The sequence below is a fragment of the Rhizobium sp. PvP014 genome, assembly GCF_017876855.1.
In the GTDB taxonomy this organism is placed as follows: domain Bacteria; phylum Pseudomonadota; class Alphaproteobacteria; order Rhizobiales; family Rhizobiaceae; genus Neorhizobium; species Neorhizobium soli.
On sequence record NZ_JAGIOT010000003.1, the window covers coordinates 1 to 57671 of the forward strand.

A 57671-nucleotide genomic window follows, 5' to 3' on the forward strand; every position below is an offset into this window, starting at 1 on the left:
GTCTTTCCGGCCTTGGAGGAGCTTGCTCACGCTTCAAGAGCCTTTCCAGGTCGGGCGCTCGTCAAGACCGGCTTGTCGCTGGTGCGTGACGCACGTTTCGGGCCTGCACAACTGCCCGCTGACTGGATCGGGCTTTCGGCAAGCAGTCCGAAGCCGGCTCAGAAATTTACGCCGCAGTTCGGCTATGAATCCATCCGCATTCCGCTCTATCTCGCTTGGTATTCGACGGATCATCCGGATCTGCTGGAAACGTTTTCCAGACAGTGGAAGCGTTCAGCTGGCACGAAGGGGCTGGCCGTCATCGAACTGACAACAGCGACCGCAACCGCCGCCATGCCCGATCCCGGCTACCGGGCGGTCGCCAATCTTGTCGAATGCAGTCTTGGCCGGCCTGTGAATATCGAGGAGGTCTCGAACTTCAGTCCGACCGATTATTATCCTTCCACCCTCCACGTTCTCAGCCTCATGGCTATCGCTGAAAGGTACCCGACATGTTTGACCGGCTCTCTCTGAAGTCCGTTCTCCTCGCTGGCTGCTGCCTTGTCGTGCCCATCAGCTACGCGACTGGCGACAACGCCGTCACCAGCCCGCTCGGCACCATTCTTCCAGCCACCGCTCCTGCTCAAACCGTCGCTGTCATGCCGCCGAACATGGCAAGCGTGGGGACAGCAGCGGGGCTCCAGCAGGGCGCCGCGCCAGTCACGCCGGCATCGTTAGGCCAGGCTCAGATCCCGACAGCAGCCGTCGTTCCGGCTGTCGCGTCGCCGCAGGGGCCGGTCACGGCTGTGGTTCCTGCCAGCTTTGCCGTCGCGGCGGCGCCGGTCGCGCAACCTGTTGCCGCCAAAGCTGGCGAGAACCCTTTCGCGGCCTCGACAGCGCCACTGCAGGCACCCGCCGCCATAACGCATCCGACGTCCTTCGGCTCAACCTCGTCTGGCGCGTCACAATCGGCGCCAGCGGCTTCGGCTCTTGAGGACACGCTGACCATCGACGAGACGGCACTTCGTTATTACGCGACGCAACGCGACCTGAAGAGGCTCGGCGCCGAGATCCGGCGTTTGAAGGCGCTTTATCCGAACTGGGATGCGCCCGAAGACCTTTTCGACCCGCCGACAAACGTTTCCGAACAGCCACTATGGGAGATGTTCGGTCGCGGTGACTATGCCGGCGTCCACAACGAAGTGGCGCGGCTCCAGGGCGACAATCCGAACTGGAAGCCGTCTGCCGACCTGCAGATGAAACTGGGACTGGCCGAAATCCGCACGCTGATGCAGCGCGCATTTGCACAGCGCAACTGGTCTCAGGTGGTAGAGCTCGCGGAATCGACGCCAGCGCTGATGGTTTGCCAGGACATGAATTCGATCTGGCTGACCGCGGAATCGCTGGCGCGCACGCAGGATCTTACACGGGCTTTCGAACTCTACAAATACGTGCTGACGACCTGCACCAACCGCAACGAGAGGCTGGCGACGGTCCAGAAGGCAAGCCTTATCCTGCCGGAAGCAGGGTTCGCAAACCTTGTGGCCATGGGTCGTTCGCTTCCCGATGGAAGCCTCGAATTCGAAAACGTCTCGCTCGATCCCCTGCGTAGCCGCATGGGTAGCCTAGCGCAGGGCAATCCGGCCGCTGGTGTGGTCACAACGGATCAGCTGCAACGTCTTGCCATTCTCGCCCAGAAAACAAACTCGGCATCGGATGCCGCATTGTTCGGCTGGTATTACTACAGCCAGAAAAGCTGGGAAGCGGCTTACCAGTGGTTTTCTTTCGCGCATCAGGTCGCCGCTGACCCAAAGAGCCTGGAAGGCATGATTCTTTGCATGCGCAATCTCGACCATGAGGTCGAGGCGACGGTGCTGGCCAAGAAAAATGTCGAGCTAACCCCGGAGATCACCAAGATCTATATCGAGCTGGTCGCCGACCAGATGACGGACGAAAAGCCGGCGGTGATGAAGAGCGAGGACCTGAAGCAGTTCGAGCAGCTTGTTCTTGAACATGAGTCCGCGCTTGGCACTCAGGCGCTCGGATGGTACCTGCTGTCACAGAAGAATATCGCCGATGCGAGCCGCTTGTTTGACAAGTCAGTTTCCTTCGAGCCGACCGAAGGGGGCGTCGTAGGCCAGGCAGTAGTCGCCGCCCGCACAAAGCGTTGGGCCACGGTTTCGGCCATCAAGAAAAAGTATGGTGATCGTTACAGTGGACTGGCGGACGTCAATGTCTATCAGGCAAAGTACGTGCCGAAGAAGGTACGACCGGTCAAAAAACAGCCTCAGACTGATATGCTTACCAAGCTCTTCGGGAACTACCAAAAGGGCGAAAAGGGCAGCAAGCAGTATCTTGAGAACTGATGCATGTTCAGTAGGCTCGCAAGGTGAGATGAAGCGACGGCAGCTAGTGTGATGAGATTGAGCGCTGGAAGGGGGCCACCTAGAAACTGCACCCGGCGCGCGCCAAGCGATAGTTCGCCAGGTTCGATTCCGAAAAGCCGATCTCAGCTGGAGAAGTCAAACGTAACCCGGCTTTGCCTCCACGTTGCCCGCTGGCTTGAAAGTTCTGCGCGGGCGTAACTGCCTGCAAGTCAGCGCTTCGCCCTTTGGACATGATGTCAATCCTGACATGGACATCAGGTCGATCACTCGCCGCCGATCGAGGACGTCATGCGTTACCTGCTTGGACAGTTCGGCGACGACCGTGTCACAAAAGGGGTCGATACCGACGGGCAGGCCTACAGGTCACGAGGCATTCGCTCGCCTGTTGCGGATCCATGTTGTAGCGTCGCCCGCCAGATCGGCTAGATCCACGAATTGGCTGCCTATGCGCTGGTCGGCCTTGCCAGCCTGCATGCACTGGCGGCCCGGTGGCACCATTTCGTCCGCAGGGATGACGTGCTGAGGCGTACTCTGCCGCTGCAGTGACGCGGCGTGGTGGCGCGGACTTTCCCGAGCCGGTGGCGGCGGGACCCGGTCAGATGCTGGTCGAGGAGGCTGTGGCGGGAGTGGATCTTCTGGACATTCGGACGGCGGATGCAACGAAAGCGGACACCACCAACGAGGCGCTGCTGGGGCGCTCTTGGTATTTGGCTCAAATCTGCCGGGAAACTTTTGCCGCATTGTGGCGGACGAGGGCGAGAAACTCCCTGACGCCGGCCGAGAGATTTCGACGGTTCGGATAGTAGACGCAAAGTCCGGGGAATGGCGGCGTCCAGTCGTCGAGGACGCGGATCAGCCGGCCTGCCTCGATGTCCTCGATGACGTTCTGCTCCATGAAATAGCCGATGCCGACATTCGCCATGACCGCAGTACGGGCGAGGTGCGCTTCGTCGAGAATGACGCGACCCTCGACGTCGAGCTGCAGCGTGTCGCCGTCCTTTTCGAACCGCCAGCGGAAAAGCGCGCCATCGGAAAGGCGGACCCGGATGCATTGATGGTTGAGGAGATCAGGAGGAACCATCGGCCTTCCATGCCTCTCGAAATACTCCGGCGACGCGACGATCGCAAAGCGTTGCGGGCGGCCAAGCGATACGGCGATCATGTCGCTCGGGACGAGGCCGGCCACACGGACCCCGAGATCGAAGCCATCGGCGACGATGTCCACCAGCCGTCCTTCGGTCACCAGATCCACCGTCATGTCGGGGAAGTGACAGAGGAACTCGATCACGAGCGGAGACATGATGGCCTGTGCGGCGAACGGGGCAGCATTGATGCGCAGGGTTCCAGACGGCGTATCGCGCTCGGATCGCACCGCTTCGAGCGCGCCACGAACCTCCTGCAGTGCCGGGCCGACCTGATCAACGAAAATCCTGCCGGCGCCCGTCAGGGACAGGCTTCGGGTCGTGCGGTTGAACAGACGTACGCCGAGGCTTGCCTCCAGCCGGGCAATCGCGTGGCTGAGAGCCGTCGTCGACATGTCGAGCTCGACAGCCGCAGCGCGGAAGGTTCCTTTCCGCGCGATCGCGAGAACGGCGGCCAGGTCATCGAGTGCAGCGTGTTCCATTGTCCCGATCCATTCAATACTCCGTCCTGATCTGTCCCGATTATAAAGATAATGGTCAAGTGTTATCTTCTGCTCGTTCCCTGAAGGAGAAGGATCATTTCCATGATTTTACCAGATGCCCTGAAACGCTTTTTCGAAGCGGAACGATCCGGCGACGCCGATGCGCTGACCAGCGCGTTCTCCGACAACGCAATTGTCAAAGACGAAGGCGCGACCCATCGCGGCCTTGAGCAAGTGCGCCGGTGGTGGCTCGATGCCAAGCAGAAATACAGCCACACGGCACAGCCGATCAGCGTGGAAGACGCTGGCGACGCAACCTGCGTGCTGGCTACCGTCAGCGGAAACTTCCCCAACAGTCCCGCACAGCTGCATTTCCGCTTTGTGCTCGAGGCAGGCAAAATTAGCGAACTGGAGATCGGCGGATGACTGGCTTTCTTGAACTCGAAGGAAAACGTGCCCTCATCACAGCCGGCACCAAGGGCGCTGGGGGGGCAACGGCAGCGCTCTTTCGCAGCCTCGGAGCGCGCGTCCTCACAACCGCGCGGTCCCGGCCGGAGAGCTTGGCCGAGGATCTGTTCGTTGCGGCCGATCTAACAACGGAAGAAGGATGCGAGACCGTATCCGAAGCCGTGCGCGAGCGGCTGGGCGGTGTGGACATCATCGTTCATATGCTCGGTGGCTCATCTGCTCCCGGCGGGGGATTTGCGGCACTCGGCGAGCAAGACTGGGCAAACGAGCTCAACACGAACCTCTATCCCGCTGTCCGGCTTGACAGAAGGCTGGTGCCGGAAATGGTGGCTCAGGGGCGTGGTGTCGTGGTCCATGTCACTTCCATCCAGCGTGTTCTGCCTTTGCCGGAATCGACGACGGCCTATGCTGCCGCCAAGGCGGCACTCTCCACCTACAGCAAGGCCCTGTCGAAGGAAGTCGCTCCCAAGGGTGTCCGGGTCGTCCGGGTATCGCCCGGCTGGATCGAAACGGAAGCATCGGTGCGCCTGGCTCAGCGACTGGCCGCAGAGGCGGGGACAGACTATGAGGGCGGCAAGAAGATCATCATGGACGGTCTCGGTGGGATACCGCTCGGTCGGCCTGCAAAGCCGGAAGAAGTTGCCAATCTCATAGCCTTCCTTGCCTCCGATCGGGCCGCTTCCATCACCGGCACGGAATTTGTCATCGACGGCGGGACGGTTCCCACGGTCTAGGCTTGCCCCTGTTCTTGAAGTGCTGCAAGCGCCCGATCAATGGCCTCGATGAGGATCTGGCCGTGCCGATCCAGCATGACGTGAATGCGCCGATAACCGAAACGACGGCGCTCGGACGCCACCAGCTTCATAGTCGCACCTATATCAGCGTCATCAGGCCGGACGCCGCGGTATCGCACGCTCGACCGGTCGATGGCCAAAACTTCGCACGCGCGACGCTGGCTCAACCCCATTCTGCATGGAGACATGGGCAACAGCGTCCCGCTTCGCATCGGGCGTCACCCTTTTTTCAAACAACATCCTTCAAAAATGGCATTATCCAGCATGGTCTCGGCCAGCAGCTTCTTCAGCTTGGCGTTCTCGTCTTCCAAAGCCTCCAGCTTGGAGGCATCGGAAATCTACATACCCCCGAACTTCGCCTTGTACTTAGAAGGTCGCTTTGGATATCCCTGCTTGCGGCAGACATCGGCCGTCCTCAGGCCGTTCTCCTGATCTTTCAATATTCCGATCATCGGCTCATCCGTGAACCGTAAATGCTTCATCCTGTCCGTCTCCGCAGAGTAACGGAATCTACCAGAATCTGGAGGAGGGTCAGGGGCTCAGGTCACTCGCTTCACTCGCGACTGATTGCTCGCAGCCCTTTTTCCGCCGACGAGATCCAGGCTCTGATCAGACTGTTGCCGGACCCGAGACTGGCGTCCTATCTGCTCGATGGAAGTGCCTTCGTGGCGGCAGAGCGTATGAATCCGCCGGTTGACCATCGCCTCGCTAACAGAGCGGTGCAAAGAGGTGCGACCAAGGTCGTTGTCGAGGCGGCCGATATCCTTGAGCTTGTGGACGCTGTGTTGGCAGGCGGCGGTCTCGACCACCGTCACAAGAGGCTTCTGATGAAGGATATTGCCGAGGCCGAACGAGCGCTTGCCACGCTTCGTTTGCAAATCGCAGATGCTTGAGCGGTTTCTCTTGACGGACAGGCCAAAGTCAATGGTTTAGTGTTCTCCAAGCGATGCGAGCCCCCCCCCATCACTCGAAGCCTGAGATATCGGGTTGGTAGTTCGAACCTCTTCAAGGCGTCAGAGAAGAGCATAGCCTCTAACCTAAGACCGGTTCTGCTCGGCGATCTCAGGAGAGGATCTGTCCAGACTACGAAAGTCGGCCGGGCGGCTCGACAACGACTATCCCCGAGTTGAACTGGTTGCATTATCGTCGGGCCGGCTGCCTAAACGCATCCGATGCTACGAAAGGGAATGCCGCGGCACTGTTGAGCGCGAGAGGCTCTTTAGGCTCGAATTTATTCTACCAAGCGCAGCACTGCGCGCTTGCGTTAACCTTCGTGTTGAAAAAGGGTACGCGAGCACGGTCTAGGTCTCTCGACCGTAATGCGTCAGACGCGGCATGCATTTCTTCGGTGAAAGCGTGCCTGGACCACCCGTCAGCCTTAGCGAGCGCAAGGATGAACGGATCTGTCAAAACTTCGGCCAGAGTCATCTCTTCTCGTTTTGCCATGGTCGCCTCCTAGTAGCTACGCCGATAACTTGACCAAGGCATTGGACAGTGTTACCAGTCTGTAACTTCACTTGTTACCGACCGGTCACACCTATGTCAAGCCGTAACTCGCCCACCGCGTCCGTTGAAAATAAGCAGGAGGGGTCAGTAGCCCCGCGTGAGCGAATTGTGTCATGCGCAGCTGAGTTGTTTCGAAAGTTCGGGATCCGCGGCATCGGCGTTGATGCTATCGCGGAGGCCGCCCACACCAACAAAATGACCCTGTACAGGAAATTTCGGTCCAAAGACGATCTGCTGTGCGAGACCCTTCGACAGGTAACGCAACGTGCAATGATATTCTGGACTGAACTTGATCAAGACGACCAAAAAGATGCCGCCGCGAAACTCAATTCTTGGGTAGATTTTCACGTCCAGCGGTTGGAGCAAGAGCCGGGTGGATGCGATTTAGCAAATGCTGTCGTTGAGCTCCGCGACATCGCTCACCCTGCCTATGGTGTTGTTCAAGAATTCAAGACGGAACAGCGAGACCGACTGGCGGCTTTGTGCACGGCAGCTGGGGCTACCGATCCTAATCTACTGGCTGACACGCTTTCTCTCTTGCTGGAAGGCGCGCGTGTAAACCGCCAAGCCACGGGGGCCGATGGTTCCTCCCGTAGGCTGCGGGAGTCTTGCAATGCGACTATCAAAGCGTTTGCCCCGTCATGAACACGCTTACCAGCTGCGCGCGACGTCCCAGCTATAACTCAAAAGACTAATGTCCGGTGGGTTCCGAAGCAGATGCGATCACTTTCACAAGTGCAAGGATCGATCTTCGAGTTGCCCCGTCTGTAATCTTGGCGAAGGCACGATTGAGCGCAAGCCCTTCGGGGGACCCCGTCATTTGTTCAAGTGCCTCAACATCTTTTGTGCCGGACTCCTGACCTTCAAGGACCTGACCAAACAGCGCTGCAGGCTCTACCCGCAACACGCTGGCGATCTGATGAAGGCGGCTGGATCCGACACGGTTGGTGCCTTTTTCATATTTTTGTACCTGCTGGAATGTAACGCCGATCTTGTCTGCGAGATTGGCTTGCGAAAGACCAAGGAATTTACGTCTTTCCTTAATCCTTGTGCCGACCTCGACATCCACGGGTTCAATATCTTTCGGGCGTGCCACCTTACCCTCGCTTTCGTCGATATTCGGTCTCGTTGATTAAGCGGCCTTCCGTTCATCGAAAAGGTTCAATCAAAATTAGTGAGGTTAAGCATGATGGTGCTGCTACGAGATCGAGAATATTCTGATGTTGCAGCCTTTAGGATTCTAGGTCGGAGCGCATCAAAGGACGTCAAGTAGTCACTCTCGCTGGTATTGCGCTCAGCTCTTTCAGACGCCAGCACTTCCACCGCGAGATAGAACTTGATCTCGAACATTCCATCATAGCCGGTAAAGCGGACACACCGGTTCTTGCCGTCAAAGCTGCGCGCTTGATTAGGGAAAGAAACGCCCATCAGCGGTTATCATCGCTTGGTTGCCGGTCAACGACTTGTACGTTTGAGGCTCGGGCAGACGATGATTGCTTATTCCATTGATCAAGAACTACAGCGAGAGCGCCCTTCGTTCGAACACCGCTGCGAAACTCGGTCGTCAGAAAAGCTGAGGCGTCTCGCTTCGTATCGGAACTTGCAGGGGAATCTACGCCGCGAAGACCAGCGCTTCTCAATACCTCCCTGATCAGGGAGATATGGGCTTTACTAAGTGCTGCAGAGGCTCGGTTGGAAGACATAGCGTCCTCCTTGTTGGGGCAGGGTTACACACCCTTATGACAGCGCCCTGAAGACAAGCTGTCCCTGGCTCTACACATCGTGCGAGAACCATCGATTGCAAGGCCGAATGCAGCGACGATCTGCACGCCCGCAATCGACTACTCGAGCCGGAGAATAGTAGCGGCGGCTCGAATTGAAAATGGACATGCTGATTTTGTCAGAGACCACGGGAGCCGCTTGAAGCGTTGGACGCTGGCCCGCAGCACGCAGTCCTCGATACATCGAGGCGAAGAGCCTATAGCGATGCTGTCGCATGCAGCGCAGGGTATTACGGTATTAGGAAGCGTTCGTTGAAGCTGCTGGCTTGGGATCAGGGAGCAGGGTTCCCTCACTCGCAGTGGCATTCGGTGGACTAACAGCCGAAAAATCTCTAATTTCGGATCTGCAGCGGCCTATTGCGCTGCAAATAGCCCAACAAGAATCCGAAAGCGTCTTGAGTGAAAAAACCGCAACGCAATTTTGCCATCGAGTACAAATCCGGACGCCGGAAGCTCGACGCCAAGCCCACCTCCATCTGGGGAAATATGGACCTCAAGTCCGTTGCCCGTGACGTAGAGGAGGAGGCGATGCCGTTGCTGCCGGAAGGTCTGAAGATGGTTGAATCCGGCCTAAACGTACAATTGCCTTCGGTAGTATCCCCTCAGCCATTCTTGACACCACCGGATGCGACGGCGACAACTGCTGAAGAACCGAAGGAGATGCTCATGGCCGACGATACCGACACAATTCACGATGCTGAAGCGCCCGCGCCGGAAGAAGAGCCTATTGCCGCAAAGAAGCAGCGTAAGCCTCGGGCGAAGAAGACCTCCGTTGGCGCAACGACAGCAGAAAGCGCTACAGCCGGTACCGATGGCCCAAAGAAGCGGGGCCGCAAGCCACGTGTGAGCGTAGACCCAACGCCGGTCGAGCCCGCCGCGCCGAAGCTTGCTCCGACGCCTGACCGGATCGCTGATGACGCTGCGACTTCATCTCGGGACGAAATGGCTGATCTTCTGCAGCTAGAGGCGGAGAACCAAAAGTTGCGCAAGATGCTGGCTGAAAAGTTGCGTGCTGAAAATGCTGATTTGCGCAAAAAGCTCAATCTCGATTGATTTGACCGCTACGGTGGGGAACTTCTCATATCTCTAATCTAGATAGTCAGCTTAGCGGCGATCAGACCGTCGCCGGACTGAACCCGCATAGATCGATAACAGATGCGAGGCCTATCTCATGGCATCTCCCTGGAAGTTTCTGAGCCGACTTATGCCACGCCGCCGTGAGCCGAAGCAGGACGCTGAGGTTGCCGATGTCACGCCGAATGTCCTGGCTCTTTCCGGCCCAGCGGAGACCGTTGCAGAGGAGAGCTTGGCTACCTCAAGCGCACTCGGAGATGCTGAGCTATCACCGTCGGCTGTATCCGATCCTGATTTGGTAGAGCCTACGCCGGTGGAAAGCGCTGTAAGCAGGGCGGATGATGGGGCAGGGACTGTCGTTGCTGACGTAGTCGTTGGTGATACTGCGCCAACCGATCTCCCGGATACCGTCGTCATCCCATCTCCGGACGCAGCGAATTTGCAGCTGCGGGTAGAGAGCAAACCGCGCAAGCAGTTGGGTCGAGCCAGGAAACCGGAGCTGGTTGACACGACTCAAGTCCTACCTGACGTCAGCATCCCGTCACACGATACGCTGAGCCTCGACGACGAGATCAGGTTGCTCAGGGGCCAATTGGTCGGAAAGCTTCGATTGCAGAACGCGCAACTGCGAAAGATGCTCGAGCGGTTCGAGCGTTAACGCAAGACGGCGCCAATCGAAAAACGGGGATTGCGCGCCGTTTCGGTGTCGTACAGGTCTTTCGAGCTACATATCGGTGCCAGTGCATGATAATTCTGTAAGGATGACGCAGCAGCATCCGACGGGCAAGCCAGCCCAATTCGATATGTTCATCGACCCGGCGAACGGCCAAGAGGATCTGGTCTACTCCCCCTCGCGGGTCAGACGCGTCAAGAGCCAACCCATGCAAGAGGCTGAGATGCTGGCGCATCTCGCCGCGACGGGCCGCTTCCGGATCCTGCACAAGCTTGAACCTCGTCAGGTCACAGGTAGCGTTCGACCCCAATACCCTCTGCATGGCATCATCATCGACACGGAAACCACCGGTCTCGATCATCGCAAAGCCGAGATTATCGAGATTGGCGTCATTGCCTTTACCTTCGACGAACGCGGCGCTATCGGCGATATCACCGGAGTGTATGGCGGCCTGCAGCAGCCAGGAACTACCATTCCAGCCGAAATCACCAAGATTACCGGTATCACGGACGAGATGGTTGAAGGCCAGTTCATTGATATACCGGAGCTACGGTCGCTCATCGAACCTGCCGATCTAGTTATCGCCCACAACGCCAGATTCGACCGCCCCTTCTGCGAGGCATTTTCGCCGATGTTTTCCGGCAAGGCATGGGCGTGCTCGAACGCCGAAATCGACTGGTCGTCGCGGGGCTTCGAAGGCACCAAGCTTGGTTACCTGATCGGACATGCTGGGTTTTTCCACAATGGCCATCGAGCGGTTGACGACTGCTTTGCGTTGCTGGAGGTCCTCGACCGGAAGGGTGAAGCCGACGTCATCTCACCATTCGCAGAGCTTTACAACGCGAGCCAGCGGTCCCGTGTCCGTATCTTCGCCGAGAACAGCCCTTACGATTTCAAAGACCATCTGAAGGCTCGCGGCTATCGTTGGTCGGACGGAGCAGAAGGTGGACCGAGAAGCTGGTGGATAGAGGTCGAAGAGCCCGACCTCGAGGACGAGCTTCGCTACCTGCGAACCGAGATCTACCAATATCCCGAAGCAGATCCGCCAACCAAGATCCTAACGGCGTTTGATCGTTTTAAGGCCTAACGGCAGGAGGATTTGGCATTTGCCGAGGGGGCGATGCATAAAGTGTATAGCTGCGGTGCGCCTGACCTCCTTACTGATATCGCTGGCTAGAGTAGATTGGCGTCAACGAAGCGATGCACCTCCTCCCGCAGAGCTTCGTGTTCCAGGCGCCCACGCTCCTCCCATGGGGCACCTGGCAGAACAACGGCGCTCCTCCTCCCAGCCGCTGTTCGAAAATTCGAAAGCCTGCCGCTCCTTCTGCGGCAGGCTTTTTCGTTTTTCCTGACCGGTGCAATGCCGGATTGATCAGCCGCCCCAGTGGATCCAGAAAGATCTGGATTAGATGCGTTCTGCGCAACGCTCCCACAAAAGCATGACACGGTTTGGCCATCACGCCATCCGGGAAGGGTTTACCTCGTGCCCAAGGCACGCCGCCGGGCACGCAACCAAGGGGTGACCACCGCAGCAGCGGTCGCAATAGCGGCGAGCGCGCAGAGCACGGCCTTCGAGATCGGCTCCATCGTCCCTTCGATCAGCATCGCATGGACTGCACCACCGAACACGACGACGCTGGCGAGGCTCGTGTGTGCGATACGCCATGTCCGTGGTGACAACCGGCGGCGGACGGCAGCAAGAAGCGCTGCGGCAAATAGCGCCCACATGGCAGTGACGCCCCAAATGGAAAAAGGGGTTGGGGAAAGGAATAGGAGAGCGTCTTCGATATCCGGCGGGCTGGTGATCCAAAGCCCGGCAACATGAGCGGCGACTGAAACAACAAGTGCGGTTCCGACCACCCGGTGGGCGCGACGACTGCGCAACACATGCAGGCCAGGTAGCCAACCAGCGGCAAGAAGTGGCTGCACAAGCAGCAGACAGAGGGCGATGACGCCCGCAAAGCCCGCGGAGATGTAGATCGGATCGCGCCAAGCCAGGTATTCGCTCGATGCGGCAAACCCCAAAGGAACGCCAAGCGTCAGAAGCAACCCGGTCCAGATAAAGAATGCACGAGTCCTGCGCGCTGTTGAGCCCAAGTCAGGCCCGCTGCAGGACAAAATGCGCTTCTAGACTGGTATCTCTTGCGCTGGACAGCAAGGGACGGAGGAAGACGGTCTCGAATTCCATGCTATCGTAGGCAAGGTGCGCGTGGGCTTGACCAAGCGCCGGAATGATCTGCGGCATTTCCAGTCGGAAAACGCCATTGGCGTCGGTCAGCGTTGTGCCGTGGCTGCGCGGATCGCTTTCGCTACCTTCTTTTGTATGCGCCCACATCTGGATCCGCTGCCCTGCCAGCGGTGCGCCATCGCCAGCGCGGCGCACAGTGCCCGAAATGACAAAGCCACCGCCGCCGATACGCTCGACAACTTGAGCGCCAGGGATATAATTATTGGCGCCGCCACGCATGGTCGGGGTTGCGGCGAGCCCAGAGGCGTGGGCAGGCAAGGCGAGACCAGCAACGCCGGCTGTCGCGAGCGCGCCGCCTCCGAGAAGCAGAGCGCGGCGCTCGAAAGCGATTTCAGACATAGCAATAACCCTCGAACTCGCATTCAGTTGGTTGGAAGGTTAGCACCTTCGCTGCCCGCAACCAATAGGGACCTTGAACACTAAGAGCTACGGTTACGTGATGGAGATAACTTGGGTCAAAACGTCGCCATCTGCGTCATATCAGTGGCGCCTTCACAGTTGAACTCTGAGGCCTAGATCGTGTCCAGTTGACAGCGAGAAGGGCGGCCAACAGGCGAAGCGACAACCCTACCGAACCCTATGAGTTTCCTATTTCTCTGTCATCCAGTCCCAATCGAAAACATATGGGCATGTAGCTAGGTTTGTCTTGCCGCTGATGCGTGCACCGACACAAGGACATCACGCATGTATGGACGCCGGGGATACTTCTACCACCTTCATCTCGCTGAAGCTCGGGGACAACGACAAAGGCTCGCCATAACTACAACTGCGGCGAACAAGGACAATGAACCGCACCGGGTTTGCCGGAGGCTCCAACTTCTGAGAAAGTGGAGTCATCATGAGCAAGACAACGAACAAGTTTTCACCTGAAGTCCGTCAACGTGCCATTCGTATGGTGCTGGATCACGAAGCCGAGCATCCATCCCGCTGGGCTGCCGTTTCATCTATTGCGGCCAAGATCGGCTGCTCGCCAGCCACGCTGCATGAATGGGTGAAGAAGTCCGAGGTCGACAGCGGTAAACGAGCAGGCCTGCCGAGCGATGTGGCCGAGAAGATGAAGGCTCTTGAGCGGGAGAACCGGGAGCTTCGTCAGGCCAACGAGATTTTGCGCAAAGCTTCTGCATATTTCGCCATGGCGGAGCTCGACCGCCCCTTCAAGCGATGATCTCGTTCATCGACGAACACCGTAGCGTGTTCGGGGTCGAGCCGATCTGCAAGCTGCTGCCGATTGCCCCATCAACCTACCATGAGAATGTCGCCAAACGACTGGACGTGGATCGCCTGTCGGTCCGCGCCCGCAGCGATATCAGCCTGAAGATCGAGATCCGTCGCGTCTTCGAGCAGAACTTTCGGGTCTATGGCGTTCGTAAAGTCTGGCGGCAGTTGAAGCGTGAAGGCTTCGACGCCGCCCGCTGCACCGTTGCTCGGCTTATGAGGTCGATGAGCCTGCAAGGTGTTATTCGGGGAAAGCCGATCCGCACGACGTTCTCGGACAAGACGGCTCCAAGCCCGCTTGACCGGGTGAACCGCCAGTTTAAAGCCCCTGCGCCAAACAGGCTGTGGGTTTCGGATTTCACCTATGTCGCTACTTGGCAGGGTTTCGTCTACGTGGCCTTTGTCATCGACGTCTTTGCTCGTCGCATCGTCGGCTGGCGGGCGAGCCGGACAGCACATGCAAGCTTCGTCCTCGATGCGCTGGAGCAGGCACTTCATGATCGGCGTCCTGCGCATGGCGGCGGCCTTGTGCATCATTCGGATCGCGGTGTTCAATACGTTTCGATCAGGTATTCCGAACGCCTGGCAGAGGCAGGCATCGAGCCGTCCGTCGGGAGTGTCGGTGACAGCTACGATAACGCCCTCGCAGAAACGATCAACGGTCTCTACAAGGCCGAGGTCATCCATCGGCGTGGACCATGGAGGAGCTTCGAGACGGTAGAATTCGCCACCTTGGAATGGGTCGACTGGTTCAACCATCGACGGCTTTTGGAGCCCATCGGGAACATACCGCCAGCCGAAGCTGAAGAGCGGTATTACGCCATGCTGGACGAACCAGCTATGGCTGCATAACTTAAACGAAATGGCCTCCGGCAAACCCGGTGCGGTTCACAACATCGAAGTGATCAGCAGAAAGCGTCTTAATGCGTCGCTAGTAGTTTTCTGCCTGACGGTCGCGACGCTTGGCATGCTCTTGGCGGCAAGTGTGGTCGTTCGCATAGCTGCGATCTAACATCAGATCGCAACCTGTTCGCTAAGCTCGACGACCCGGTTCGGGGGTAGCTTGAAGTAAGCCGACGGGTCAATTCCAAAGTCGGCGAGCGCGATATACAGGCTTTCCTGCCAACGAGGCAAACCAGTGTTCGGAGTGGAAGCCAGGTTTCGGCGACCAAGGTAGAATGAGGTTTGCATGATCTCGAACTCGAAGCCTGCCTTCTCGCTGTACAGCGCGGGGTGGGGTCAGGAAATCTCGCAATGCTGAGTTGCGAGGTATGTGGTGTCGAAGCCTTTCGCCAGTATCATGTACGCGATGCTCTTCGCCAGATCATGACCGGATTATAACGCCACAGTTGCCCCTGACTTATGATGCAAGCGAATGGCTCAAGGGCGTCGCGGGCAATTCGTGTGGGCAGGCGGTCTCAACGCGATTCCGTCCAAGGGCTTTTGCTCGGTACAGAGCGCCATCGGCGCTCGCGAGCATAGCGGCGAGGTCGTGGCAGTCCGGTGCCGCAAGACCAATACTGACGGTTGCCTGGGTCTTCAGGCCCTCTGCTCGCGCGGCTGTGATGGCGAACCGGCGTGCGATCACCGAGCCACGACTGAGAGCTTGATGATGGTCGCACCGTGGCAGGAGTGCGGCGAATTCCTCACCACCCAGCCGGACAAGAAGCGCGTCGGGTCCCGCTTCTTCGCGGGCGGTCTCTGCGAACAGCTTGAGAATCTGATCTCCGACTGGATGGCCGTGACGGTCGTTGATCGCCTTGAAGTGGTCGAGGTCGAAGGCAAGCAGGGAGACGGGGTGGCCTTGCCGCTCCCTGATGATCCGAGCTGCCTGCTCAAAAAAGGCGTGGCGGTTCGCAAGCCCGGTCAACTGATCGGTTTGCGACAGGCGGAGCAGGTGCTGCTTCTCCTCCTCTCGAACGATCATCAGAAAGGACATCGGTATCGCTACAGAGTACAAGACGGCCTCGTACATCGTCGCCTTCCCGATGGTGGAGAGAATATCTGGCCCGTACTGCTGGAGGAGGATAGGGGCAATGAACGCGCGGCCGAGGTAGAACACGGCATGGACGGCCGAGATCGCTACTGCGATCGGACGCGAGCGCAGTCCCTGAACCGTGCGGCTGCGCAGAAGTATCCACGCTGTCAGGCCGCAGGTCAGCGCAATGGGGACAGACGAGACATGGTTCCAGAAGGCGGCCGGGAAGTGCGTGCCAGCGATCGCCCAGGCGAGAGCCAGGAGGCTTAGCGCTCCAGCAGACGACCAGACATATCGGTGACCGTCGAGGCCGGCGATGGCGTTGAGGACCAAAAGGTAGCCCAACATCATCAGGATGTTCGTCGCCCCCATGCCGAGCGCGACCGAGATGTGGCTGCGGTTCATTGCAAGTGCGCAGCCGAGAACGAACGCGAAGAGAGCCGCGGCCATAACACCGAGCACGCGTGCGCGACCTGGATAAGCCTGCCTTTCCCAAAGGAGAAGCGAAGCTGACACCATCAGCGTTCCGATTGTTAAGTACCAGAGAGTTTGTAAATCGATCTGCATTGCTTTGCCTGCCTCGAGTCAAAGCCTACAGGGAGGTGTTTGAATGATTCTTTACGTAGCCTCCTATGCCGCCGACATGGTTGGCGTAACGTTAAGCGTGGAGTTCAATGCCGGCATTCATGGATAGGGTTTATTTCCGATGTCATAAGACTTGCCAGCGGATCGAATGTAACGGTCGCATCTTCAGCCGCCGCGAGACCCGCACCTAGTGCCAGGTGATATCGTTTTCAGTACAGAAGACATCATCGGTTTGCATCCAACCGAGAGCGCCAGTGAAGCTGCCCGGCATATAACCAGAATGTCGCCTCGTCATTCTCAACCGCCTGCACCAAGGGAGCCGAGCGAAGCATGATCTCGCTGGGCAGCGCGTTCGCTGCCGCTCGGCGCCCGTGTGGCAAGACGCAACTCTGTTGCGCACCGCAGTAAAGTCTGTGTCGTGTTTCTATGAACAGTGGCAGCCTAGTCAGTCTGGCGAGAACGAGCCAACGACAAAGTGGTAGCGCTATCATACTTCCACGAACACTTGCCAATCAACCAACCTCACACTAGCTTACGTTATGCGCGGTAGAATTCCATCTGATGTTCTTCTCCGGCCTGAAGACCTGGCTCTGCTCGAAAGAGTATTTGCGCAGGCAGTGCCGATACACGAGACGCATCCCGACGAGCTCGCGATGCTGCTTTTCCGCTTGTTCCAAGAAGGAAGGCGAGACGAGAAGAAACTGCTGGCAACTGCCGAAGCGTGGTTCCTGTAAGCCAACCTTGCGCCCTTTGACCCGATCGAGAGCGAGGAGGTCGCAGATGCGGCTCTTACCTTCGCAAGCGGAAAGATCGAACAGTACAATCCGGTCGTCATTGCGGAGGGCATAGGCTCATCGACCCGCGAACTTGTATTCCCTCGGCAGGCTGACACAGCGTTTCTCCACCAATAAGCCGATGAATTGTCTTAGGAATCTTAGTGATTTGATCTCTAATCACGGGTCGTAGGTTCTGGTCCCATCAAGGCGTTCACGATGGAACTAGCTAAACATCGCTTGCTACTCACCTTACTTCAGGTCTTTCACGCTCGGCCACGTCCGGCGGCAGTCGAGCGCATGTTGTCAAGCAGCACCGCGATCAGCAAGATCAGACCGCGTACGACATACTGGTAGAAGGCCTGGATATTGAGCAGGTTCATGACGTTCTCCGCGATACCCATGATGAGAACGCCGACGATGACGCCAGTCATCGCGGCGCGGCCGCCGGCAAGCGAGACGCCGCCGAGCACGCAGGCGGAAATGACCGAGAGCTCCAGCCCTGTTGCCGCGTTCGGCTGGCCGGAGGTGATGCGCGAGGCGAGCAGGATGCCCGCAATGGCACAGACCAGACCCTGAAGCGCGAAAATCCAGATACGCATCCGTACGACGTTGACGCCGGCAAGCCTCGATGCTTCCGGGTTGCCACCGATCGCCAGCGTATTTTTCCCGAACACCGTGCGGTTCAGCACAAAGCCGAAGATGATGAACAGAGCGATCATGATCCAGATCGGCGTCGGGATGGTGAAGAAACGGGAGAGGGCCAGCTGGTAGAACGACGGGTCGTTAATGCCAACGGCCCGGCCATCCGACGCGATCAGCGCCAATCCACGGACGATTTGCATGGTGGCGAGCGTCGTGATCAGGGCGTTGATGCGAAACTTGGCGATGACCACCCCGTTGACGAAGCCGACGGCGCTGCCAGCCAGAAGAGCCGCCAGAAGCCCGAGCACGATTGAGCCGGAGGCATTCGACACCATCACGGCGATCATGCCGGAGAAGGCGACCGTGGACCCGACCGAAAGGTCGAAATCCCGCGAGGCCAGGCAGAACATCATCGTGCAGGCGACGATGCCGATCGTGACTACCGACTGTAGCAGACCGAGCATGTTGCGCTCGGACAGGAAGTTCGGGACGAAGATCGACACGATCACGAAAGCGACGGCGAAGATCACCACAAGCCCCTGTTCGCCGAGAAGTATCTTTTTCAACGCGTTCATCGATATCGTTCCTGGATTAAATGGTGCCGGCGGCATTCTTGTCGGGGAGGGCCGCGGTGAGGATGGCGCGTTCATTGAAATTGTCGCGGGTGACATCCGCGGCAATGCGACCCTGGCACATGACCATGATGCGGTCGGATATGCCCATGACTTCCGGCAGTTCGCTGGAGATAACGATGATGGCCATGCCATTGGCGGCAAGATCGTAGAGGATCTCGTAGATTTCGGATTTTGCGCCGACGTCGATGCCGCGCGTCGGCTCATCGATGACGAGCACCTTCACCCCCTGTTCCGACAGCCAGCGGCCCAGAATGACCTTCTGCTGGTTGCCGCCCGACAGGTTGATGATGTCCTGTTTGCGCGAGGGCGTGCGCACGCGAAGCTTGGCGATGAACTGGTCGGCCAGCGCCGCTTCTTTCTTCGGCCTCAGAACGCCCAAGGGCGAGAAATGTCGGCGCGAGGAAATCACGATATTCTCCTCGATCGAACGACCCTGCACGATGCCGTCGAACTTCCTGTCTTCGGGGCAAAGGACCATGCCGGCATTGATGCTGGCCTTCGGGTTGTTCGCAGCCACGGCGACGCCATCGATGCCGACGCTGCCCTGCTGGCGTTCGTCGGCCCCATAGAGCAGCCGCGCCATCTCGCTGCGGCCAGCCCCGATCAGCCCGAAAAAGCCGAGGATTTCGCCCTGGCGCACCGAAAAGCTTATCGAGTTGCGCAGCCGCGGACCCGAGAGGTTCTCCACCTTGAGCCTGACATCGCCGAGCGGACGCTCGCGCCATCCCCAGATGTTGCTGATTTCGCGTCCGACCATTTCTGCAATGATCTGCTCGCGGGTGGTATCGGCGACGTCCGGATGATGGGCGGCGAGTTTGCCGTCGCGCAACACCGTCAGGCTGTCGCAGAGGCGAAAGATTTCGTCCAGGCGGTGGGAGACATAGAGGATGACGGTGCCCCTGGCCTTCAGCTTCTCGATCAGCGAAAACAGGATCTCGCTTTCGCGCGAAGACAGGGACGAGGTCGGCTCATCGAGGGCGATGACGCGTGCGTCGAGCATGACGGCCTTGGCGATTTCCACCATCTGGCGGGCGCCGATCGAAAGCGTCGAGACCTTCGCATTGGGATCGACGTCGATGCCGATCTCGTCGAGCCTCGACCGGACAGTTTCGATTAAGGTGCGGCTGTCGATCACTCCGGCTTTGCCCGGGAACCGACCGAGCCAGAGGTTTTCTGCGACCGTGAGCTCGGGGACGAGCTGGAGTTCCTGGTGGATAACGATCACGCCGGCATGGAAAGCGTCGCGGGCAGACCGGTATTGCTGCTCTTCACCATCTATCGAAATGCTGCCGGCGTCTGCCGACTGGTCGCCCGAGAGAACGCGGATAAGCGTGGACTTGCCGGCACCGTTTTCACCCATCAGCCCGTGCACTGCCCCTTTTTGGACAGCAAACGAAATGTCGGACAAAGCCTGGACGCCGGGATAACCCTTGGAAATATTCCGGAATTCGAGGAAAGCCATCATTGCCCCATGGATGAAAGAACTGTCCCGGCAACGTGGACGCCGCCGGGGCAAGGATTTCTTGCGAGACCTTATTCGACGCCGAGATCCTTGCGGACCTTCTCGTAATCGCCGCGCAACGCAAGCGAACCGGCTGTCAATGTCAGCATCGGCGGCGCCTTGTCGTTGGCGATCCACTCGTACATGTTCATAGCGGTCTCGTATCCGTGACGTTTCGGCGAGATGATGACGGTACCGAAGAAGCCAGTGGCCGAGGGTTTCTTGAACTCGTTGATCGCCGATTCCGCGCCGCCGATGCCCACGCCGATGATATTGCCGGTCGAGATGCCGACCGATTCCGATGCGCGAACCGCACCGAGGACGGCCTCGTCGTTCAGCCCGAACGCTACCCAGTATTTAACGTTGGCATGCTTGTTGAGCACGGTCGTCGCGGCATTGAGTGCGGCTTCCGTATCCGTCTTGGCCTGCGGTGCATCGTAGATGTTCTCAGCTGGGAAGCCGGCCGCCTTCAACACCGAGATCGCGCCCTCGACACGGTCGACTGCCGTTGGAAGCTGGTCGTAGGAGACCCGGATCGCGCCGACCTCCTTCATGTCCCAGCCGCGCTTTTTGATCTCGTCGACTAGCGCCTGGCCGACGGTCTCGCCGATCTTGGTGGCGGAGATACCCATATGGGCGACGTCTTCCAGCGGCTTGCCATCGGCGCCGACCAGCCGGTCGTCGACGGTCATCAGCTTCAGATCGTTGGCGGTCGCTTTCGCGACGATACCCGGGCCGAGCTTCACGTCGGGAACGCAGATGATGAAGCCCCGGGCGCCCTGGGCACCCAAGTTGTCGATAGCGGACTGGACTTTTTCACCGTCTTCGGCGCCGATCTTGACCAGAGTGAAGCCCTTTTCCGTGGCGGCCTGTTCGGCGAACTTCCATTCGTCCTGGAACCAGGGTTCTTCGGCCTGCTTGACGACGAAGCCGATCTTCACATCCGCCGCCCAAGACGCGCTTGCCACGAGTGCGACGGCGCTGGCCAGCAACAATGTCTTCAATGAACGCATTGAATTTTCCTCCTTCTTGCCCGCGTGCCTCCGCGCGGTAGAAGCTCAACTATCCATCAAATATCATACGCGTCAACATATATGTATGATTTTTCTTTTCGTTATTTTCCCTCGGTGACTTCGGCAGCCTTGCGGGCTCGGCGCAGGGCATCGGTCATTTCGCTTCGCGCAACGCCAATGAGCTGTTCCATTGCATGGCGGGCTGCGTCTGGCCTGCGCATCCGGATCGCTTCCAGCACGTCCTGGTGGGTGAGGATCGCCTGTTCGTGGCTCTGGCTGGCGCGGTTGGTCAGCCGGAAGCTCGCTAGCAGCGCCGCGCGGATGGCGCTGGCGAACTGGCGGTAGACCCAATTGCCGCTGGCATTGATGATCGCGGTGTGGAACTCGAGGTCGGCGCGGCTCCAGTCTTCCGTATCTCTGGAGTTGGCCTCGACCATGTCCTCGAAAGCCTTGGAGATCTGATAGAGCTGCCGGGCATTGGCATTGGCTGCGGCCTGTGCCGCAGCGGCGGGCTCGAGCAGCTGCCGGGCATCGATAAGCGAGGAATAGAAGGCGTCGTCACCGCCAACGGTCAGCATGACGTCGAGCACGATCGGATCGAGATAGTTCCAGTTTTCGCGCGGAAGCACGATGGTGCCGGCCCTTGTGCGCGAGCGCACCATGCCGAGCGCCGAGAGATATTGCATCGCCTCGCGCAGGCTGGTGCGGCTGACGCTGAACTTCTCCGTCAGCTCCGCCTCATTCGGCAGCGTGGCATTCTCCGGAAAGGCGCCCGAGACGACCATCTCGACAAGACAGTGCAGCAGCGCCTCCCTCACGCTTCGCTTGCCGCGCTGGGCAATCGGTGCCCCGTGTTCTGTCAAAATCCGTGTCATGGACGCGCTCTTCACTTGGTCCGCTCTCCGTTAATCCGTGTATCCGGCGCCCGATCCGGCTCCGCTTCTAATCCGGGACTGGCCTCGAGCGCTCGGCCACTATCAGTAGTATGGATGATCTCAGTTTTCCGATCAAATCCAAAAATAAATCATATTTATATTGACATATATCTGACCGATCTTATTTTGCCATTCGCCGGCGTTGAGAGCATTGCCGACATCGACATCAATTCGAGGGAGGAGCAGATGAAGATCATCAGGCAGGCAGCGCTTCTGGCCGCTGCAGTGCTCGCAGGCGCGACGACGGCGATGGCGCAGGAAGATCTCAAGGTCGGTGCCATATACATGGACGCCCAAGGCTTTTACGCCGGCGTTCGCAAGGGCATCCAGACCGGCGCCGCGGACGCAGGCCGCAAGCTCGACATCGTCGAGACCAACGCCCAGGGCGATGTCAGCAAGGAATCGTCCTTCATCGATTCGCTTATTTCGGCTGGCGTGCAGGCGATCATCGTCTCTCCGGTCTCAGCAGATGGTTCCTACCGGGCCATCCGCCGCGCCCATGACGCCGGCATTCCGGTCGTCTGCTACAACACCTGCCTCAACGATGCGGACATGAAGGAATATATCTCGGCCTACGCGGTCGGGGATCCCTTCGAGTTCGGCCACAAGCTCGGCGATGCGGCGGCAGAGTATTTCATCGCGGCAAAAAACGAGGCGCCCAAGATCGCCGTGCTCAACTGCGAATTCGTCGAGGTCTGCGTCACACGGCGCAAAGGCTTCGAGGAGGCGCTGAAAGCAAAGGTGCCGGGCGCACAGATCGTTGCCAATCAGGAAGGTGCGGTTCTAGACAAGGCGATTTCCGTGGCCAGCACAATGCTGTCTTCTAATCCAGATATCGACGCCTTCTTTGGCGAGGCCGGCGGCGCCACTCTAGGTGCTGCTCGAGCCGTCAAGAGCCAGGGCAAGACCGGCAAGGTCGTCGTCTTCGGTGGCGACATGACGACCGAGATCGCCCAGGAGCTCTCCGATTTCTCGGTGATCAAGGCGGTCGTCGATATTTCCGGCCAGGGCCTTGGCAAGCTTGCGCTGGCGCAGGCGGTGAAGTCGATCGACGGCCAGCCTCCGGAAGGGATCAAGGTCCCCTATGACATCGACGTCTACAAGTCCGCCGATGACGGCAAGGCCTGGCTGAAGGCGCATGCCGACGGTATTCCGTGATCCCGGGCGATAACCCCATGACCTCCGGGTTTCCTCTGGACGCAAGCAGTCAGATGTCGCCGGCAATTCGGCGCCGTCTCTTTCAACGGAAAGATCGATGATCTCTGTTTCCCAGACAAGGCCGGCAGACATCTCCGCAGTCGCGTCCGTCAATGGATGTACGCGGCGTTACCCTGGTGTGCTGGCGCTCGACAATGCCACGTTCAACGTGGTGCCCGGCGAAGTGAGAGCGCTGCTCGGCAAGAACGGCGCCGGCAAGTCGACGCTGATCCGCATGCTGACGGGTGCCGAAGTCCCAGACAGCGGTACAGTGCTGGTCGATGGTGCCGAGCTCACCCAGACCGGCTCCGGCCGCGCGCAGGAATCCTTTGAGAGGGGGGTGTGCGTCGTCTACCAGGAGCTCAGCCTCGTTCCCGGCATGACGCTGGCCGAAAATCTCTTTCTTGGACGATGGCCGCGCAAGGGCGGCGTCATCCAATATGCTGCGATGGAAGCGGAAGCGGCAAACGCGATGAGCCGTCTCGGGCTGGATCTGCCGCCGGACCGCCTGGTCGCGGCCCTCAGTCCCGCCGAACGGCAGCTTCTTGAAATCGCCCGGGCCATGCTGGGAAAACCGAAGCTCGTCATTCTGGACGAGCCGACGAGTTCGCTGGCGGCGGCCGAGGCCGAGAAGGTGATGGCGGCCGTGACCAGAGTCGCGGCGCAGGGCGTCGCCGTGATCTACGTCAGCCACCGGATGAACGAAATCCGCCAGATCGCTCATTCGGCAACAATCATGCGCGACGGCCGGATCATCGATACGGTCGACGTCAAGGGAGCCGACACGCGCGAGATCGTTCGCCTTATGCTCGGTTCGGAAAGCGCTCAGGCCGCCGCCCTGGAAGACAGAAGCCAAGCCGAGATCGTGCTCGAGGTCCGGGATCTGGCACTCTCGCCGAAGCTCTCTTCTATTTCCTTCTCGCTCAGGAAAGGCGAGGTTCTGGGCATTGCCGGACTTCTTGGCGCGGGACGGACAGAGCTGCTGCAGGCGATCATGGGCGTACGCCGCTTCGATTCCGGCGATGTTCTGGCCGGGGGAAAGTCCGTGCGCTCGGCCGGCTATAGGCAAATGGTCAGGCGAGGATTCGGTTATACGCCGGAGAGCCGCAAGGAAGAGGGCATTGTGCCGCTTCTCGGCGTCGATGAGAACACGCTGTCCACCAACTTCGCCGGCGTCAGCAGCAACGGTATCCTGTCGTCGCGCCGGATGGCGGAAGCGACCCGCAAGATCATCGACCGCCTCCATATCAAGACGGCACGCACGGATACGCCGATCGGCACGCTGTCCGGCGGCAACCAGCAGAAAGTCGTGATCGGTCGCTGGGTCTATGCCGGCAGCCGCGTCCTCCTGCTCGACGAGCCGACCCGCGGCGTCGATATTGAGGCCAAGGCACAGATCTATTCGATCATCCGCCAGCTCGCCGCCGAAGGCCGAAGCATCATTTTCGTCTCCAGCGAAATTGAGGAGCTGCCGCTTGTCTGCGACCGCGTCGTCGTTTTGAGAGACGGCGCGCTGCAGGAAGAATTCAAATCACCCAACATCGATCAGGACAGCTTGATGGCGGCCTGCATTACCGGACATTGAGGGAGACATTGGATGTCACTCGACCATGCTGCCAAGCCGGCGGCTCCTGAAAAGGCGAAGGCGCCGCGGTTCACGTTCACGCAGCATATGAACGAGATCAGCCTGTTTTTCGCGATCGTCGTTCTCTACGTGATCTTCGCGTCGACGGCGCCGGGCTTCATCTCGTTCAACAACCAGGTCAATATCCTGCGGGATGCGGCCACGATCGGAATCGCGGCCTGGGCGGTGACGTTGATCATCATCGCCGGCGAGATCGACGTGAGTGTCGGTCCGATGGTGGCCTTCATCTCGGTCGAGCTCGCCTTCCTGCTCCAGATGGGCGTGCCGACTCCCTTGGCCTTCATGCTGGCGATTGCCTTCGGCGCATTGCTCGGCGCGATACCTGGCATATTGCGCGCCTATTTCGACGTGCCCTCCTTCGTCGCCACGCTCGGCATGTGGAGCGCGTTGCGCGGAACGGCCCTGTTCGTGACGGACGCGCTGCCGGTGTCGATCGGCCGCAACGATATGCTGGATGCGCTCGACCGTTCGGTCTTCGGCATTCCTCCGGCGGCGATCATCATGCTCATCCTTTTCGCGGTCTTTGCCTTCGTCAGCCGCAAGACGGCATTCGGACGCTCCGTCTTTGCGGTCGGCGGCAATGCTCATGCGGCATTTCTGAGCGGTATCAACGTGTCGCGGATCCGGGTGGCGCTTTTTGCCATTGGAGGTGCGATGGCTGCAATCTCCGGCATCCTCCTCGTCTCGCGGCTCGGCTCCGGCAACGCTACGGCTGCAAGCGGGCTGGAATTCGACGTGATCGCGGCGGTCGTCGTCGGCGGCACGGCCCTGTCGGGCGGCCGCGGTTCCATGCTCGGAACGCTTCTCGGGGTTCTGGTCATTACCTTGATCGGCAATGGTCTCGTTCTTCTGGGCATCAATCCGTTCTTCCAGCAGGTGGTGCGGGGATTGATCATCGTCATTGCGGTGCTCGCCAATATTCAGGCGATCAAGCGCAGCCTTTCGCGCAACAAGGGGTAAAGCCGGCATGGCAGTCTTGAATCTAAAGGTTGGCTCTCTTTCGCTGCGTGTATCGACCGCTGGCGGACTGATCGTCGGCTTCTGGAAAGATGACGAGAATGGCCGCGTACCGCTGCTGCGGGATGCTCCCGCCGAAGCGGATGCGCTCTCATCTTCTTGCTATCCCCTTGTCCCATTCGGAAACCGGGTGAAGGGCAATCGTTTCGCGTTCGACGGGTTGGAGTATCATTTCAGCCCAAACACGGAATGGGATCCCCATTACCTGCATGGCGAAGGCTGGCAGTCAGAATGGTCGCTCGACGAACAGGCGGACGACCGGGTCGTGATGAGCTTTGCCCATCAGCCGGGTGGGCATACGCCCTATGCCTACCGCGCCAGGCAGACCTTTATGCTAACAGACGACGGGCTGGAGCTCACCCTATCCGTCGAGAACGCGGGCGAGAACGCCTTGCCGTTCGGGCTCGGCTGGCACCCCTATTTTCCGTTGACGCCCGAGACGATGCTGCTAGCACCGGCGCGGAAATTTTGGACCGAGGTCGAAGGCTGGCTTCCGGGCGAGGCGACGGAAATCCCGGCCGATCTCGATTTCAGCGAGCCCCTGGCCCTGCCGCAGCGATGGGTCAACAACGGTTTCGAGCAATGGTCCGGCGAAGCGACGATATTCTGGCCCGAACATGGCACGAAACTTCACCTGACGGCCGATCCGATCTTCCGGCATGCCTTCATCTTCGTCTCTGACACCGACTTCGACCCCCAGTTCAAACGCGACTATTTCTGCTTCGAGCCGATGTCGCACCTCGCAAACAGCCATAACATGCCGGATCTCGGCGATCTCCAGGTCCTGAAGCCCGGCCAGCGATTGTCGGGCAGCATCCGGCTTCGGCCGCAGGATATTTGACCGTGCGCATATACCCGAGGAGAAGAAATGTCTGAGGAACGCCCGTTCGACTTTATCATCGTCGGTGGAGGCAGTTCCGCCTGCGTGGTGGCTGCGCGTCTTGTCGCCGATGGCGGGGCACGGGTGCTGCTGCTGGAACGCGGTCCGCCCAAACCCAACCCCATCATGAACTTTCCCGCCGGCTACATGAAGTTCCTGGCGAAGGACACCTATCTCTCGATGCATAAGACGGCGCCACAGCCTCAGCTCGACGGGCGAGGCCCAATCGTGCCGCAGGGCAGGGTGTTGGGGGGCGGCAGCACGGTCAACGCTATGGTCTATATGCGCGGGCAGGCGGCCGACTTCGATATGTGGAATGAACTTGTGACAGCGCCCGGATCCGACAACGACGATTCCTGGTCCTATCGGGACCTGCTTCCCTACTTCAAGTCGCAGGAGGACAACGACCATCTTGCCGGTGACTATCACGGCGTCGGCGGTCCGCTGAAGATCTCGCATCTCGGCCATACCAGCCCGATGACCCGCACCTATATAAAGACGCTGCAGGGCATGGGTATCCCCTACAACCCGGATTTCAACGGTGCCGCGCAATTCGGCGTCGGTTTCATGCAGCATACGATCGACTGGCAGACCCGCAAGCGGTCGAGCGCCGTCGATGCCTTTCTGGCGCCTGTCATGAACGATCCGAAGCTAACAATCGAAACGGGCGCGACCGTGACCGGCGTTCGCATGGACGGCGATCGTGCCGTCGGCGTCGATTACGTGCAGAACGGCACCCCCAAATCTGCCCGGGCGGGAACGGAGGTCATCCTTGCGACCGGCGCCTACCAGACGCCGAAGCTGCTGATGATTTCCGGCATCGGCCCGCAGGGCGAACTTGCAAAGCACGGTATTGCGACAAAGGTGGCACTGCCCGGCGTCGGCCGGAACCTTCAGGATCACTACGAATGCCCGGTGGTCGCGACGACGAAGGGAGCCTTTGGTTACTACAAGCAGGACCGCGGCTGGCCGATGATCAAGGCCGGCCTGCAGTACCTGCTGTTCAAGTCCGGTCCGGTCTCGACGACAGGCGTCGAGACATGCGCTTTCTACGACCCGGAAGGCAACAACGATCGGCCGACCATCCAGATGTTTTGTGTTCCGACTGTCTATCTTGACCGCGACGTGATGGGAACCGAACCCGGCGACGGCGTGACGATAAACTCTCTGCTGCTGCGACCCAAGGCGCGGGGCTCGGTAACGCTTGCCTCGAGCGATCCGTTTGACGATCCAATCGTTGATACCCAGATCTTTGCTCACCCCGACGACCTGAAGCTGACGATCGAAGGCTTCCGCTTCGCCCGCAGGGTGCTCTCGGCATCGCCGATGCAGGAACTCATCGACAAGGAGATTTTCCCAGGTGCAGACGTGGTGAGCGATGAGGCAATCGCCGCCCACTGCAAACGAACGGTGAAGACCGGCTACCATCCCGTTGGAACCTGCAAAATGGGCCGCGACGACGATCCGGACGCGGTCCTCGACATGGATCTCAAGGTCCGGGGAACGCGCGGTCTGCGCGTCATAGACGCCTCGGTTATGCCCACTATCGTCAGCGGCAACACCAATGCCGCCGTTCTTGCCGCCGCCGGCAAGGCGGCCGACCTCATTCTCGCCTGATCGGAACAATCTCATGAAGATCACCAAGCTCACCACCTACATTGTTCCTCCGCGTTGGTTGTTCCTGAAGATCGAGACCGACGAAGGTATCGTCGGCTGGGGCGAACCGGTCGTCGAAGGGCGCGCTCTAACGGTTCAGGCCGCCGTTGAGGAGATGGCGGATTACCTGATCGGCAGGGATCCCTTCCTGATCGAGGATCACTGGACAGTGCTCTATCGTGGCGGTTTCTACCGGGGCGGCGCCATCCATATGTCCGCACTTGCCGGCATCGACCAAGCGTTGTGGGACATCAAAGGCAAGGCTCTCGGCCAGCCGATCCACTCGCTTCTCGGCGGCCAGCTGCGCGACCGCATCAAGGTGTATTCTTGGATCGGCGGCGATCGTCCTTCTGACGTTGCGAAGAATGCCAAGGACGTGGTGGCGCAGGGCTTCCAGGCAATCAAGCTCAACGGCTGCGAGGAAATGCAGATCGTCGATACGAATGAGAAAGTTGAGAAGGCGGTCGAGACGATCGCCATGATCCGCGAAGCAGTCGGGCCGCATATCGGTATTGGTGTCGATTTTCACGGGCGGGTTCACAGGCCGATGGCAAAGGTGCTTGCAAAGGAACTTGAGCCTTACAAGCTGATGTTTATCGAGGAACCGGTTCTCTCGGAGAATAGGGAAGCGCTTAAGGAAATCGCCAACCATTGCTCGACGCCGATCGCACTCGGGGAGCGGCTCTATTCGCGATGGGATTTCAAGCAGGTGCTATCGGACGGCTTCGTTGATATCATCCAGCCGGATCTGTCCCATGCGGGGGGCATAACTGAATGCCGAAAGATAGCGGCCATGGCCGAGGCCTATGACGTGGCGCTTGCACCGCACTGCCCGCTTGGGCCGATTGCGCTTGCGGCCTGCCTGCAGATCGACGCCATCAGCTACAACGCATTTATCCAGGAGCAGAGCCTCGGCATCCATTACAACCAATCGAACGATATCCTCGATTATCTGGTCAACAAGGATGTCTTCGCTTATGCCGACGGTTTCGTCGCCATTCCTCAAGGCCCGGGCCTCGGTATTGAGGTTGACGAAGCTTATGTGATTGAACGAGCCAAGGAAGGTCACCGTTGGCGCAATCCGATCTGGCGCCATCCCGACGGCAGCTTTGCAGAGTGGTAAGGAGCAGACGATGACGGGACGGCTTGCGGACAAGCGAATATTCGTGACCGGCGCAGCGCAGGGCATCGGCCTTGCGACCGCAAAGGCTTTTCTGCGCGAGGGAGCGGCGCTCTACCTCATTGATCGCGATGGCGACCTTTTGGAATGCGAGGCGTCGGCGATGAAGCAGGAGGGCGGCAAAGTCGCCTGGCTGTCGGCGGATATCACCGATGCTGAGGCTATTACCAACGCGGTTCATCAGGCAGCAGATGAACTTGGGCTGATCAACGCGCTCGTCAACAATGCCGGTGTCAACGTCTTTGCTAAACCCCTCGAAACGTCCGATGAGGAATGGAACCGCTGCTTCGACATCAATCTCAAGGGCGCATGGAACTGCTGCAAGGCGGTGCTGCCCGGGATGATCAAGACGGGCGGTGGCGTGATCCTCAATATCGCATCAACCCACGCCTTCACCATCATACCGCATACATTTCCCTATCCGCTGGCGAAGCACGCGCTGCTTGGCATGACCAAGTCGCTGGGTCTGGAGTATGCATCGAACAATGTTCGGGTCAATGCGCTAGCGCCAGGTTACGTCGCAACCCAAAAGGTCATCGACTACTGGAACGGCTTCGCCGATCCGGAAGCCGCCAAGGCCGAGACGATGAAACTCCATCCGGGCGGGCGGATCGCCTCGCCGGAGGAGATTGCCATGGCAGCCGTGTTCATGATTTCCGACGAATGCCCGTTCATGAATGCGACATGCCTGACCGTCGATGGTGGGCTGAGCGTCCAGCAGCATGCCGTTTAATCGGCGCTAAAGGCGCAACCGTAGGGCAGAGGTTCAGATCCGTTCAAGACAACGACGAGTAATGCGCGTGCAGCACCTGCGAGACGGCCTGTTGGCCGCCCCGCGAACCGTTGAACACTACTTTGCGAAGCCGGCCCGGATATTTGCACCAACAGAGACGGTCGCAGTTTCAGGGACGTCAATGTAGCCAACTCCGTCCTTGATGATAATCTCAGTTCCGAAAGGCTTTGAGTATTCCTGAACGAGTCGCAGGATACGCTCGGCATTCTCCGGCGATGGCTTCATCGGAATGTTCATACGCGACCAAGGCCGCTTCCTACCAAGCCCAAGGTCGGTCGGATGAATTCTAATTTGAGTCAGGCGACCTTCCTTGTAGTCGACCTCAGCGAGATAGGCCATCAGGTTGATATCCTGCTGCAGCCACTGTTCGCCGACTTCTCCGTCCTCGATATAGGTCTTCCCGTCTCCACCATCCGGGGTGCCATCGGCGCCAAAGCGATGGACAGATAGATTACCAAGATTATAGAAAATCGGCCGGCCCTTGTAGATCTCGATCCCTTGCATGGTGTGGTTGCCTTGGCCATGAAAGACATCAAGGCCGTTGTCGATCAGCTCATGAGCAAGGCGGACGGCATAGTCGGTTGGATAGTGATCCTGCGAATAGGCCTGAAAAGCATAACGGTTTTCGTGCATGTGCATCGAAAAGACCGCGAAGTCAGCATATTCTTTGGCACCGCGAACCGCCAGCACCTGAGCCTGCTCATCCTTCGGGTCCATGGCGTATAGATAGTTGCCGGGCTTGTCGCCGAGAACATAGTTCTTGCCTTGCAGCTCGACCGAGTCCGGCTTGTCCTTAGGGATATCGATCGGTCGGGTGACGTCCGGCTCCGTCCGGCGAGCCACGACAGAATCGCGGATCGCCTTCAACTGCGCCAGTTGCTCGGCTGTCACCGTCATGCTCTGGGTGAGCTTCAGGGTGTTCAATCCCCACTGCTCAGCGCCTTCGTTGCCCTTCTTGTCGCGCGCCGTCTCGGACGATGACGCAACAGGTCCCACGGGAAGCGCGTAGACCATCGCGACGCGACCCTGTTCCAGCTCCTGGAACACCGGCTGACGCGCAACGGTCAGGTTGGGACCATAGCCGCCGACCTTGATGCCGGCCTCTTCCATGATCTTAAGGGTCGATATCATTCCCGCTTCGCCACCGGCAGCCTCGCCGGCGCCCATCAGGTCAAAACCGAGATCGGCCCAGTCCGCTGCCAGTTCTTTCGGTGCCCAGTTGTTGCCATAGCCGTTCGGGCCCGCCCAGAAACGACGATCGACGATGAACACCTCGGCGTTGCCGATCGTCGTGTCGGCATTGCGCAAGATGGATTTCAGCTCTGGGCTGATCCGCTTGCCCATTGGCTCCTGCATCAGCACGTCACCGGCGAGCGCCAGCGTATAGTTCCCCGTCATCTTGTTGCGCAATTCCTTGGTCAGGTCGCGGGCTACAAAGCTATCGGGATCGGTGCGGGTGCGTGAAGACTGTGCGTGGGCGGTGGTCGCCACGCTGCAGACGGCTGCCGATGTTGCGAGCAGATAGATGGCAAAATTTTTCATTCAATGTTTCCTCGATGGTAACGCTGGTCACCAGTCTTCGTAAGTCTGTTGCATCCGGTTCAGACCGGCAGCTGGCTTTTCGCGATAGACGTGTCGAGCGCCTCGTATGCGTCGAGGCTGATCGTCTCGTAGAGCTCGGCTCGGGTCTGCATTCTCGAGAGCATGTTTTCTGTCGTGCCGGCGAGCGCCAGATCCTCGTAAAGCTTCTGCTGGGCATGGTTTGCCACCCGCAGCGAAGAAACCGGCCAGATGACCATCCGATAACCAAGCGTTTCCAGCCGCTCGGCCGTCATGGATGGCGAGCGGCCGAACTCGGTCATGTTGGCTAACAGCGGAACTCCTTTCATTGCCTCAGAAAATTCCGCAAACATCGCCTCCGTCGTGAGTGCCTCGGGAAAAATCGCATCGGCCCCTGCCGTGACGTAGAGCCTTGCCCGATCGATGGCCCGGTCGATGCCTTCCTCCGCAACCGCGTCGGTTCGGGCAAGAATCAGCAATGACCGCCGAGCACAGGCTGCCGCGGCAACCTTCGCGGCCATGTCTTGAGCAGGCGCTAGCTTCTTGTCGTTCAGGTGGCCGCATTTTTTTGGCAGCAACTGATCTTCGATCTGGATGGCGGCAGCTCCGGCGTCCTCAAGGCTTCGAACCGTGTGCATGACGTTCAGCGCTTCACCAAACCCGGTGTCTGCATCGACCAGCAGCGGCAAGTCGCTGGCACGTACGATCTGGCGGGTGAAGAACAGGACGTCCTCAAGCGTTAGAATGCCGAGATCCGGCATGCCCATCGAAGCGCTCATGGCCGCGCCTGAAAGGTATAGTGCCTGAAATCCTGCTTGCTTTGCCTGCAGGGCAGCGAAACCATTATGAGCGCCTGGCATCCTGACGATGGCAGGTTTATTCAACAACTGTCTTAGGCGCACTCCGGTAGGACTGGTTTCAACGTCACTTCCAACAAGATATGGCATTGGACGACCTCAATCCGGCTCAGTGATTGCTTCCTCGCGCCAACGTCTAAACCGAGGCATGAGAAGCGGAACCAGCAACACTAATGCAGCCATCACCCACAGGACGATCGCGATAGGGCTGGACCAGAGGATTGCGATGTCCCCGGCCGAAAGCGAAAGCGCGCGCCGAAGGCTCTGCTCGAGGATTTTGCCAAGCACCAGACCCAGGATTAGCGGCGCCATTGGCACTCCGAAGCGTCTTAAAAAATATGCGCCGACGCCAAGGGCCACCATCAGCACGAGGTCGAACGTCGTAGACTTTCCTGAATATACCCCGATCGTGCTGACCACGACGATAAATGGTACGAGAACCCAGGCTGGGACGGAGAGCATTCTGGCAAACAGCCCAACCAGCGGGATGTTGATGGCCAGCAGGATAACGTTGCCGATGAACAGCGAAGCGATCAAGCCCCAGACGAGATCTGGCTGAGAGCGGAATAGTGCAGGCCCCGGAGTGATATTGTAAAGCGTCAAAACGCCCAGCATGATTGCTGTAGTTCCAGAACTTGGGATACCGAGCGTTAGCATCGGGATGAAATTGCTGTTTGAAGCGCTGTTGTTTGCAGCTTCCACGGAGGCGAGCCCCCGCATGTCGCCTTGGCCGAAACGGCTGCCCTCCGGGTCGGTACGCTCAACGACGCGTTTTTCCGTCGTATAGGCTAGCGCGGAGGCAACGGTGCCGCCTGCACCTGGAAGAATGCCGACAAAGAAACCGATCAGCGAACCGCGCATCGTCGCGGCGTTGGTGAACTTCATTTCGGCGCGATTGAACAGTGGCCGGCCGAGCTGCTCAATGCGTGGCGCTGCTCCACCCTTCATGCTTTCTAGCATGATCAACAATTCGCTGATGGCGAAAAGCCCAATCACGACCGTCGCGAATTGAACGCCGTCGACCAGGTTCGGTGAATCGAAAGTGTAGCGATAAACGCCTGAGTTGGCGTCGATGCCTATGGTCGATATCCCAAGACCAAGCATGATTGCGAGCATTGCCTTGACGGGTTGATCCGTCAGCAGCCCAGTCAAGCATGCGAAGGCGAACACCATCAGTGCGACATATTCGATAGGCCCGAAGGCCAACGCCCATCTCGCCAGAAGCGGCGCGGCAATCACGATGCCGAGTGTGGCAATCGCCGAGCCGACGAATGAGGTCCAGGCAGACAGCGAAAGCGCTATGCCAGCTTTTCCCTGCCGGGCGAGGGGATACCCCTCAATGGCGGTCATGACAGCAGACGCTTCGCCGGGGACATTTAGCAGGATAGCGCTGATGCGCCCACCGTACTCGGATCCGATGTAGATTGCTGCCATTAGGATCAGCGAAGATTCGGGCGTCAGGCCGAGTGCGAAGACGACCGGCACCAGCATCGCAACGGCATTGATTGGCCCGAGCCCCGGCAAAACGCCGACCATGGTGCCGACGATCGCGCCGATGGCGGCTAGAAGCAAATTCGTCGGGGCAAGCGCGATTCCGAAACCGTGCGCCAGATAGGAGAGCGTTTCCATCAGATAAATCCTCCGAACGGACCAACGGGCAGAATGACGTCGAGCAGTTTGTCGAAAAGCAGATAGGAGGATATTGCCAGCGCCGCACCGGTGATAAGCCCTTGCCACCACGACGCTCCAAACACCATGGCGATCGGAACCATCAACACTGTCGTTGATAGTACGAAGCCGAGTGGTTGAAACAGCAAAGCATAGGCCAGCAGGCAGCCGGAGAGGATGAGGATCGGGCGACTGATGCCCGATCCTTCCTCGGTGTTCGCTTCACCCGGTTTCAAAACCAGGATGATGCCGCAGACAGCGATGGCGGCAGCTGCCATCAACGGGAATGCGCGGGGTCCAACGGGCTCGTAGGCAAACGGCGCCTGCAGGCCATAGCCGAAAATGACCATCACGGCCGCCAACGCGATCGCGGCTAGTCCGAGGAAGCGGTCCTGGGTCATCAATGCAGCCTTACTTGGTTGCGAGGCCGAAATCGGTGGCAAGCTTCTTGTACTCAGCGACTTGGCTGTGAACGAAAGCTGTCGTTTCCTCGGCAGTCATCGGCAGCGTGAACAGGTTGCGCTCCTGTAGAAGCTTGGCGTAATCAGGCGACTTCATCGTCGTGGCAAAGGCATCCGCCCACCACTTGTAGTCGGCATCGCTGACGTCGGGTCCGACATAGAAGCCGCGTGCAATCGGCCACTTTATGTCAAATCCCTGCTCGGCTGCGGTTGGTACCCCAGCCAGCTTGCCTGGAAGGCGCTGTTCGGAGAAAATCGCAAGCAGCTTCAAAGGTGCCCCGCCGTCGATTGCCGCCTGGCTGTCGCCGACATCGTTCATGCAGACATGGACGTGCCCACCTTGCAGTGCCGTCGCGCAATCACCACCGCCCTCGAATGCCACGAAACGCATCGTCTTGTAGTCGATACCGGCTGCGCGGGCCGTAAGCGCGGCTTTCATCCAGTCCTGGCTGCCGATCGTTCCGCCTGCACCGATGATTACCGATGCCGGGTCGGCCTTGATCGCCGCCATCAATTCGGTGAGTGACTTATGGACGCTGTCCTGCTGAACCACCACGGCACCGTAGTCGGTACCGATGTTGGCGACCCAGCGGACATCCTTCTCGGTGTAGGCGCCGAACTTGCCCTGGGAGATATTGAGAAGCGATCCGGCAGAAAACGCGATGATCGTTCCTGCTTCCGCACGACGCTGCCCTACGATGGAATTATAAGCGACGGCGCCGATGCCACCCGGCATGTATGAGATGCGTAGTGGTGCCTTCAGGGCGCCAGAGTTCTGCAGTGAGGCCTGGGCCAGTTTGCAGGTGATATCAAAACCGCCGCCTGGCTGTGCAGGAGCGATGCATTCGGGTTTTGCGGGCTCGGTTTTGCCGACCGTCGGAAACGCCAGAACGGCTACGGACGCAAAAGCAGCTGCAATGGTGGCTTGAATACGCTTGGTCATCAACAATCTCCTCCAAGATTCGCAGACCTCCATCTGCGTAGGAGCGCTATATCGGATCGAAGCTTTCAAACAGCTTTCAACCGGGGATGGGGGAGACGACAGGTAGGCTGATGCTGACCACAAGGCCGCTTCTGTCCAGACGATTGCGGACCTCCATGTTGCCGCCGGAAGCACGTGCGACGGTGAGGGCAATTGCTAGCCCGAGGCCGCTGCCATCGACCGATCGCTTGGTCGAACCACGCCGGAAGCGCGAACCCGCATGGGCGATTTCGTCATCATTCATGCCCGGGCCTTCATCCATAATTTCGGTAAGAGCCCGATCATTCTCGACTTGCAAGCGGATCGATATAAGCGAGCCGGGTGGCGAATAGGCAATGGCGTTGTCGATTACGTTGACGAGGGCTTCTTGCAGCAGCCCCTCGTTTGCCCGCACGACCACCGTGGCATCCGGCGGCTCGAACACGCAGTCCATCCGCTGGCTGCGAATACGTGACCACAACATCCGCACCGTCTCGGCGATCGTCTCCTCAAGCGCGATCTGCTCTTGTGGATAGGCGTCGTAACCTTGAGAGGTCCGCGCGCGCGCTAATGCAAGCAACTGGTTGGTGGTGCGGACAGATCGATCCAGGACGTTCAGGGCTGACAGCAAAGTCTTCCTGATATCGTCGAGGTTCTGTTGATGCAATGCGACATCCAACTGTGTCCTCATGATCGCCATCGGCGTTCTCAGCTGGTGCGAAGCATCGTCCAGGAAACGTCGTTGCTGATCGGCTTGCTCAACGTTCCGTTGCATCAACCGATTGACCGACTCAACCAGCGGACGCACTTCGAGCGGCAGCGATGCGACCTCTACAGGTGTCAGGTCGTCAGGTTCACGTTTATCGATCGCCTCACGCAGCCGATTGAGCGGCTTAACCGCCGCATAAGCACCTGCGGCAAGGAGCAATACCAGCGCCAGGATAACCAGAAAATCTCGCAACACCGCACGACTGATCAGCTCGTTTTGGAACGCCGCTCTCGAGCCCTTCGTCTCGGCAACCTGAATAATGATGTGCGTACCTTCGGGAGCGGTCGGCGAGAGAGGGCGCTTCAGGGCACCGACGCGGATCGCCTGGCCGAGATAGGTATCGTCCGAAAAGCGGATGTCACCGCTGGTCAGGTCAGGAGGAGGCGGCAACAGAACGTCACCTATTTGCACGAACCCGTCGTCGGTCGTGACGTTGAAGTATACGGCGCCTTGTGCCGTCAACTCGAAGAATTTGAAGAGCTGGTAAGGCTGTTCAACACCGACACCACCGCTTTGTGTGGAAATATTGGAGTCGATCGCGCGGATGGCGCCGGCGAGTGAGCGATCATAGGCGCTGTCTGCCAGTTCGTTAATGGTTGTGGCGCTGAACCACAGCGTTGAAATCATCCCAACGATCAACGCCGGCAGGGTCCAGAGACCCAATGTGACCGCCAGCCGGCGGCCGGGCAGCGCCCCAGCCTTCCGATTGATCACGTTGCATCCACTTCCAGCACATAGCCCAGTCCACGTAGTGTTCGTATGTGTACGGCTTCCCCAAGCTTCTTGCGCAATCGGTGTGCGATCACCTCGATTGCATCAAGCCGGATGTCCGCATCATATGAGAACATCCGGTCGATGATCTTCTGCTTCGACATTGGCTCGCCGGCATGTTGCAGAAGTATGCGAAGCATCGAATGCTCTCTCGGTGTAAGCTCAAGAGGCTCTCCATCAAGAGAGAAGCGTTGCTCGGCCGAATGATAACTCAAGGGACCGGATGCAAAAGTGCCGGCGTTCTTGCCGTGAGCACGCCGAACCAGTGCAACAAGTCGTGCTTCAAGCTCTTCAATAGCGAAAGGCTTGGCCAGAAAATCATCAGCCCCCTGATGCAGGCTTTCGATGCGCTCGGCCAGAGAATCCCGTGCAGTCAGGATCAGGGCAGGCGTAGTGTCACCCCGCGATCGCATTGCTGATAGCAACGACCGCCCGTTCATCTGTGGTAATCCGAGGTCGAGAATGATGGCATCGAATTCCTCCGTCTGGAGGCGCTTATCGGCGACAAGGCCGTCTTCTGACCATTCGGTCATGAAGTCGTATCGCTGGCTCAAGGCTTTCATGAGCCATTCCGCCAGCTCGATATCGTCCTCGATCAGTAGTATTTTCATACGTGTTCTCCAAGTTTGGAGATAAGGCCGGATGTCTGCGCAGATGACAAGATTAGAATACCCGAAGTTCATTGTACCAGAGGCTTGCCTCAGGGCTTTAGGTTAATATCTGCATCCGGAGACGGAACGTGTCGTCGTTCGGTCGCTTGAACCCGTTACGGGTGGGAGATCACGACGTCACCAACCCAAGCCAGCTGAAATTTGTCTAGCGGCATCTTTCAACAGCACAGCAAATCGCTCCATGTCGCTCTCCTGTGTACGGAAAGCTGGGGCTGCAATGTTGACTGCGGCGATCACCGAACCGTCGAACGCTAAGACTGGCACCGACACGGAAACCAATTGATCGCTGACTTCCCCGCGACTAATGCAGTGGCCAAGTCCCCTGATCGTCTTGAGTTCGGCCTCAAGTTTGCCCCGATCGGTGATCGTGCGGGACGTGAATTTCTCCAGCACCTCAGGCAACATCTGCGACTGGATCTGAGGTGGCAGGAAGGCCAGCAGCACCTTGTAGGATCCGGCGTGAAGTGGGCGCCGCCTACCGATCATCGAGTGCACGCGCAGATCACGTGTTGGCTCGAATTTTGCCACGCAAAGGGATTCGCCGTTGTCGATGATACGGAGCTGCGTCGTTTCATTCACCTTTTGACCTAACCGCTCGAGGATCGGATTGGCGACTCTCACCAAATCCACCTGGGTCGAGGCTGCAGTTCCAAGAACAATCACCGCGGTGCCAAGGCGGTAGGCGCCGTCTTGAGCCTTGCGAACCATTCCTCGATGTTCCAGTGTGCGTAACATCCGTAGAACTCGGGGCTTTGTTTCACCGATATTCCGAGAAATTTCTGACAGCCGAATGTCTGGTGTCTTCGCGACCGCCATCAATACTGAAATAGCTGTGTCGACAGATTGGACAATTCCGCTCTTTTCTTCCATGAATTCCGCTCTTTCTTACCCAGAATTATTGTAGTTGCCCAAATAAAAGGCATAAACCTCTTATTACGTACACCGTAACACGAGAGAATTGAGTTTGACAGCTTGATGACAGGGTCCTACCAATATTGATGGAAACGGAGAAAACTCGTTCAGAAAGCCGGCAATAAGACCGAGCATCAATCAAGCCATAAGGAGTGGGATCATGGCCCTTACATATTGGAAACGTGCAGCGATTGCTCTGCTCGGTTCAATCGCAATCCCAGCACTCGCTGCTGCGCAGGAATCTCCCTTGACGATCGGCATGTCGACAACGCCGACGACACTCGATCCGCATGAAGACAGCTCCGCTCCCAACAGTGCGACTTCGCGGCACATTTGGGATAGTCTCGTCAACTTGACAGGGACTTCCGGTAGTGCGCCGGAACTGGCGACAGAATGGAAGCTGATTGATCCGACGCATTGGGAATTCAAGCTGCGGGATGGCGTGACCTTCCACGACGGAAGCAAATTCGATGCAGCTGACGTTGTAGCCTCGCTGCTGCGCGCCCGCGACAAGCCCAGCCAGGGCTTTGCTTCGTATACGCGCAACATCGCCAATGTCACCTCGACCGACAGCCTGACGATCGTGGTCGAAACCAAGGTGCCTGACCCGCTTATCCTGAACTCGCTTAGCCGCATCCGCATCATCAGCGCGGACTGTGCACAAGCACCGGTCCAGGATTTCGACGGCGGTAAATGCGCGGTCGGCACCGGTGCCTTCTCTTTCGTTTCCTATGCGCCAGGCAGCAGTCTGAAGTTGAAGCGCAACGATGCATATTACGCCGGAGCGTCTGATTGGTCTGAAGTCAATCTTCGTTTTCTGCCTGACGATGGTGCTCGTCTCGCCTCGCTTCTGTCGAACGAGATCGACGTGATTGAAGCCCTTCCGGCCGACGGGATGGCACGTGTTGAAGCAAGTGATAAGCTGCAGGTCATTAACGGCCGCTCCTCGCGCTTCGTTTATATGGGAATGGATGTCAGCCGCGATGTCTCACCGTTCGTGACGGCATCCGATGGCTCGCCCCTGCAAAAGAACCCTCTGAAGGACGAACGCGTCCGCCGCGCCATGTTGATGTCGATCAACCGCCCGGCGATCGTTGACCGTGTCATGCAGAAGAACGGTACCGTCGCCGATCAATATGTCGCCGACGGCTATGCCGGCCATTCAAAGGATGTAGCGCCAGTCACCTATGACCCGGCGGCTGCAAAAGCGCTGCTTGCAGAAGCCGGTTATCCGGATGGCTTCGGTCTAACTTTGCATGGCCCGGCCGGCCGTTACGTCAAAGATACCGAAGTGCTGCAGGCCGTTGGCCAGATGTTCACTCGCATCGGCATCACGTCCAAGGTCGAGGTACTGCCCTGGTCGATGTATTCCGATAGCTATTCGAAGGGCAGCTACAGTACGTTCCTTGGTTCATGGGGAGTCAACACCGGTGAAACTACCAATCCGACTGTTGCACTAACAGCAACTCGTGACGAGAAGAAAGGTACCGGTCGTTACAACGGCGGTGGCATCTCGGATCCGGCGATCGACGAAGTCCTTGCCAAAGCAACTTCGACACTTGAGGAAGCGGACCGCCTGCCGCTGCTTGAGGAGCTTTCGACGCTCGCCTTCTCCAAGCTCTGGCTGCTGCCGATGCATTATGAGAATGTCGTTCTAGGTGCGAAGAAGTCGGTGACCTATGAAACGCGCGGCGACAAATACACGCTCGCCTACTATGTGAAGCCCGCGAAGTAACGCGGCAACGGCGGGTAGGCCCTCGGGCCACCCGCCAAGCAAATTTCAGGAGATAACGATGCAGGAACTTGGAACGAGCGGCGCTGCCGCCCGTGCGCGGGAGATCTACGACTACGGTCAGACGGCAATCTTCGCGTCGACAGCGGATCCCCGCCTTCATATGCTGCTTTATGTCCCGCCGACAGCGGCGGATGGGCGAAGGATCGACCTGCTGGTCGCCGTGCATGGCACAGGCCGCACCTCGGCAATCGACTTCCGCGACGGCTTTGCTGAGTTCGGGCTTTACAACGACTGTGCCATCCTCTGTCCGATCTTCCCGATGAACGTTCTGGGCGACGGTGCCCGATCCGGCTACAAGTTTATGGAAGAGGGCGACATCCGCTACGACCGGATCGTGCTTTCAATGGTCGAGGAAATGGCTGCGAAATACGATCAGGACTGGTCGAAGTTCGCAATTTTTGGATTTTCAGGAGGCGGCCACTTCGCGCATCGTTTCGCGATCCTTCATCCCGAGCGGCTGTGGGCTGCATCTGTCGGCGCGCCAGGTTCGGTGACGCTGCTCGATCCCGAGCGCGACTGGTGGGTAGGCGTGCGGGACCTGGAAATTCGTTTCGGAAAGACTTTTGACGCTGAAGCGCTAGCTAAGGTGCCGGTACATATGGTGGTCGGAGATGCCGATCTCGAAACCTGGGAAATCACCCACAAGCCTGGCAGCAAATATTACATGGAAGGCGCCAATGACGCCGGTGAAAACCGTCCTGCGCGCCTCGAGGCACTTGCCGATTCGTTCCGCGCAGCTGGCGTCGATGTAACCTTCGAAAAGGTCGCCGGTGTGTCACACGACCGCATCAAGGTTCTCGGCCACGTAAAAGCCTTCCTTGCCAAGATTTTGAATGAAAGACGCATGAAATGAAGAATGCAACGATCGTCGCGCCGCAACCGGAGGCCGTGGAGGCTGGTGCTGCGGTTCTCGAGCGCGGCGGCAATGCCATAGATGCAGCGCTGGCCTGCGCATTCGTGCAGGGCGTCGTTGATCCGCAGATGTCGGGTATCGGTGGTTTCGGCTCGATGCATGTCTATATGCCCGACAAAGGCGTACACGATATTCTCGAGTTCTACGCGCGTGCACCGCTCGCCGCGACACCTGACATGTGGGTGGACAGGGTCAAGGGCGAGAGCCGCGATGGGTTCGGCTATATCCTCGACGGCAACATCTCTGACATCGGCTACCTCGCCGTCTGCACGCCGGGTTCGCTGAAGGGCTATGAAACCGCGCTGCGCGATTACGGCACCTTCGATTGGGCCGACCTGATGGCGCCGGCTATCGACTACGCCCGCAATGGCTTCATGATCCGCAGTCACATGCATTGGTATTGGTCGAAGGATCAGTCCAACGATGGCTTTGCTAACACCCAGGACAAGCTCCGATACTCGGCAACGGGGCGTAATGTCTATTTCCGGGAAGACGGCTCGCTACGCGATGTCGGCGAGACATTGGTCAACCGGGACATGGCAGACACGTTGGAGCGTATTGCCAGAAGTGGTGGTTCGGACATTTTCTATCATGGTGAGATTGCGCAGCAGATCGCTGCCGACTTTGCCGCCAACGGCGGTCTCATTGGGCTGAATGACCTGGCAAAATACGAACTTTCGAAGGCGGCCCCGATCTGGGGCGAGTATCGGGGACATCGCATCGCAACTTCGCCACCACCTGGCTCCGGGTTCCCGATGCTCGAACTCCTTTTCATCCTTGAGAATTTCGATATTGGCGCCATGCAGCATTCGGGGACGGAGCATGTCCGCACGCTATTCGAAGCGATGAAGCGCATGACGATCGACAAGGATGCGCATATGGGCGACCCGACCTATGTCGACGTGCCGTTCGAAAAGCTGCTTTCCAAAGAATATGCTGGCGCCCATGCGGCTTCGATCAAAGCCGGCGAGCGTGTCGACGTTTCTCGCCTGGACCGCTCGCAGCGCGACACCACGCATATCTCAGTGATCGACAAGCATGGCAATGCAGTGGCGATGACCCACACGCTTGGCAGCCCGTCCGGCGCTATCACCGACGGTCTCGGCTTCATGTACAACGGCACCATGAGCCGGTTCAATCCGTTCCCAGGCAAGCCGGGTTCGATTGCTCCCGGCAAGCGCCGGCCAAGTTCCGCGGCACCGACAATTGTCTTCAAGGACGAGCAGCCGTACATCGTCGTCGGTGCGCCGGGTGGCAGCTACATAGCGCCGGCGATTGCCCAGTCACTGATGAACATGATCGATTTCAACATGCCGGTGCTTGAAGCGGTCGCCGCTCCGCGCGTTGTCGGAGTGTCTAACAAGATCGATATTTCCAACCGCATTCGTCGTTCGGTGGAGAAAGAACTGCGCAGCGAGGGATACGATGTGGCGCGAACGCCGCAGACTTATGCTTTTGCCGCTGTCCATGCCATCAAGATCGAAGACGGTGTGTCGAGGGGCGCGGCCGATCCACAGCGCGATGGACTGTCGCTGTCCGTCGACTGATAAAGGAACTGCTTCATGGTTACGTCCATCATCAGAAGACTGATCCAAGCGCTCTTCGTCGTCCTTGCGATGACGGTGATCGTATTTGTCGGTGTGAACGTCATTGGGAACCCGGTCGATATCCTGATCAACCCTGATGCCAATCAGGTTGAACGGGCGAGGGTCATTGCCCACTACGGGCTCGATCAGCCTCTATGGAAGCAGTATTTTCTGTTCCTGCAAGGCCTCACTCAGGGTAACTTTGGCGACAGCTTCGTCTATGGGCGACCGGCTCTCGGCCTGATCCTCGAACGCCTTCCGGCAACTTTGGAACTGGCGGTAACAGCGCTCGGGCTGGCACTCGTCGTTGGCTTGCCGCTCGGCCTCTATGCCGGTCTCTACCCCAACCGGATCTCGTCGCGTGTTATTATGACCGGCTCAATCCTCGGCTTCTCGTTGCCGACATTCTGGGTCGGGCTGATGCTGATCATGGTGTTTTCGGTCGAACTCGGGTGGCTGCCGACCAATGGTCGAGGCCCGACACGCGAGTTGCTGGGCGTACAATGGTCGTTCCTGACCCAGAACGGCCTCTGGCATCTGATGCTGCCGGCGCTCAACCTTGCACTCTTCAAGACTTCGCTGATCCTGCGGTTGACCCGTGCCGGCGTGCAGGAAGTGCTGCCGCAGGACTACGTCAAATTTGCCCGTGCAAAGGGACTGCGCGAGCGCCGTGTGATCTTCGTGCATGTGCTCAAAAACCTGATGATCCCGGTTGTCACCATCATCGGCCTGGAATTCGGCTCACTGATCGCTTTCTCTGTCGTGACCGAGAGCATTTTTGCTTGGCCGGGCATGGGCAAGCTGATCATCGACTCGATCAACCTCCTCGATCGTCCCGTTATCGTCGCCTACCTGATGATGATGGTCCTGCTATTCGTCGTTTTGAACTTCCTGATCGACGTCTGCTACACGCTGCTGGACCCACGGGTCCGGCTCGACTCCAAGGCTTAAAGTCATGATCGAAGCCCCCATTCCAGAAACTTCCAGCATCCCACCAGAACCAAGCCGCCTGCGTCGGCAGCTGCGCGATTTCATGCGCTCCCCCGGTGCGGTCGCCGGCCTCACGGTACTCTTGGTCATCATCTGTCTTGCCTTGCTCGCGCCGCTGATCTCGCCGCAGAATCCATATGACCTGATGCAGCTTGATATCATGGATGGCCGCTTGCCACCGGGGTCGGAATCGATGACGGGGCTGACCTATCATCTCGGAACAGACAGCCAAGGTCGCGACATTCTTTCGGGCATTCTGTACGGCCTGCGGACCTCGCTCGCGGTCGGCGTCCTGTCGGCTATTGCTGCAGCGGTGATCGGCACATCCGCCGGTCTGTTCGCTGCCTATGTCGGAGGCCGCACAGAGACGTTCATGATGCGACTGGTCGATCTCCAGCTGTCCTTTCCGACCATTTTGATGGCATTGATGATGCTGGCGGTGCTCGGCAAGGGTGTCACCAACGTCATCATCGCGCTGATCATCGCCGAGTGGGCCACCTATGCCCGCACCGTGCGCGCTGCGGCACTGGTCGAGCGGGAGAAGGAGTATATTGAGGCGGCAAGGACTTTGCGGCTGCCGGGCTGGCGCATCCTCTTCAAACACTTGCTGCCCAACTGTCTCGCGCCGGTGATCGTCATCGGTACCATGCAGGTGGCACGCGCCATCGGACTTGAGGCGACACTGTCCTTCCTTGGCCTTGGAGCTTCGGTCACCGAACCGTCTTTGGGCATGCTGATCTCCACCGGCTACCAATATCTCCTGACCGGTCTTTACTGGATCAGCTTCTTCCCCGGCATCGCACTGCTCGTCACCATCGTCTCCATCAATCTCGTCGGCGACAGGCTGCGTGATGTGCTCAACCCGAGGAATGTCTGATGACAGCTCTTCTTGAAGTCAGCAATCTGGTCACCGAATTCGGTGGATCCCCAAAAAGCCCTGGCCTGCGGGCGGTCAACGACGTCTCTTTAAGCCTGCAGCGCGGACGGGTGCTGGGACTGGTCGGAGAATCTGGCTCCGGCAAATCCGTTACCGGGTTTTCGATCATGAGGCTCCTGGACAAGCCGGGCAGGGTGGCATCAGGCCAGATCATGTTCGATGGCCAAGACCTGGCGAAGGTCTCGGAAGAAGGCATGCGGCGCCTGCGCGGCAAGCGCATCGCCATGGTTTTCCAGGATCCGATGATGACTCTGAACCCGGTGCTGACCATTGGCACCCAGATGGTCGAGGCGGTTCGCGCGCATGATGACGTCTCCAAGGATGTCGCTCGCCAGCGTGCCCGAGACGCACTTGGGCTCGTCGGTATCCCGAGCCCGGAAGAGCGGCTCTCCGCCTACCCGCATCAGTTTTCAGGCGGTATGCGCCAGCGTGTGGCGATTGCCATCGCCGTCCTGCACCAGCCGGACCTGATCATCGCCGACGAACCTACGACAGCTCTGGACGTCACCATCCAGAGCCAGATCATCTCGGAATTCCAGAAGCTTGCTGAACAGTCGAATACGGCGGTCATTTGGATCACCCACGACCTCGCAATCGTCTCGCGGCTCGCGGACGACATAGCTGTGATGTATGCCGGCCGGCTCGTCGAGACCGGCACGGTGATGGAAGTGCTGGGGGACCCGCGACATCCCTATACCCGCGGCCTGATCGCATCGGTTCCTTCGGAAAACCGTCGTGGCGAGCCTTTGCGGCAAATCCCCGGAATGACGCCGTCGATCACCCGGCTGCCGAAGGGCTGTAGTTTCCAGACCCGGTGTGAACGCGTATCCGAGGGCTGTCTGATCATGCCGCCGCTCATCCCCGAAGACAACCGCGCCTTCCGCTGCATCCATCCCTACAGGAAGGCTGAAGCCTGATGACCGATATACAAGCCCCCCTGATCGAAACTCCCTTGATCGAAGCCCGCCACGTGTCCCGCCGTTTCGGCTCCAAGCCTGACCTGGCCGAAAAGATCGCTTTGAAGCTGCGCATCGCCAAGCCATCGCCGATCGTCCATGCCCTCGACGATGTCAGTTTGACGATCCGCCGTGGCGAGGTCGTCGGCCTGGTTGGCGAAAGCGGCTGCGGCAAGTCGACGCTCGGCCGCGTTATCGCCGGTATTATCCCGCCAAGCGACGGTGAAGTGGCATGGAATGGCGTCGATCGCGCGAAGATGACATCGAGCCAACAGCATATCGCGGGCCTTGCCACCCAGATGATTTTTCAAAACCCGATGGCGGCGCTCAACCCCCGCATGACGGTGGAAGAGCTTGTCTCCGAGGCGCCAAGGACGCATGGGCTTATCCCGAAGGGACAGCGCGCCGACTATATCGACCGCTATCTGACTTTGGCCGGTTTTGATCCGACGATGAAAAGCCGTTATCCGCACCAGTTCTCCGGCGGTCAGCGACAGCGCGTCAACATCGCCCGGGCGCTGGCCGTGCAGCCGGAGTTCATCGTCTGCGACGAGAGCGTCGCTGCGCTGGACGTTTCGATCCAGGCGCAGGTGATTAACCTATTCATGGACCTGCGCGACCGGCTCGACCTGACCTATCTGTTCGTCAGCCACGATCTCGGGGTCGTCGAGCACATCTCGGATCGCGTGGCGATCATGTATCTTGGGCGTATCGTCGAGGAGGCGCCAGTTGAGGAGGTATTTCGCCGACCCAACCATCCCTACACTCAGGCGCTGCTTGCGGAGGTCCCGCGTATCGAACCCGGCAAGCGACGGTTCAAGGCGGTCGAGGGCGAGCTGCCAAGCCCACTCAATCCGCCAAACGGTTGTCATTTCCATCCGCGCTGTCCGTTCGCAATGGACCGCTGTCGGGTTGAGATCCCGCTCAAAAAGGAAGTCGGTCCCGGTCATTTTTCGGCCTGTCACCTCAACGACTGACCCTTACCACATCTATCAGGAAATCAGACTATGACTGAACAATCCTCTACGTCGGGCATCAACGACATAGGCGCTCTCATCGCTGACTTGGTGAAACAAGATGAGCAGCGGTTTATTCAGATTCGCCGGCAGCTCCACGAATATCCCGAGATAGCTTTCGAGGAAGTCCGCACGGCAGCACTTGTGGCCCGTACGCTGACAGAACTGGGTATCGAACATACGACAGGCATCGGGCGCACCGGCGTTGTTGGGCATATCCGGGGTAAACGGCCAGGTCCAACACTGTTGATCCGGGGAGACATGGACGCTCTGCCTATGCAGGAAGAGACCGGCCTTGCCTATGCCAGCAAAATCCCGAACCGGATGCATGCCTGCGGTCATGACCTTCATACCGCTACCGTCTTGGCCGTGGGCGGGGTTTTGAAGCAGCTGGAAGATCGCCTTTGCGGCGATGTCCGGCTGGTGTTCCAACCTGCAGAGGAGGCGATCGGTGGCGCAAAGGAAATGATTGCCGATGGCGTAATGGAGGGCGTCAACATGGCGCTCAGCCTTCACAACCGTCCGGAGCTTCCAGTCGGCAAGTTCGGCATCGTGCATGGATACGCCACATCGTCGGTAGATTCGTTCGACATCGTCGTTCGCGGCAAAGGTGGGCACGCGGCGCGGCCCTATGCTGCCGTCGATCCAATCGTCGTTGCCGCCCATTTGGTCGGTCAGATCCAGACAATCGTTTCCAGAGATGTGCGAGCGCTTGACGCCTGCGTAGTGACTGTCGGCTCTATTCATGCCGGTGAGGCGAGAAACATCATACCGGAAATTTGCGAACTGAAGGGGACAGTGCGCAGCCGGCAGCCCAAGGCGCGCGATGCTGCGGAAACCGGTTTGCAGCGTCTGTGCGACGGTGTGGCACTGGCATTCAGAGCGACCTGCGACCTGACCTACACCCGTGGAACGCCCCCAATCTTCAATGATGAAGGCATGCTGACGAAAACGGTCGAAGCGATCGCCGCACAGCTGGGAGACGTCTCCATAGAGTTCGAGCCAAGCATGGGAGGCGAGGATTTCGCGCTCATGGCCGCGATGGTGCCGTCATTCCGCTTGCTCGTGGGCTCATCGCAGCCAGGCCGGCAGGACAAGGTGCACAGTCCAATCTATCAGCCCGACGAGCGCTCGATTGCGTTTGGTACGATGGCTCTCGCCAGAACCGTAGTCGATGTGCTGAGCTGAATTCCAGCGTAAGTCGAGCAAAACCTGCTTCAATAGGAGGTAGTTGATCAATCAGCCCAGTTTCACTGTCCCATTCATCTTGCCTGCGGGTATTACGGAATCGTGTCAGGAGTAACAGAGCCAGCGGTGTTAGCTCTCATCATGAGCTTCTTAGGCAGAACGGTGAAGCCACAGTTGCAGGTATTCTAGCGTTTAAAGGTGTCGTTGCGTATGCCTACGGCACTGGTTGCAATTTGCCAAAAACGTCGACCAGCCAGTTGATGAACACTCGTAGTCGACGGGAGACGTGCTTCTGTCCAGGGTAAATCACTGAAATCGGTGTCGGAGTCGGTGGGTTGGCCACAAGAGTTTCAATAATTGAGCCAGATGCCAATTCCTCTGCGTAGCGAAATCGTGGTGCTTGTGCGATTCCAAAGCCGGCGCGGGTAAGGGCAGCACTGGTATCTGAACTGGTGACAGTTAGGGTGATGGGAGTGTCACATGTCGGACCGCACCTTCCTTAGTAAACTCGAGAGGCAATGCGGTGCCCGTACGTGATGAGACGAATCCTATCATTCGATGTGACTGCGAGTGAAGGTCTTCTAATGATCTAGGTGTGCCGTATTTCGCAAGGTATTCAGGGCTCGCGACGGTAACCTCTTCAAGCAACGCAAGGCGGCGTACAATCAACCCGCTGTCATCCGGGTCGCCTGCGAGCATGTTATGCGTGTCCCGCAAGACAATTGGCGGATACAGCCCGGTGCAAAGCAGGCGCCATCGATTTGTGGATCAGGTACCTATTACCCTTATACCACCCCAACAAGCTAATGCATCAAATAGCGTAATTTTAAACGCTTCGCGACAACCCGAGTGTCCAAATCCTTCCGCCGACCGTGGTCAGCTCATCCTCGGCAGGCTGATTTTCGCACCCTTAGCCTACATCGGTATCGTGGACCTCAGTAACTGGGTGATCACGGCATTTCGGTGCCACCAACTATGCCTTTGCTCTCGTTTTAGCTGAAGCACGGCGCATCCCTACCGCTGAAGCAGCACTCATTCTCACAGTGGAAACGGTGCCAACCGGGGCATCGCTATTCTTCGGCGAAACACCATCAAGCGTGACTTCGATTGGTGGGGCTGTGATCGCCGTCGCTATTTTCTGGCATACGATGGCGGATACTTTCATGCGGCCGACTTTTCAGAACCATTGCTAAATTCCTCAATTTTTGCATTCATTCGCGGCCATAGACGTATTTACTTTTATATTTATATAATGCAACGTCCTTCCGTCCAGCTCAGGAGGTGAGCTAATCGACGCGAGGAGGGATATCCATGCGCACACTCATGAAATTCGGTCTTATAGCTGCATTGCTCGCCAGTGCCGTCAGCCTGAGCAATGTCCAGGCATCGGCACAGAACCTTGAGCTGACGATTACGGCACCTGCCGGTGCAGGCGGCGGCTGGGATTCGGCCGCTCGGTCACTTCAGGAAGCCATGCGCGTCAGCGGCAATGCGAAGAGCGTGCAGGTGGTCAACGTTCCAGGTGCCGGTGGCACTGTTGGACTGGCTCAGTTTATCGGCACTGCCAAAGGTAGCCCAAATCAGTTGCTGGTCGCAGGCATTACGCTCGTCGGCGCAAGCATCTCGAACAAGTCTCCCGTCGATCTGACCAAGGTGACGCCGATTGCGCGTCTGACCGGCGATCCGCTTGTCATCGTCGTGCCGAAGGACTCGCCGATCAAGACGATCGCCGACCTGCTCGCCACCATCAAGACTGACGTTGCAAAGACAATCTGGGTCGGCGGATCGGCCGGGGGTGCTGACCACATTCTCGCAGCGCTGGTAACCAAGGCGGCCGGAGCCGAGCCTGCTATGGTCAACTACGTCGCCTATTCCGGCGGCGGCGAGTCGCTGGCAGCCATGCTCGGCGGCCAGGCGACGGCTGGCATTTCCGGCTACGGCGAATGGGAAGGCCAGATCAAGTCCGGCGATCTGAGGGCATTGGCGATTTCCTATCCTGAAGCGATCCCCGGCATCGAAGCGCAGCCGCTGAAGGCTCAGGGTCTTGATATCGAGCTGGTCAACTGGCGCGGCATCTTCGCTGGCCCAGGTGTCGAGGGTGCTGACCTTGAGGCGTTGAAGACCGCTATCGACAAAACTGTCAAATCCGATCAGTGGCAAGCGATCCTGAAAACTCGCGGCTGGACCGACTATTATGCTCCTTCCGACGAGTTCAAGACGTTCATCGCTTCCGAAACCGGACGTGTCCAGACCATCCTGAAGTCGATTGGCCTGGCTGATTGATCTTACGCAGAAGGGAGGAGCCAAAAGCTCCTCCCGTTCGCGATGAGGAAACAATGACCACCAAAATCCCCCTTACCTTGAACCGCACCCCTGCGGTGATCGCAGTCGTCCTGTTCGCCATTGCGGCGATCACCTATTGGGACGCAAGTCACATGACCAACCGTGCCACCTATGGCATGAGCGCAAGCGCCGCCTCTTATTTCGTCGCGCTGTTGTTCCTGGTCCTCGCTATCGGGCACCTCCTGTCTGCATTCAAGCCGTCCGACGTGGAGGTCGAGGTCGCTGACTGGAAGGCTGTCGGCTGGATCGCCCTGGCGCTGACAGGGTTGATTGCTTCGATCTGGCTGGGTGGGGGCTTCATTCTCGGATCGACGCTGCTTTTCGCGTTCACTGCCCGGGCCTTCGGCCGCAAGGCCTTCATTGCCGACATCTGTCTCGGGGCGGTCATCGGCTCGTTCGTATTCCTGCTTTTCAACAAACTCTTGACCCTCGCGTTGCCACTAGGCCCGCTTGAGCGGCTGTTCTGAGGACCATCACATGGAAACGATTTCGTTCCTGATCGACGGCTTCTCGCTGGCGATCCAGCCTGCCAATCTGCTCTATGCAGCCATCGGCGTGATCATCGGTACCGCGGTCGGCGTGCTCCCCGGCATCGGCCCCGCATTGACGGTGGCATTGCTGCTGCCGGTCACGTTCAAGCTAGACCCGGCCGGTTCCATCATCATGTTCGCTGGTATCTACTACGGCGGCATGTACGGCGGTTCGACAACGGCCATTCTGCTGAACACGCCGGGCGAAAGCGCATCCGTCGTCACAGCCCTGGAAGGCAACAAGATGGCCCGTGCCGGACGCGGCGGACCGGCACTTGCCACCGCTGCTATCGGCTCGTTCGTCGCGGCGCTGATCGCAACGGTCGGCTTGGCCTTTCTGGCGCCGCTGCTGGTCAAGGTCGCGGTCAAATTTGGCCCGTGGGATTACTTCGGCTTGATGCTGATCGCCTTCGTAACCGTGTCTGCCACGTTCGGATCGTCGCCTCTGCGCGGCCTGACCAGCCTAGCATTGGGCCTCTGGCTTGGCCTGATGGGCATCGACCAGCTCACAGGACAGGCGCGTCTGACCTTCAACGTGCCCGAGCTTCTCGACGGCATCGAGGTAACCACGCTGGCCGTTGGACTGTTCGCGATCGGCGAGGCGCTTCTCGTCGCGTCCCGGCATCTCCACAAGCCCGAGCAGCCGATCCCGGTAAAGGGCTCGATCTGGATGACCAAGGACGACTGGAAGCGGTCGTGGAAGCCATGGCTGCGTGGTACAGTGATCGGCTTCCCGATCGGTGCACTTCCGGCCGGCGGCGCTGAAATCCCGACATTCCTGAGCTACACCATCGAGCGCAAGCTCAGCCGGAAGCCGGAAGAGTTTGGCCATGGAGCCATCGAGGGTGTTGCAGGCCCGGAGGCCGCCAACAATGCTTCGGCGGCCGGCACGCTCGTGCCGCTGCTAACCCTTGGGCTGCCGACATCGGCGACCGCTGCCGTCATGCTCGCAGGCTTCCAGCAGTACAACATCCAGCCCGGCCCACTGCTGTTCACGCAACATCCCGACCTGGTCTGGGGACTGGTGGCTAGCCTGTTCATCGCCAACGTCATGCTGCTGGTTCTCAACCTTCCGTTGGTTGGCATCTGGGTAAAGCTGCTGAAAATTCCCCTGCCATGGCTCTATGCTGGCATCCTGGTGTTTGCATCGATGGGGACGATTGCGGCCAACCCGTCGGTCGTGGAACTGCTGCTGCTGGCTGGCTTCGGTGCCATCGGCTTCCTGATGCGCCGCTATGATTATCCGATTGCACCGGCGGTGGTTGGGCTTATCCTCGGGCCCCTCGCCGATAGTGCACTGCGCCGATCGATGCAGATGAGCCTTGGCGATCCAATGATCCTGTTTCAGCATCCGAGTTCGGCGATCATGATCGGCCTGGCAACGATCGCCCTCGTGGCACCCTTCATCTTCCGTGGGTTGTCACGCTTTCAGCAGGATGAGGATTGACCTTGCTGGCTTTGTCGAGAATTTAGTTTCCAAGCTTCCCTGTCGCTGGAACTTCCGGTTACAGGGCAAAAAGGAAGTCGCAACGACATGGCACGACACAGCCTCTCACCTCAGATCAGTATCGAGATCATCGATTTTGTGAGGTCCAACGAGATGCGAAAGGGCGATCACCTGCCACTGCAGATGCTCGCCGACTTGTTCCGGGTATCCCGCGCACCGATCATGAGCGCGCTGCGCAAGCTGGAAGAGCGGGGCATTGTACGGGCCGAGGCTAATCGCGGTTACTTCCTAGCTATCGATGGCGATAAAATTGATGTCGCCAACAAGGCGGAAAGTGACCGCGGAGGCGATGGCGAGGAACCGATTTATTTCAGGATCGCCGAAGACCGGCTTTCCGGCGTGCTCCCGGAGCGGGTCAGCGAGAACGAGCTGATGCGGGTGTACGATCTGCCACGCACCAAGCTTCTGAAAATCCTCCACAGGATTTCCGACGAAGGCTGGATTGAACGACTTCCCGGCAACGGCTGGTCGTTCCGCCAGGCCCTGACGTCCCGGAAAAGCTATGAGGACGGTTATGTCTTTCGTGCTGTCATCGAACAGCAGGCAATGCTGCTACCGAGCTTCGAACCCAATGCCGAAGGATTTTCGAAAGCACGCGAAAGCCAAACGGCGCTCGGGGATGGTGGATACGAGCACTGGTCCCGCGCAGAGATCTTCAAGGCTAACAACGATTTCCACGAAATGCTCGTCGCCTGCTCCCGCAACGAGTTTTTCCTCGACTCGATCAAGCGCATCAACCGATTGCGCCGGCTGATCGAATATCACGTCACCATCGACCGAAGCCGCCTGCCCAAGCAGACCACCGAGCACCTCCATATCCTCGACCTGCTGGAGGCTGATCGCCGTAACGAAGCGGCGGCTTTTCTCTATACCCACATCATGGGAGCGGGCCGGATCAAGGCGCCACAGCTCTAGAGCGAATAATGCGTCCGAACCCCTGATCGAAGTCGAGTGCAACTCAAGATTAATTGCATTTTATGATTATATTGAGTAGATAGGCATGCTGTGTCGTCAACTGATTTATCGGCGACGAGATAGGTTTGAAGCAAGCTTGGGATGACGATGATCAGCAAGTTCACCATCGAAAACAACGAATACGATATCATCGACCTTCCCGCATTGGCGGGCGGAGACCTCGAACGGCTGCCGTATATCCACCGCATCCTGCTTGAGAACGTTGCTCGCACCGCCGGAACCGATGCACCACGCGCAGCCTGCGCCATCATGGCCTGGCTTGCCGACGGCACCAGCGAGCTCGAAATTCCATTCCTGCCGACCCGCGTGCTGATGCATGACACGACCTGCGGCCCGGCCCTTGTCGATATCGCCGGCATGCGGTCGGCTCTGGCAGAGGCAGGCGGTGACCCTGCCTTGCTCAACCCGGTCGTTCGGGTCGACGTTTCCACGGACCACTCGGTCGCGGTGGATTTCTTCGGGGGCGCCGGTGCTCTGCAGCGCAACATGACGCGTGAGTTCGAACGGAATCTCGAGCGTTATAGGTTCATGAAGTGGGCAACCAACACGCTTGCCGATTTTCACGTCCATCCGCCCGGCACCGGCATCATGCACACGCTCAATTTGGAGCGACTGGCAACGGTCGTCAGCGTTATCGCCAAGGATGGTCGGAACTGGCTTGCGCCCGACACGCTGATCGGCACCGACAGCCATACGCCGATGATCAACGGGATCGGTGTCCTCGCCTGGGGTGTCGGCGGGCTCGAGGCCGAGAGCGTTTTCTTCGGCATGCCGGTTGCGCTCCGCGTGCCCGATGTCGTCGGCGTCCGCCTGACCGGCAGGCTGAAGGACGGCGTTCTTGCCACCGATCTGGCGCTTGGAGTGACGCATATCCTTCGCAAGATCGACCTTCAGGACAAATATGTCGAGTTCTACGGGCCTGGCGTATCGACATTGACCGCTGGCGATCGCTCGGTTGTTGCCAACATGACGCCGGAGTTCGGCGGCAACAGCGGTTATTTCCCGATCGACCAAAGCACGCTTGCCTATCTCCGCTCGACTGGTCGGACGGACGCGCAAATCGATCTGGTGGAAAAATACTCCCGGCGCGTCGGCCTGTGGTTCGATCCGAATGCCAATCCTACCTATACCAGCGTCCTGGATATCGACCTTTCGGATATCGAGCCCAGCCTTGCCGGACCGACGCGTCCGCAGGACCGGATCGCCATCAGTGACACCGCAGCAGCGATCGCGCCGATGAAAAAGCCGACAGCCGTTAATGTCGGAGCCGGCGAACCTAATGATGGCGCAGTCGCAATCGCGGCGATTACCAGTTGCACCAACACATCCGATCCGCGGCTGGTGATCGCAGCCGGCCTGCTTGCCCGCAAAGCTAGGGCCTACGGCCTGAAACCGCTGCCTTGGGTCAAGACTTCGCTTGCGCCGGGTTCGCCTACTGCCGAGCGCTATCTTCGTCGATCGGGACTGTTGGCCGACCTCGAGGCCGTCGGCTTCGGGATCGTCGGCTTCGGCTGCACGACCTGTATCGGCAATTCCGGTCCGCTGACGCCGCAAATTCTTAAGGCGATGGCTGACCGGGACATCCTGCCCGTCGCAGTTCTCTCTGGAAACCGCAATTTCCCCGGTCGTGTGCATCCGCAGCTCGAGGCAGGTTTCCTGGCCTCTCCACCGATCGTCATCGCCTTTGCACTGGCAGGCACGGTCGAACTGGATATCCTGACCGATGTCATAGCGGTGTCCGATGCCGGAGAAGACGTTCGATTGTCGATGCTCTGGCCAACCAGCACCGAGATCGACGATGCGCTTGCTTTGGCCTCCGACCCGAGCGACTTCATGCCGGCCTATGACGAAGCGGAAGCAAGCCGCGTCTGGCATGAACTCGATGCGCCGACCACGACCGTCTTTCCTTGGGACGAAAACTCGACCTACATCCGGCGGCCGCCGTTCGCGGGGCTCGGCGAAGGCAGCCTGCTCGGCACCTATGCGGCAAGGCCGCTGCTGGTACTCGGCGACGATATCACCACCGACCATATCTCTCCGGCAGGCGCGATCGCTGCCCAGAGTGAAACGGGGCGCTACCTGATCGAGCGGGGCGAAAGCCCGACGGACCTCAATGTCCACGCCTCGAGGCGCGGCAACTGGGAATCAATGGTTCGCGGCCTCTTCACCAACCGTACGGTCCGGAACAAGCTGGGGGATGATCTCCCGCCCGGCTCGACCATTCACTGGCCGTCTCAACGGATCATTCCTTTATGGAGTGCAGCCGAGCAGTACGTAGCAGACAACCAGCCCGTGGTGATCGTCGCCGGCGAACGATATGGCATGGGCTCGTCACGCGACTGGGCCGCCAAGGGCGCATCGCTGCTTGGTGCCCGCGCTGTCCTTGCTCTGACCTTCGAGCGTATTCACCGCTCCAACCTGATCGGCATGGGAATTCTGCCGCTACGGCTTCCGGTGGGCTGTGGACCGGATGCGCTCAAGCTGGCGCCGGGTGATCTGATCGAGATCAACGCCCATGCAGACCGCATAGAGCCTCGCTGCCCGATAACCGTCACCATTAGACGAAACGGAGGCGGTGAAGCGTCCTTCACGGCAATCGCTGCGATCGAGACGGGAGCAGAGGTCGATATCCTCAAAGCCGGCGGAATCCTACCTCTGATACTAAGTGATGTGCTTGCGAAATCCGATTCCGCAGCGGAGGCGCTCTGATTTTTGGTCTGCCTTCGCGCAGAACTGCTGAGCTCGCCTTCATAGTCCAAGCCAGCCATCCCGGAGAGCAAGTATTTCTTCAAATTGGACAAATTTTATCCAAATAGTAGATGAACTAAGGGGTCGACGGTTCGTATCCGTTCAAGGCGGCCGATCGGACGGTTTGTGTCGGCGCGCCTCCGATCCGTTTGTACGTTTGGCGGTGACACATTCAGTGCATGATATTCGCCAAAAATCGCCGCGTGCTATCATGCGAGGGAGTGTCGAAGAACGCGTTGGGCTCATTGACCTCGATCACCTCTCCCGCTTCCATGAACACCACACGGTCCGCCACCTTTCGCGCAAACCCCATCTCATGGGTGACGACGATCATGGTCATACCTTCTTCCGCAAGAGTGACCATGGTGTCGAGAACCTCTTTCACCATCTCCGGATCGAGAGCCGAGGTTGGCTCGTCGAACAGCATGACCTTCGGCGTCATGCAAAGCGCCCTTGCGATCGCCACGCGCTGCTGCTGCCCTCCGGACAGCTGACCGGGGTATTTGTCGGCCTGTTCGGGGATGCGCACCTTTGCCAGGAAATGCATGGCCATCTCTTCCGCGTCTCGTCGACGTTTTCCGCGGGCCAGGATCTGCGGCAGCGCGCAGTTCTCCTTGACGGTTAGATGCGGGAAGAGGTTGAAGTGCTGGAACACCATCCCGACCTCCCGCCGGATCGCATCCAGGTTCTTGACGCTGTCGCCGAGCAAGATGCCATTGACGGAGATACTGCCGCGCTGGTGCTCCTCCAGCCGGTTGATGCAGCGGATAAGGGTTGATTTCCCGGAGCCGGATGGACCGCATACGACGATCCGCTCGCCGACCGCCACGGTGAGGTCGATGTTCTTCAGGACGTGGAAGCTGCCATACCATTTGTCGAGGGCGGCCACTTCGATAGCGTTCAGGTCATTCACGGTCATCGATAGCTCCGGGATTGCACGCGGATTTCAAGCCAGCGGCTGTAGTTCGATATGCCGAAGCAGATCATGAAGTAGATCGAGGCGACGAAGACGTAGCTCTCGACATAGGGAGCACCCCATACGGGGTCGGTTGCCGCTACGCGGGCAGCGCTCAGCATGTCGAAGACACCGACTATGAGTACGAGGCTGGTGTTTTTGACCATCACGATCGCCGTGTTGGTCAGTGGAGGAATGACTTTCTGCAGCGCCTGCGGGAGGACGATGTGCCACACCGCTTTCCATCCGGGGATGCCCAAAGCCTTGGCAGCCTCGATCTGGCCGGCGGGGACACCCTGCAGGCCGCCGCGGATCACTTCTGCCAGGTAGGCGGCGGCAAACACCGTCAGTGCTGCCAGCGTGCGCCCGAGCTTGTCGATCGACCATCCTGCCGGAAGCAGCAGCGGCAACAGGATGGAG

Annotated in this window: 50 protein-coding genes, 1 pseudogene and 1 other annotated feature (1 of these 52 running past the window's edge); of the genes and pseudogenes, 30 read left to right on the forward strand and 21 right to left on the reverse strand. The window is 58.8% G+C overall.

What is annotated here, in order from left to right; genetic code table 11:
• Both J3A65_RS21610 and J3A65_RS21615 read left to right on the forward strand, forming a co-directional pair.
• Positions 1-513: glycosyl hydrolase family 8 (locus J3A65_RS21610; protein ID WP_245341733.1), on the forward strand; the 513-nt coding region annotated here is incomplete at its 5' end.
• Positions 492-2345: a hypothetical protein gene (locus J3A65_RS21615; protein ID WP_209903692.1), complete on the forward strand. Its 1854-nt coding sequence runs from the start codon at positions 492-494 to the stop codon at positions 2343-2345. The genes J3A65_RS21610 and J3A65_RS21615, both read left to right, overlap by 22 nt.
• A gap of 733 nt (positions 2346-3078) precedes the next feature.
• Here J3A65_RS21615 and J3A65_RS21620 read toward each other — a convergent pair.
• Positions 3079-3990 carry a LysR family transcriptional regulator gene (locus tag J3A65_RS21620; RefSeq protein ID WP_209903694.1) on the reverse strand — a complete coding sequence of 304 codons (912 nt, stop codon included), beginning with the start codon at positions 3988-3990 and terminating at the stop codon, positions 3079-3081.
• 102 nt (positions 3991-4092) lie between these two features.
• Between J3A65_RS21620 and J3A65_RS21625 the strand changes: the two genes are divergently transcribed.
• The 5 genes from J3A65_RS21625 to J3A65_RS21645 all read left to right on the forward strand — a co-directional run bounded on the left by J3A65_RS21625 (position 4093) and on the right by J3A65_RS21645 (position 7403).
• Positions 4093-4416, forward strand: coding sequence for a nuclear transport factor 2 family protein (locus J3A65_RS21625; protein WP_174198044.1), 324 nt, complete (start codon positions 4093-4095; stop codon positions 4414-4416).
• A complete protein-coding gene (locus J3A65_RS21630) occupies positions 4413-5192 on the forward strand; it encodes an SDR family oxidoreductase (RefSeq protein ID WP_209903696.1) in 780 nt (259 codons plus the stop codon). The genes J3A65_RS21625 and J3A65_RS21630 overlap by 4 nt, the downstream gene beginning before the upstream one ends.
• 2 nt (positions 5193-5194) lie before the next feature.
• Complete coding sequence (locus J3A65_RS21635) at positions 5195-5725, forward strand: hypothetical protein (RefSeq protein WP_209903699.1); 531 nt, start codon at positions 5195-5197, stop codon at positions 5723-5725.
• A gap of 144 nt (positions 5726-5869) precedes the next feature.
• A complete protein-coding gene (locus J3A65_RS21640) occupies positions 5870-6145 on the forward strand; it encodes a hypothetical protein (RefSeq protein WP_209903701.1) in 276 nt (91 codons plus the stop codon).
• Positions 6146-6791: 646 nt separating this feature from the next.
• Complete coding sequence (locus J3A65_RS21645) at positions 6792-7403, forward strand: TetR/AcrR family transcriptional regulator (protein WP_209903703.1); 612 nt, start codon at positions 6792-6794, stop codon at positions 7401-7403.
• 46 nt (positions 7404-7449) lie between these two features.
• Here the strand turns inward: J3A65_RS21645 and J3A65_RS21650 are convergent, their stop codons facing one another.
• Positions 7450-7854 (reverse strand): helix-turn-helix transcriptional regulator, encoded by a 405-nt coding sequence (locus J3A65_RS21650; RefSeq protein ID WP_082471714.1) that lies wholly within the window; start codon positions 7852-7854, stop codon positions 7450-7452.
• Positions 7855-7919: 65 nt separating this feature from the next.
• On the reverse strand, positions 7920-8186 hold the full coding sequence (locus J3A65_RS21655; RefSeq protein WP_062463482.1) for a DUF1488 domain-containing protein: 267 nt from the start codon (positions 8184-8186) through the stop codon (positions 7920-7922).
• A gap of 752 nt (positions 8187-8938) precedes the next feature.
• Here J3A65_RS21655 and J3A65_RS21660 point away from each other — a divergent pair.
• Positions 8939-9592 (forward strand): hypothetical protein, encoded by a 654-nt coding sequence (locus tag J3A65_RS21660; protein WP_062463485.1) that lies wholly within the window; start codon positions 8939-8941, stop codon positions 9590-9592.
• A gap of 782 nt (positions 9593-10374) precedes the next feature.
• On the forward strand, positions 10375-11373 hold the full coding sequence (locus J3A65_RS21665; RefSeq protein ID WP_281064474.1) for a 3'-5' exonuclease: 999 nt from the start codon (positions 10375-10377) through the stop codon (positions 11371-11373).
• A 389-nt stretch (positions 11374-11762) separates the two neighbouring features.
• On the opposite strand, the gene J3A65_RS21670 is transcribed toward J3A65_RS21665, so the two are convergent.
• Together J3A65_RS21670 and J3A65_RS21675 are read right to left on the reverse strand one after the other, a co-directional pair.
• Complete coding sequence (locus J3A65_RS21670) at positions 11763-12335, reverse strand: ferric reductase-like transmembrane domain-containing protein (RefSeq protein ID WP_245341734.1); 573 nt, start codon at positions 12333-12335, stop codon at positions 11763-11765.
• A gap of 49 nt (positions 12336-12384) precedes the next feature.
• The gene (locus J3A65_RS21675) at positions 12385-12873 is read right to left on the reverse strand and encodes a twin-arginine translocation pathway signal (RefSeq protein ID WP_209903707.1); all 489 of its coding nucleotides are present in this window, start codon (positions 12871-12873) and stop codon (positions 12385-12387) included.
• A gap of 499 nt (positions 12874-13372) precedes the next feature.
• Between J3A65_RS21675 and J3A65_RS21680 the strand changes: the two genes are divergently transcribed.
• A protein-coding gene (locus J3A65_RS21680) for an IS3 family transposase (RefSeq protein ID WP_209901184.1) occupies positions 13373-14601 on the forward strand; the annotation gives its coding sequence in 2 pieces (ribosomal slippage) (positions 13373-13667 and positions 13667-14601; 1230 coding nt in all).
• Positions 13654-13770, forward strand: a sequence feature (AL1L pseudoknot). (Overlaps the previous gene by 117 nt.)
• A gap of 162 nt (positions 14602-14763) precedes the next feature.
• Here J3A65_RS21680 and trkD read toward each other — a convergent pair.
• From trkD to J3A65_RS21705, 6 genes and pseudogenes are all read right to left on the reverse strand, one after another.
• Positions 14764-14964, reverse strand: a pseudogene (gene trkD, locus J3A65_RS23400) (potassium transporter Kup); the annotation flags it as partial.
• Positions 14965-15109: 145 nt separating this feature from the next.
• Positions 15110-16294 (reverse strand): GGDEF domain-containing protein, encoded by a 1185-nt coding sequence (locus J3A65_RS21685; protein WP_209903709.1) that lies wholly within the window; start codon positions 16292-16294, stop codon positions 15110-15112.
• 1057 nt (positions 16295-17351) lie between these two features.
• A complete protein-coding gene (gene araH / locus J3A65_RS21690; protein ID WP_209903711.1) occupies positions 17352-18305 on the reverse strand; it encodes an L-arabinose ABC transporter permease AraH in 954 nt (317 codons plus the stop codon).
• A gap of 16 nt (positions 18306-18321) precedes the next feature.
• Positions 18322-19827, reverse strand: coding sequence for an L-arabinose ABC transporter ATP-binding protein AraG (gene araG / locus J3A65_RS21695; protein ID WP_209904152.1), 1506 nt, complete (start codon positions 19825-19827; stop codon positions 18322-18324).
• Positions 19828-19898: 71 nt separating this feature from the next.
• Complete coding sequence (locus J3A65_RS21700; RefSeq protein ID WP_209903714.1) at positions 19899-20879, reverse strand: arabinose ABC transporter substrate-binding protein; 981 nt, start codon at positions 20877-20879, stop codon at positions 19899-19901.
• Between the two features lie 101 nt (positions 20880-20980).
• The gene (locus J3A65_RS21705) at positions 20981-21754 is read right to left on the reverse strand and encodes a FadR/GntR family transcriptional regulator (RefSeq protein ID WP_113110367.1); all 774 of its coding nucleotides are present in this window, start codon (positions 21752-21754) and stop codon (positions 20981-20983) included.
• Between the two features lie 246 nt (positions 21755-22000).
• Between J3A65_RS21705 and J3A65_RS21710 the strand changes: the two genes are divergently transcribed.
• From J3A65_RS21710 to J3A65_RS21740, 7 genes are all read left to right on the forward strand, one after another.
• Positions 22001-22972: a substrate-binding domain-containing protein gene (locus J3A65_RS21710; protein ID WP_209903716.1), complete on the forward strand. Its 972-nt coding sequence runs from the start codon at positions 22001-22003 to the stop codon at positions 22970-22972.
• Between the two features lie 97 nt (positions 22973-23069).
• The gene (locus tag J3A65_RS21715; protein WP_209903718.1) at positions 23070-24596 is read left to right on the forward strand and encodes a sugar ABC transporter ATP-binding protein; all 1527 of its coding nucleotides are present in this window, start codon (positions 23070-23072) and stop codon (positions 24594-24596) included.
• A gap of 12 nt (positions 24597-24608) precedes the next feature.
• A complete protein-coding gene (locus tag J3A65_RS21720; RefSeq protein WP_209903720.1) occupies positions 24609-25616 on the forward strand; it encodes an ABC transporter permease in 1008 nt (335 codons plus the stop codon).
• A gap of 7 nt (positions 25617-25623) precedes the next feature.
• Positions 25624-26514 carry an aldose 1-epimerase gene (locus J3A65_RS21725; RefSeq protein WP_209903722.1) on the forward strand — a complete coding sequence of 297 codons (891 nt, stop codon included), beginning with the start codon at positions 25624-25626 and terminating at the stop codon, positions 26512-26514.
• Positions 26515-26541: 27 nt separating this feature from the next.
• Complete coding sequence (locus J3A65_RS21730) at positions 26542-28170, forward strand: GMC family oxidoreductase N-terminal domain-containing protein (RefSeq protein WP_209903724.1); 1629 nt, start codon at positions 26542-26544, stop codon at positions 28168-28170.
• Between the two features lie 13 nt (positions 28171-28183).
• Positions 28184-29332, forward strand: a complete 1149-nt coding sequence (gene dgoD, locus J3A65_RS21735) for a galactonate dehydratase (protein ID WP_209903726.1) — start codon at positions 28184-28186, stop codon at positions 29330-29332.
• Between the two features lie 10 nt (positions 29333-29342).
• Positions 29343-30122, forward strand: a complete 780-nt coding sequence (locus tag J3A65_RS21740; protein ID WP_209903728.1) for an SDR family oxidoreductase — start codon at positions 29343-29345, stop codon at positions 30120-30122.
• A 117-nt stretch (positions 30123-30239) separates the two neighbouring features.
• Here the strand turns inward: J3A65_RS21740 and J3A65_RS21745 are convergent, their stop codons facing one another.
• The 8 genes from J3A65_RS21745 to J3A65_RS21780 all read right to left on the reverse strand — a co-directional run bounded on the left by J3A65_RS21745 (position 30240) and on the right by J3A65_RS21780 (position 38770).
• Positions 30240-31724, reverse strand: coding sequence for a CapA family protein (locus J3A65_RS21745; protein ID WP_209903730.1), 1485 nt, complete (start codon positions 31722-31724; stop codon positions 30240-30242).
• A gap of 59 nt (positions 31725-31783) precedes the next feature.
• The gene (gene prpB, locus J3A65_RS21750; RefSeq protein ID WP_209903732.1) at positions 31784-32689 is read right to left on the reverse strand and encodes a methylisocitrate lyase; all 906 of its coding nucleotides are present in this window, start codon (positions 32687-32689) and stop codon (positions 31784-31786) included.
• A 9-nt stretch (positions 32690-32698) separates the two neighbouring features.
• Positions 32699-34228 (reverse strand): tripartite tricarboxylate transporter permease, encoded by a 1530-nt coding sequence (locus J3A65_RS21755; RefSeq protein ID WP_209903735.1) that lies wholly within the window; start codon positions 34226-34228, stop codon positions 32699-32701.
• Positions 34228-34668, reverse strand: coding sequence for a tripartite tricarboxylate transporter TctB family protein (locus J3A65_RS21760; protein WP_192078985.1), 441 nt, complete (start codon positions 34666-34668; stop codon positions 34228-34230). The genes J3A65_RS21755 and J3A65_RS21760 overlap by 1 nt, the downstream gene beginning before the upstream one ends.
• A gap of 10 nt (positions 34669-34678) precedes the next feature.
• Entirely contained in the window at positions 34679-35671 is a 993-nt protein-coding gene (locus J3A65_RS21765; RefSeq protein WP_209903737.1) for a tripartite tricarboxylate transporter substrate-binding protein, read from the reverse strand.
• A gap of 76 nt (positions 35672-35747) precedes the next feature.
• The gene (locus J3A65_RS21770; protein ID WP_209903739.1) at positions 35748-37172 is read right to left on the reverse strand and encodes a sensor histidine kinase; all 1425 of its coding nucleotides are present in this window, start codon (positions 37170-37172) and stop codon (positions 35748-35750) included.
• Positions 37169-37840 carry a response regulator gene (locus J3A65_RS21775; RefSeq protein WP_209903742.1) on the reverse strand — a complete coding sequence of 224 codons (672 nt, stop codon included), beginning with the start codon at positions 37838-37840 and terminating at the stop codon, positions 37169-37171. Before J3A65_RS21775 ends, J3A65_RS21770 begins: the two co-directional genes overlap by 4 nt.
• 177 nt (positions 37841-38017) lie before the next feature.
• On the reverse strand, positions 38018-38770 hold the full coding sequence (locus tag J3A65_RS21780) for an IclR family transcriptional regulator (protein WP_209903745.1): 753 nt from the start codon (positions 38768-38770) through the stop codon (positions 38018-38020).
• Positions 38771-38972: 202 nt separating this feature from the next.
• Between J3A65_RS21780 and J3A65_RS21785 the strand changes: the two genes are divergently transcribed.
• The 13 genes from J3A65_RS21785 (at position 38973) to acnA (ending at position 56257) form a co-directional block, all read left to right on the forward strand.
• Positions 38973-40547, forward strand: a complete 1575-nt coding sequence (locus J3A65_RS21785; RefSeq protein ID WP_209903747.1) for an ABC transporter substrate-binding protein — start codon at positions 38973-38975, stop codon at positions 40545-40547.
• Positions 40548-40605: 58 nt separating this feature from the next.
• On the forward strand, positions 40606-41460 hold the full coding sequence (locus J3A65_RS21790; protein WP_209903749.1) for an alpha/beta hydrolase: 855 nt from the start codon (positions 40606-40608) through the stop codon (positions 41458-41460).
• Positions 41457-43067, forward strand: a complete 1611-nt coding sequence (gene ggt, locus J3A65_RS21795) for a gamma-glutamyltransferase (RefSeq protein WP_209903751.1) — start codon at positions 41457-41459, stop codon at positions 43065-43067. The genes J3A65_RS21790 and ggt overlap by 4 nt, the downstream gene beginning before the upstream one ends.
• Before the next feature lie 15 nt (positions 43068-43082).
• Positions 43083-44057 carry an ABC transporter permease gene (locus J3A65_RS21800; RefSeq protein ID WP_209903753.1) on the forward strand — a complete coding sequence of 325 codons (975 nt, stop codon included), beginning with the start codon at positions 43083-43085 and terminating at the stop codon, positions 44055-44057.
• Between the two features lie 4 nt (positions 44058-44061).
• Complete coding sequence (locus J3A65_RS21805; protein WP_209903755.1) at positions 44062-44973, forward strand: ABC transporter permease; 912 nt, start codon at positions 44062-44064, stop codon at positions 44971-44973.
• Positions 44973-45950 (forward strand): ABC transporter ATP-binding protein, encoded by a 978-nt coding sequence (locus tag J3A65_RS21810; RefSeq protein WP_209903757.1) that lies wholly within the window; start codon positions 44973-44975, stop codon positions 45948-45950. Before J3A65_RS21805 ends, J3A65_RS21810 begins: the two co-directional genes overlap by 1 nt.
• Positions 45950-46966, forward strand: a complete 1017-nt coding sequence (locus tag J3A65_RS21815) for an ABC transporter ATP-binding protein (RefSeq protein WP_209903760.1) — start codon at positions 45950-45952, stop codon at positions 46964-46966. The genes J3A65_RS21810 and J3A65_RS21815 overlap by 1 nt, the downstream gene beginning before the upstream one ends.
• A 30-nt stretch (positions 46967-46996) precedes the next feature.
• The gene (locus J3A65_RS21820; protein ID WP_209903762.1) at positions 46997-48193 is read left to right on the forward strand and encodes a M20 family metallopeptidase; all 1197 of its coding nucleotides are present in this window, start codon (positions 46997-46999) and stop codon (positions 48191-48193) included.
• A 1311-nt stretch (positions 48194-49504) separates the two neighbouring features.
• Positions 49505-50476, forward strand: coding sequence for a tripartite tricarboxylate transporter substrate-binding protein (locus J3A65_RS21830; protein ID WP_209903764.1), 972 nt, complete (start codon positions 49505-49507; stop codon positions 50474-50476).
• Between the two features lie 53 nt (positions 50477-50529).
• Positions 50530-51003, forward strand: a complete 474-nt coding sequence (locus tag J3A65_RS21835) for a tripartite tricarboxylate transporter TctB family protein (RefSeq protein ID WP_209903766.1) — start codon at positions 50530-50532, stop codon at positions 51001-51003.
• Between the two features lie 10 nt (positions 51004-51013).
• Positions 51014-52513, forward strand: coding sequence for a tripartite tricarboxylate transporter permease (locus tag J3A65_RS21840; protein ID WP_209903768.1), 1500 nt, complete (start codon positions 51014-51016; stop codon positions 52511-52513).
• 87 nt (positions 52514-52600) lie between these two features.
• On the forward strand, positions 52601-53488 hold the full coding sequence (locus tag J3A65_RS21845; protein WP_209903770.1) for a GntR family transcriptional regulator: 888 nt from the start codon (positions 52601-52603) through the stop codon (positions 53486-53488).
• Between the two features lie 141 nt (positions 53489-53629).
• Positions 53630-56257, forward strand: a complete 2628-nt coding sequence (gene acnA, locus J3A65_RS21850) for an aconitate hydratase AcnA (RefSeq protein ID WP_209903772.1) — start codon at positions 53630-53632, stop codon at positions 56255-56257.
• 211 nt (positions 56258-56468) lie between these two features.
• Here the strand turns inward: acnA and J3A65_RS21855 are convergent, their stop codons facing one another.
• Both J3A65_RS21855 and J3A65_RS21860 read right to left on the reverse strand, forming a co-directional pair.
• Positions 56469-57215, reverse strand: coding sequence for an amino acid ABC transporter ATP-binding protein (locus tag J3A65_RS21855; protein ID WP_209903774.1), 747 nt, complete (start codon positions 57213-57215; stop codon positions 56469-56471).
• A protein-coding gene (locus J3A65_RS21860; RefSeq protein ID WP_209903776.1) for an amino acid ABC transporter permease crosses the window boundary here: on the reverse strand, positions 57212-57671 show its final stretch. The gene runs 638 nt beyond the window's last position; the window shows 460 of its 1098 coding nt (coding positions 639-1098); the start codon falls outside the window, past its right edge; it ends in the stop codon at positions 57212-57214. The genes J3A65_RS21855 and J3A65_RS21860 overlap by 4 nt, the downstream gene beginning before the upstream one ends.

Coding starts and splice junctions, on each gene's coding strand:
- J3A65_RS21615 (WP_209903692.1), top strand. CDS start 492: ATGTTTGACCGGCTCTCTCTGAAGTCCGTTCTCCTCGCTGGCTGCTGC.
- J3A65_RS21620 (WP_209903694.1), bottom strand. CDS start 3,990: ATGGAACACGCTGCACTCGATGACCTGGCCGCCGTTCTCGCGATCGCG.
- J3A65_RS21625 (WP_174198044.1), top strand. CDS start 4,093: ATGATTTTACCAGATGCCCTGAAACGCTTTTTCGAAGCGGAACGATCC.
- J3A65_RS21630 (WP_209903696.1), top strand. CDS start 4,413: ATGACTGGCTTTCTTGAACTCGAAGGAAAACGTGCCCTCATCACAGCC.
- J3A65_RS21645 (WP_209903703.1), top strand. CDS start 6,792: ATGTCAAGCCGTAACTCGCCCACCGCGTCCGTTGAAAATAAGCAGGAG.
- J3A65_RS21655 (WP_062463482.1), bottom strand. CDS start 8,186: ATGGGCGTTTCTTTCCCTAATCAAGCGCGCAGCTTTGACGGCAAGAAC.
- J3A65_RS21665 (WP_281064474.1), top strand. CDS start 10,375: ATGACGCAGCAGCATCCGACGGGCAAGCCAGCCCAATTCGATATGTTC.
- J3A65_RS21675 (WP_209903707.1), bottom strand. CDS start 12,873: ATGTCTGAAATCGCTTTCGAGCGCCGCGCTCTGCTTCTCGGAGGCGGC.
- J3A65_RS21685 (WP_209903709.1), bottom strand. CDS start 16,294: ATGCAGATCGATTTACAAACTCTCTGGTACTTAACAATCGGAACGCTG.
- araH (WP_209903711.1), bottom strand. CDS start 18,305: ATGAACGCGTTGAAAAAGATACTTCTCGGCGAACAGGGGCTTGTGGTG.
- araG (WP_209904152.1), bottom strand. CDS start 19,827: ATGGCTTTCCTCGAATTCCGGAATATTTCCAAGGGTTATCCCGGCGTC.
- J3A65_RS21700 (WP_209903714.1), bottom strand. CDS start 20,879: ATGCGTTCATTGAAGACATTGTTGCTGGCCAGCGCCGTCGCACTCGTG.
- J3A65_RS21705 (WP_113110367.1), bottom strand. CDS start 21,754: ATGACACGGATTTTGACAGAACACGGGGCACCGATTGCCCAGCGCGGC.
- J3A65_RS21710 (WP_209903716.1), top strand. CDS start 22,001: ATGAAGATCATCAGGCAGGCAGCGCTTCTGGCCGCTGCAGTGCTCGCA.
- J3A65_RS21715 (WP_209903718.1), top strand. CDS start 23,070: ATGATCTCTGTTTCCCAGACAAGGCCGGCAGACATCTCCGCAGTCGCG.
- J3A65_RS21720 (WP_209903720.1), top strand. CDS start 24,609: ATGTCACTCGACCATGCTGCCAAGCCGGCGGCTCCTGAAAAGGCGAAG.
- J3A65_RS21725 (WP_209903722.1), top strand. CDS start 25,624: ATGGCAGTCTTGAATCTAAAGGTTGGCTCTCTTTCGCTGCGTGTATCG.
- J3A65_RS21730 (WP_209903724.1), top strand. CDS start 26,542: ATGTCTGAGGAACGCCCGTTCGACTTTATCATCGTCGGTGGAGGCAGT.
- dgoD (WP_209903726.1), top strand. CDS start 28,184: ATGAAGATCACCAAGCTCACCACCTACATTGTTCCTCCGCGTTGGTTG.
- J3A65_RS21740 (WP_209903728.1), top strand. CDS start 29,343: ATGACGGGACGGCTTGCGGACAAGCGAATATTCGTGACCGGCGCAGCG.
- J3A65_RS21745 (WP_209903730.1), bottom strand. CDS start 31,724: ATGAAAAATTTTGCCATCTATCTGCTCGCAACATCGGCAGCCGTCTGC.
- prpB (WP_209903732.1), bottom strand. CDS start 32,689: ATGCCATATCTTGTTGGAAGTGACGTTGAAACCAGTCCTACCGGAGTG.
- J3A65_RS21755 (WP_209903735.1), bottom strand. CDS start 34,228: ATGGAAACGCTCTCCTATCTGGCGCACGGTTTCGGAATCGCGCTTGCC.
- J3A65_RS21760 (WP_192078985.1), bottom strand. CDS start 34,668: ATGACCCAGGACCGCTTCCTCGGACTAGCCGCGATCGCGTTGGCGGCC.
- J3A65_RS21765 (WP_209903737.1), bottom strand. CDS start 35,671: ATGACCAAGCGTATTCAAGCCACCATTGCAGCTGCTTTTGCGTCCGTA.
- J3A65_RS21775 (WP_209903742.1), bottom strand. CDS start 37,840: ATGAAAATACTACTGATCGAGGACGATATCGAGCTGGCGGAATGGCTC.
- J3A65_RS21780 (WP_209903745.1), bottom strand. CDS start 38,770: ATGGAAGAAAAGAGCGGAATTGTCCAATCTGTCGACACAGCTATTTCA.
- J3A65_RS21785 (WP_209903747.1), top strand. CDS start 38,973: ATGGCCCTTACATATTGGAAACGTGCAGCGATTGCTCTGCTCGGTTCA.
- J3A65_RS21790 (WP_209903749.1), top strand. CDS start 40,606: ATGCAGGAACTTGGAACGAGCGGCGCTGCCGCCCGTGCGCGGGAGATC.
- ggt (WP_209903751.1), top strand. CDS start 41,457: ATGAAGAATGCAACGATCGTCGCGCCGCAACCGGAGGCCGTGGAGGCT.
- J3A65_RS21800 (WP_209903753.1), top strand. CDS start 43,083: ATGGTTACGTCCATCATCAGAAGACTGATCCAAGCGCTCTTCGTCGTC.
- J3A65_RS21805 (WP_209903755.1), top strand. CDS start 44,062: ATGATCGAAGCCCCCATTCCAGAAACTTCCAGCATCCCACCAGAACCA.
- J3A65_RS21810 (WP_209903757.1), top strand. CDS start 44,973: ATGACAGCTCTTCTTGAAGTCAGCAATCTGGTCACCGAATTCGGTGGA.
- J3A65_RS21815 (WP_209903760.1), top strand. CDS start 45,950: ATGACCGATATACAAGCCCCCCTGATCGAAACTCCCTTGATCGAAGCC.
- J3A65_RS21820 (WP_209903762.1), top strand. CDS start 46,997: ATGACTGAACAATCCTCTACGTCGGGCATCAACGACATAGGCGCTCTC.
- J3A65_RS21830 (WP_209903764.1), top strand. CDS start 49,505: ATGCGCACACTCATGAAATTCGGTCTTATAGCTGCATTGCTCGCCAGT.
- J3A65_RS21835 (WP_209903766.1), top strand. CDS start 50,530: ATGACCACCAAAATCCCCCTTACCTTGAACCGCACCCCTGCGGTGATC.
- J3A65_RS21840 (WP_209903768.1), top strand. CDS start 51,014: ATGGAAACGATTTCGTTCCTGATCGACGGCTTCTCGCTGGCGATCCAG.
- J3A65_RS21845 (WP_209903770.1), top strand. CDS start 52,601: ATGGCACGACACAGCCTCTCACCTCAGATCAGTATCGAGATCATCGAT.
- acnA (WP_209903772.1), top strand. CDS start 53,630: ATGACGATGATCAGCAAGTTCACCATCGAAAACAACGAATACGATATC.
- J3A65_RS21855 (WP_209903774.1), bottom strand. CDS start 57,215: ATGACCGTGAATGACCTGAACGCTATCGAAGTGGCCGCCCTCGACAAA.